Source organism: Cryobacterium sp. TMT2-10 (assembly GCF_004403075.1).
Lineage (GTDB): Bacteria > Actinomycetota > Actinomycetes > Actinomycetales > Microbacteriaceae > Cryobacterium > Cryobacterium shii.
On sequence record NZ_SOGW01000038.1, the window covers coordinates 1 to 57,671 of the forward strand.

General features: G+C 68.1%; 49 protein-coding genes and 2 pseudogenes (1 of these 51 running past the window's edge). 16 read left to right on the top strand and 35 right to left on the bottom strand.

What is annotated here, in order from left to right:
* The coding region (locus E3T37_RS04550; protein WP_370292293.1) for a CHY zinc finger protein at window positions 1-430 on the top strand (430 nt) is incomplete at its 5' end.
* A 137-nt stretch (window positions 431-567) separates the two neighbouring features.
* Here the strand turns inward: E3T37_RS04550 and E3T37_RS04555 are convergent.
* Window positions 568-1,389 carry a M23 family metallopeptidase gene (locus E3T37_RS04555; RefSeq protein ID WP_198415962.1) on the bottom strand — a complete coding sequence of 274 codons (822 nt, stop codon included), beginning with the start codon at window positions 1,387-1,389 and terminating at the stop codon, window positions 568-570.
* A gap of 255 nt (window positions 1,390-1,644) precedes the next feature.
* Window positions 1,645-2,016, bottom strand: a complete 372-nt coding sequence (locus tag E3T37_RS04560) for a helix-turn-helix transcriptional regulator (protein ID WP_134365643.1) — start codon at window positions 2,014-2,016, stop codon at window positions 1,645-1,647.
* A 98-nt stretch (window positions 2,017-2,114) separates the two neighbouring features.
* Here E3T37_RS04560 and arsB point away from each other — a divergent pair, with 98 nt between their 5' ends.
* Together arsB and E3T37_RS04570 are read left to right on the top strand one after the other, a co-directional pair.
* Window positions 2,115-3,293 carry an ACR3 family arsenite efflux transporter gene (gene arsB / locus E3T37_RS04565; RefSeq protein WP_134365644.1) on the top strand — a complete coding sequence of 393 codons (1,179 nt, stop codon included), beginning with the start codon at window positions 2,115-2,117 and terminating at the stop codon, window positions 3,291-3,293.
* A pseudogene (locus tag E3T37_RS04570) lies at window positions 3,290-3,574 on the top strand (arsenate reductase ArsC); the annotation flags it as partial. The gene arsB and the pseudogene E3T37_RS04570, both read left to right, overlap by 4 nt.
* A 44-nt stretch (window positions 3,575-3,618) precedes the next feature.
* On the opposite strand, the gene E3T37_RS04575 reads toward E3T37_RS04570, so the two are convergent.
* From E3T37_RS04575 to E3T37_RS04585, 3 genes are all read right to left on the bottom strand, one after another.
* Window positions 3,619-5,775 carry a hypothetical protein gene (locus E3T37_RS04575; RefSeq protein ID WP_134365645.1) on the bottom strand — a complete coding sequence of 719 codons (2,157 nt, stop codon included), beginning with the start codon at window positions 5,773-5,775 and terminating at the stop codon, window positions 3,619-3,621.
* Window positions 5,776-6,036: 261 nt separating this feature from the next.
* Window positions 6,037-6,447 (bottom strand): Hsp20/alpha crystallin family protein, encoded by a 411-nt coding sequence (locus E3T37_RS04580; protein WP_134365646.1) that lies wholly within the window; start codon window positions 6,445-6,447, stop codon window positions 6,037-6,039.
* 90 nt (window positions 6,448-6,537) lie between these two features.
* Complete coding sequence (locus tag E3T37_RS04585; RefSeq protein ID WP_134365647.1) at window positions 6,538-7,218, bottom strand: NADPH-dependent F420 reductase; 681 nt, start codon at window positions 7,216-7,218, stop codon at window positions 6,538-6,540.
* Between the two features lie 154 nt (window positions 7,219-7,372).
* Between E3T37_RS04585 and E3T37_RS04590 the strand changes: the two genes are divergently transcribed.
* Window positions 7,373-7,750, top strand: coding sequence for a PGPGW domain-containing protein (locus E3T37_RS04590; protein ID WP_134365648.1), 378 nt, complete (start codon window positions 7,373-7,375; stop codon window positions 7,748-7,750).
* Window positions 7,751-8,030: 280 nt separating this feature from the next.
* Here E3T37_RS04590 and E3T37_RS04595 read toward each other — a convergent pair whose 3' ends face one another.
* Window positions 8,031-8,501 carry a universal stress protein gene (locus E3T37_RS04595; protein WP_134365649.1) on the bottom strand — a complete coding sequence of 157 codons (471 nt, stop codon included), beginning with the start codon at window positions 8,499-8,501 and terminating at the stop codon, window positions 8,031-8,033.
* A gap of 67 nt (window positions 8,502-8,568) precedes the next feature.
* Between E3T37_RS04595 and E3T37_RS04600 the strand changes: the two genes are divergently transcribed.
* Window positions 8,569-9,459 (top strand): hypothetical protein, encoded by an 891-nt coding sequence (locus E3T37_RS04600; protein ID WP_134365650.1) that lies wholly within the window; start codon window positions 8,569-8,571, stop codon window positions 9,457-9,459.
* 313 nt (window positions 9,460-9,772) lie between these two features.
* A complete protein-coding gene (locus E3T37_RS04605) occupies window positions 9,773-10,666 on the top strand; it encodes a hypothetical protein (protein WP_134365651.1) in 894 nt (297 codons plus the stop codon).
* 74 nt (window positions 10,667-10,740) lie between these two features.
* On the opposite strand, the gene E3T37_RS04610 is transcribed toward E3T37_RS04605, so the two are convergent.
* From E3T37_RS04610 to E3T37_RS04680, 15 genes are all read right to left on the bottom strand, one after another.
* Window positions 10,741-11,007 carry a GYD domain-containing protein gene (locus E3T37_RS04610; RefSeq protein ID WP_241978642.1) on the bottom strand — a complete coding sequence of 89 codons (267 nt, stop codon included), beginning with the start codon at window positions 11,005-11,007 and terminating at the stop codon, window positions 10,741-10,743.
* A gap of 256 nt (window positions 11,008-11,263) precedes the next feature.
* Entirely contained in the window at window positions 11,264-12,238 is a 975-nt protein-coding gene (gene nrdF, locus E3T37_RS04615; protein WP_134365652.1) for a class 1b ribonucleoside-diphosphate reductase subunit beta, read from the bottom strand.
* Between the two features lie 64 nt (window positions 12,239-12,302).
* Complete coding sequence (gene nrdE, locus E3T37_RS04620) at window positions 12,303-14,435, bottom strand: class 1b ribonucleoside-diphosphate reductase subunit alpha (protein ID WP_134365707.1); 2,133 nt, start codon at window positions 14,433-14,435, stop codon at window positions 12,303-12,305.
* 5 nt (window positions 14,436-14,440) lie between these two features.
* Complete coding sequence (gene nrdI / locus E3T37_RS04625) at window positions 14,441-14,845, bottom strand: class Ib ribonucleoside-diphosphate reductase assembly flavoprotein NrdI (RefSeq protein WP_134365653.1); 405 nt, start codon at window positions 14,843-14,845, stop codon at window positions 14,441-14,443.
* Window positions 14,846-14,947: 102 nt separating this feature from the next.
* Window positions 14,948-15,181: a glutaredoxin-like protein NrdH gene (gene nrdH, locus E3T37_RS04630; RefSeq protein ID WP_134363478.1), complete on the bottom strand. Its 234-nt coding sequence runs from the start codon at window positions 15,179-15,181 to the stop codon at window positions 14,948-14,950.
* Window positions 15,182-15,654: 473 nt separating this feature from the next.
* Window positions 15,655-16,644, bottom strand: coding sequence for a hypothetical protein (locus tag E3T37_RS04635; RefSeq protein ID WP_134365654.1), 990 nt, complete (start codon window positions 16,642-16,644; stop codon window positions 15,655-15,657).
* Between the two features lie 300 nt (window positions 16,645-16,944).
* Window positions 16,945-18,126 (bottom strand): multiple monosaccharide ABC transporter permease, encoded by a 1,182-nt coding sequence (mmsB, locus tag E3T37_RS04640; RefSeq protein ID WP_134365655.1) that lies wholly within the window; start codon window positions 18,124-18,126, stop codon window positions 16,945-16,947.
* Window positions 18,123-19,664 (bottom strand): multiple monosaccharide ABC transporter ATP-binding protein, encoded by a 1,542-nt coding sequence (gene mmsA, locus E3T37_RS04645; protein WP_134365656.1) that lies wholly within the window; start codon window positions 19,662-19,664, stop codon window positions 18,123-18,125. Before mmsA ends, mmsB begins: the two co-directional genes overlap by 4 nt.
* Before the next feature lie 87 nt (window positions 19,665-19,751).
* Window positions 19,752-20,876 carry a multiple monosaccharide ABC transporter substrate-binding protein gene (gene chvE / locus E3T37_RS04650; protein WP_134365657.1) on the bottom strand — a complete coding sequence of 375 codons (1,125 nt, stop codon included), beginning with the start codon at window positions 20,874-20,876 and terminating at the stop codon, window positions 19,752-19,754.
* A 110-nt stretch (window positions 20,877-20,986) separates the two neighbouring features.
* Window positions 20,987-22,504, bottom strand: a complete 1,518-nt coding sequence (gene araA, locus E3T37_RS04655; protein ID WP_134365658.1) for an L-arabinose isomerase — start codon at window positions 22,502-22,504, stop codon at window positions 20,987-20,989.
* Entirely contained in the window at window positions 22,504-23,214 is a 711-nt protein-coding gene (locus E3T37_RS04660) for an L-ribulose-5-phosphate 4-epimerase (RefSeq protein ID WP_134365659.1), read from the bottom strand. Before E3T37_RS04660 ends, araA begins: the two co-directional genes overlap by 1 nt.
* On the bottom strand, window positions 23,211-24,926 hold the full coding sequence (gene araB / locus E3T37_RS04665; RefSeq protein WP_134365660.1) for a ribulokinase: 1,716 nt from the start codon (window positions 24,924-24,926) through the stop codon (window positions 23,211-23,213). Before araB ends, E3T37_RS04660 begins: the two co-directional genes overlap by 4 nt.
* A 208-nt stretch (window positions 24,927-25,134) precedes the next feature.
* Window positions 25,135-26,154, bottom strand: a complete 1,020-nt coding sequence (locus E3T37_RS04670; protein ID WP_134365661.1) for a LacI family DNA-binding transcriptional regulator — start codon at window positions 26,152-26,154, stop codon at window positions 25,135-25,137.
* Window positions 26,155-26,406: 252 nt separating this feature from the next.
* On the bottom strand, window positions 26,407-27,561 hold the full coding sequence (locus tag E3T37_RS04675; RefSeq protein WP_134365662.1) for a cystathionine gamma-synthase: 1,155 nt from the start codon (window positions 27,559-27,561) through the stop codon (window positions 26,407-26,409).
* 65 nt (window positions 27,562-27,626) lie between these two features.
* The gene (locus tag E3T37_RS04680) at window positions 27,627-28,991 is read right to left on the bottom strand and encodes a cystathionine beta-synthase (RefSeq protein ID WP_134365663.1); all 1,365 of its coding nucleotides are present in this window, start codon (window positions 28,989-28,991) and stop codon (window positions 27,627-27,629) included.
* 312 nt (window positions 28,992-29,303) lie between these two features.
* Between E3T37_RS04680 and E3T37_RS04685 the strand changes: the two genes are divergently transcribed.
* A complete protein-coding gene (locus E3T37_RS04685; RefSeq protein WP_134365664.1) occupies window positions 29,304-30,041 on the top strand; it encodes a DUF3105 domain-containing protein in 738 nt (245 codons plus the stop codon).
* 364 nt (window positions 30,042-30,405) lie between these two features.
* Here E3T37_RS04685 and E3T37_RS04690 read toward each other — a convergent pair whose 3' ends face one another.
* From E3T37_RS04690 to E3T37_RS04705, 4 genes are all read right to left on the bottom strand, one after another.
* Window positions 30,406-32,292: an ABC transporter ATP-binding protein gene (locus E3T37_RS04690; protein WP_134365665.1), complete on the bottom strand. Its 1,887-nt coding sequence runs from the start codon at window positions 32,290-32,292 to the stop codon at window positions 30,406-30,408.
* 156 nt (window positions 32,293-32,448) lie between these two features.
* Window positions 32,449-33,417, bottom strand: coding sequence for a carbohydrate ABC transporter permease (locus tag E3T37_RS04695; RefSeq protein WP_134365666.1), 969 nt, complete (start codon window positions 33,415-33,417; stop codon window positions 32,449-32,451).
* A complete protein-coding gene (locus E3T37_RS04700; protein WP_134365667.1) occupies window positions 33,414-34,547 on the bottom strand; it encodes a carbohydrate ABC transporter permease in 1,134 nt (377 codons plus the stop codon). The genes E3T37_RS04695 and E3T37_RS04700 overlap by 4 nt, the downstream gene beginning before the upstream one ends.
* A gap of 194 nt (window positions 34,548-34,741) precedes the next feature.
* Complete coding sequence (locus tag E3T37_RS04705; protein WP_134365668.1) at window positions 34,742-36,061, bottom strand: ABC transporter substrate-binding protein; 1,320 nt, start codon at window positions 36,059-36,061, stop codon at window positions 34,742-34,744.
* A gap of 307 nt (window positions 36,062-36,368) precedes the next feature.
* Here E3T37_RS04705 and E3T37_RS04710 point away from each other — a divergent pair, with 307 nt between their 5' ends.
* Window positions 36,369-37,397: a LacI family DNA-binding transcriptional regulator gene (locus E3T37_RS04710; protein ID WP_134365669.1), complete on the top strand. Its 1,029-nt coding sequence runs from the start codon at window positions 36,369-36,371 to the stop codon at window positions 37,395-37,397.
* A 28-nt stretch (window positions 37,398-37,425) separates the two neighbouring features.
* On the opposite strand, the gene E3T37_RS04715 is transcribed toward E3T37_RS04710, so the two are convergent.
* The 6 genes from E3T37_RS04715 to E3T37_RS04740 form a co-directional block, all read right to left on the bottom strand.
* Window positions 37,426-38,697 carry an MFS transporter gene (locus tag E3T37_RS04715; protein ID WP_134365670.1) on the bottom strand — a complete coding sequence of 424 codons (1,272 nt, stop codon included), beginning with the start codon at window positions 38,695-38,697 and terminating at the stop codon, window positions 37,426-37,428.
* Window positions 38,694-39,164, bottom strand: a complete 471-nt coding sequence (locus tag E3T37_RS04720) for a MarR family winged helix-turn-helix transcriptional regulator (protein WP_134365671.1) — start codon at window positions 39,162-39,164, stop codon at window positions 38,694-38,696. Before E3T37_RS04720 ends, E3T37_RS04715 begins: the two co-directional genes overlap by 4 nt.
* 162 nt (window positions 39,165-39,326) lie before the next feature.
* Complete coding sequence (gene rplL, locus E3T37_RS04725) at window positions 39,327-39,710, bottom strand: 50S ribosomal protein L7/L12 (protein ID WP_134365672.1); 384 nt, start codon at window positions 39,708-39,710, stop codon at window positions 39,327-39,329.
* A 52-nt stretch (window positions 39,711-39,762) separates the two neighbouring features.
* Window positions 39,763-40,278, bottom strand: coding sequence for a 50S ribosomal protein L10 (rplJ, locus tag E3T37_RS04730; RefSeq protein WP_134365673.1), 516 nt, complete (start codon window positions 40,276-40,278; stop codon window positions 39,763-39,765).
* Between the two features lie 677 nt (window positions 40,279-40,955).
* Window positions 40,956-42,434, bottom strand: coding sequence for a cell wall metabolism sensor histidine kinase WalK (locus E3T37_RS04735; protein ID WP_134365674.1), 1,479 nt, complete (start codon window positions 42,432-42,434; stop codon window positions 40,956-40,958).
* The gene (locus E3T37_RS04740; protein WP_134365675.1) at window positions 42,434-43,180 is read right to left on the bottom strand and encodes a response regulator transcription factor; all 747 of its coding nucleotides are present in this window, start codon (window positions 43,178-43,180) and stop codon (window positions 42,434-42,436) included. Before E3T37_RS04740 ends, E3T37_RS04735 begins: the two co-directional genes overlap by 1 nt.
* Window positions 43,181-43,352: 172 nt before the next feature.
* Here E3T37_RS04740 and E3T37_RS04745 point away from each other — a divergent pair, with 172 nt between their 5' ends.
* The 5 genes from E3T37_RS04745 (at window position 43,353) to E3T37_RS04765 (ending at window position 49,184) form a co-directional block, all read left to right on the top strand.
* Complete coding sequence (locus tag E3T37_RS04745; RefSeq protein WP_134365676.1) at window positions 43,353-44,837, top strand: ABC transporter permease; 1,485 nt, start codon at window positions 43,353-43,355, stop codon at window positions 44,835-44,837.
* 87 nt (window positions 44,838-44,924) lie between these two features.
* Complete coding sequence (locus tag E3T37_RS04750; protein WP_134365677.1) at window positions 44,925-45,596, top strand: ABC transporter ATP-binding protein; 672 nt, start codon at window positions 44,925-44,927, stop codon at window positions 45,594-45,596.
* A 69-nt stretch (window positions 45,597-45,665) separates the two neighbouring features.
* On the top strand, window positions 45,666-46,367 hold the full coding sequence (locus tag E3T37_RS04755) for a YqaJ viral recombinase family protein (protein ID WP_241978643.1): 702 nt from the start codon (window positions 45,666-45,668) through the stop codon (window positions 46,365-46,367).
* 313 nt (window positions 46,368-46,680) lie between these two features.
* Entirely contained in the window at window positions 46,681-47,754 is a 1,074-nt protein-coding gene (locus E3T37_RS04760) for an NADP-dependent oxidoreductase (RefSeq protein WP_241994537.1), read from the top strand.
* Window positions 47,751-49,184, top strand: coding sequence for a deoxyribodipyrimidine photo-lyase (locus E3T37_RS04765; protein WP_134365678.1), 1,434 nt, complete (start codon window positions 47,751-47,753; stop codon window positions 49,182-49,184). Before E3T37_RS04760 ends, E3T37_RS04765 begins: the two co-directional genes overlap by 4 nt.
* Here E3T37_RS04765 and E3T37_RS04770 read toward each other — a convergent pair.
* Both E3T37_RS04770 and aceB read right to left on the bottom strand, forming a co-directional pair.
* Window positions 49,181-49,714 (bottom strand): GNAT family N-acetyltransferase, encoded by a 534-nt coding sequence (locus E3T37_RS04770; RefSeq protein WP_134365679.1) that lies wholly within the window; start codon window positions 49,712-49,714, stop codon window positions 49,181-49,183. The two genes, E3T37_RS04765 and E3T37_RS04770, sit on opposite strands and share 4 nt — an antisense overlap.
* A 111-nt stretch (window positions 49,715-49,825) precedes the next feature.
* Entirely contained in the window at window positions 49,826-51,493 is a 1,668-nt protein-coding gene (aceB, locus tag E3T37_RS04775) for a malate synthase A (RefSeq protein WP_134365680.1), read from the bottom strand.
* Window positions 51,494-51,684: 191 nt separating this feature from the next.
* Between aceB and E3T37_RS04780 the strand changes: the two genes are divergently transcribed.
* On the top strand, window positions 51,685-53,175 hold the full coding sequence (locus E3T37_RS04780) for a helix-turn-helix transcriptional regulator (RefSeq protein ID WP_134365681.1): 1,491 nt from the start codon (window positions 51,685-51,687) through the stop codon (window positions 53,173-53,175).
* Window positions 53,176-53,337: 162 nt separating this feature from the next.
* Window positions 53,338-54,768: an FAD-binding oxidoreductase gene (locus tag E3T37_RS04785; protein ID WP_134365682.1), complete on the top strand. Its 1,431-nt coding sequence runs from the start codon at window positions 53,338-53,340 to the stop codon at window positions 54,766-54,768.
* A gap of 169 nt (window positions 54,769-54,937) precedes the next feature.
* On the opposite strand, the gene E3T37_RS04790 is transcribed toward E3T37_RS04785, so the two are convergent.
* Window positions 54,938-55,399 carry a MarR family winged helix-turn-helix transcriptional regulator gene (locus E3T37_RS04790; protein WP_134365683.1) on the bottom strand — a complete coding sequence of 154 codons (462 nt, stop codon included), beginning with the start codon at window positions 55,397-55,399 and terminating at the stop codon, window positions 54,938-54,940.
* A gap of 137 nt (window positions 55,400-55,536) precedes the next feature.
* On the opposite strand from E3T37_RS04790, the pseudogene E3T37_RS04795 reads away from it, so the two are divergent.
* A pseudogene (locus tag E3T37_RS04795) lies at window positions 55,537-56,762 on the top strand (MFS transporter).
* 72 nt (window positions 56,763-56,834) lie between these two features.
* On the opposite strand, the gene E3T37_RS04800 reads toward E3T37_RS04795, so the two are convergent.
* A protein-coding gene (locus tag E3T37_RS04800; protein ID WP_134365684.1) for a transglutaminase family protein crosses the window boundary here: on the bottom strand, window positions 56,835-57,671 show its 3' portion. It continues 9 nt past the right edge of the window; 837 of the gene's 846 nt are visible here — the last part of the coding sequence; its start codon lies off the right edge, out of view; it ends in the stop codon at window positions 56,835-56,837.

Consider the following 57,671-nt stretch of genomic DNA (forward strand, 5'->3'; position numbering starts at 1 on the left):
GCCGGCGCCCGCAGACCCGGCGCCCGCAGACCCGGCGCCCGCAGAGCCGGCGCCCGCAGAGCCGGCGCCCGCAGAGCCGGCGCCCGCAGACCCGGCGCAGGAGCATACGGTGCACGGCCAGACCGTCGATGACCAGACGCGCTGCGCGCACTACCGCACCGAGCGGGACGTCGTGGCCATCAAGTTCGTCTGCTGCGAGCGTTTCTACCCGTGCTATCAGTGCCACGCGGCCGCCGAGACGCATCCGGCCCGGCAGTGGCCGGCCGATCGCTGGGCGGAACACGCCATCCTCTGCGGCGCCTGCGGCGACACCCTGTCGATCGCCGACTACCGCGAGACCGACCGGTGCCCCCGGTGCGACGCGGCCTTCAACGACGGATGCCGCACCCACGCCCACCTGTACTTCGACGTCCCCGAGGCGCTCGCCTGACGTTCTCGCCAGGATCCGCGCGGGGCTCATCGCCTGGGCTCATCGCCTGGGCTCATCGCAGGCCCCGCGAGCACCGCACTCGCCACGGTCCTCGCGCCGGCCCCCGGCGGAAGCGCGTGACAGCGCGCGGCAGCAAGCTACATCGCGCCGGCGTACTGCATCAGCCAGGCGTACGGGTCGGTGGGGGTGACCCCGTCGAGCAGGATCTCGAAGTGCAGGTGGGGGCCGGTGCTCTGCCCGGTGCTGCCCACATTGCCGAGGTGCTGCCCGACGGTGATGGACTGGCCGGGAGACACCTGCAGCGAGCCGGCCTGGAAGTGCGCGTAGACGCTGCTCACGAGTCGCCCGTCCACCGTGTGGTCGATCACAACGTGAACGCCGAGGCCGCCGTCATCGGAGGCCGAGGCGGACCGAACCACGCCGTCCGCGACCGCGCCGACCGCAGCGCCCTCGCCGGGGAGCATGTCAAGTCCCTTGTGGAAGGTGGAGCATCCGTCGCAGGGCGCTTCCCTCGGGCCGAAGGTGTCGGACAGGCGCACGGCCGAGGGGAACGGCCAGCGGATGGCAGGCTGCACCGGGGCGGGGGCGGCGGGAGCCGGGGCTGCTGCTGCGCTCGCGGCCGGGGCTGCGACGGGGGCCGGAGCGGCGGCCTCCGTGACGGAGAACCCGTCGCGCTGGATTAGATCCGTGGTCGCCGTGCTGGCGGGCAGGCTCTGTGCCGGCCCGATGGCGACGGCGGGCGGCACGCCGTTGGGCAGGCCCGACGCGTGGTCGAGTTCCGAGGCCTGCGCCGGAATGGCGAGGGTCGCGGTGAGGAGTCCGGCCAGGAGCATGGCGACGGCGGCCGCCAGCGGCAGGGCCCGGAACGGCCGCCGGGCTCGGGTGTCCGTCGCTGCAGGGGCGGGGGCGGGCCCCTTCCGCCGGAGGGCGGTGGGCAGGCGGAATGTGCGAATGGGCATGGTAAAACAACTCTCGTCAGCGCGGCTACGCGGGTCAGGTGAGGATGGATCCTCACTCAGACGGAACAGGCGTTCGCGGCGCGGATCGAGGCCCACGGGAACGACGCTCCCCCAGGGGAAGTGTCCAGGGCGCGTCCGGACGTCGGGGGCCGGGCACGCAAGACTTGAGAATACCTCGCTATCCTGAGAATGCAAGGTCTGGCGTCAAATTAAAAAGTGTGCTCCGGGCTGTTTTATTTCGCCCGGACAACGGGTTCAGAGACCGGCGAGTAACCCCGCCAGCGAGTCGAGAGCCCCGGGAACAAGGCGGTAATACGCCCAGGTGCCGCGCTTGTCGCGGGTCAGGATTCCGGCATCCACCAGCACCTTGAGGTGGTGCGACACGGTGGGCTGGCTGAGTCCGAGCGGTTCGGTCAGGTCGCAGACGCAGGCTTCCTCGTCGGCGTGCGCCGCCACGAGCGACACCAGGCGCAGCCGGGCCGGGTCGGCGACGGCCTTTAGCGACCGGGCGAGCTTCTCGGCATCCGCTGCCCCGATCGCCTCACGGCTGGCCGGCGCGCAGCAGGCGGCGGTGTCCGTGTCGACGGGCGTCGAGTCCGGCGCGGGAGGGGCAACGGTGAACGACATGTGAACAGTATCCCCCATAAATTGACATCCATCGATGCGTTGGTCAGACTCCCTATCGACGCACGTCGATTTTATGCCACGGATGCTGATGGAGCCAGATGCCTTCCCCCGAACCACCCGCCGTTTCCGCACGGCCCTCCCTTCAGCACGACGCCCAGCCGGGCGCACAGCCCGACGCCCCGGCGCAGCTCGGCGCCACCGACCGGCTCCTGCCGGTCTGGATCCTCGCCGCCATGGCCGCGGGACTGCTCCTGGCGGTGTTCGCGCCGGGTGTCGGCGACCTGCTCAGCGCGTTCACGATCGGCTCGGTCAGCGTGCCGATCGCTGTCGGCTTGCTCGTGATGATGTATCCGGTGCTGGCGAAGGTGCGCTACTCGGATGCCCGCGCCGTCGCCGGCGACCGGCGGCTCCTGGTCTCGTCGCTGGTGCTGAACTGGCTCGTCGGCCCGGCGCTGATGTTCGCCCTCGCCTGGATCTTCCTGCCGGACCTGCCCGAATACCGCACCGGCCTGATCGTCGTGGGCCTCGCCCGCTGCATCGCCATGGTGCTGATCTGGAACGACCTGGCCTGCGGCGACCGAGAGGCGGCCGCGTTCCTGGTGGCGCTCAACTCCGTCTTCCAGGTGCTGGCCTTCGCCGCCCTGGGCTGGTTCTACCTCCAGGTGCTCCCGGCCTGGCTCGGCCTGTCGACCACGAGCGCGGACTTCTCGATCGGGGCGATCACGGTCAGCGTGCTCGTTTTCCTCGGCATCCCGCTGCTGGCCGGCTATCTGTCCCGCCGGGTCGGCGAGGCCACCCGCGGGCGCGCCTGGTACGAGTCCCGGTTCCTGCCGAAGGTGGGCCCGTTCGCCCTCTACGGCCTGCTGTTCACGATCGTGCTCCTGTTCGCACTGCAGGGCAGCCAGGTGATCGAGCGGCCCTTCGACGTGGCCCGCATCGCCTTGCCGCTGCTGGCCTACTTCGCCATCATGTTCGCCGCCGGATTCGTGACCGGAAAAATCGCCGGCCTCGCCTACGCGCGCACCACGACCCTCGCATTCACGGCGGCCGGCAACAACTTCGAACTGGCGATCGCCGTTGCCATCGGCACCTTCGGCGCCACCAGCGGCCAGGCCCTGGCCGGCATCGTCGGCCCGCTGATCGAGGTCCCGGCCCTGGTCGCCCTCGTCTACGTGGCCCTCTGGCTGCGGCCCCGCCTGTTCCCCAGTGACACCCGGCATCCGTCTGGCGACACCGGACACCCCTCCCCCACAACCGAATTGGAACCGCGATCATGACCGACAAGCCCACCGTTCTCTTCGTCTGCGTGCACAACGCGGGCCGCTCCCAGATGGCCGCCGGCTACATGACGGCTCTCTCCGCGGGCCGCGTCGAGGTGCTCTCCGCCGGCTCGGCGCCCAAGGACCAGATCAACCCGGTCGCGATCGAGGCCATGGCCGAGGAGGGCATCGACATCGCCCACAACGTGCCGAAGATCCTCACCACCGAGGCCGTCAAGGAATCGGATGTCGTGATCACCATGGGCTGCGGCGACACCTGCCCGATCTTCCCCGGCAAGCGNGACCCCCACGCCACAGTGTGGGCCCCGGCGAAGGGGCCGCTCTACTTGAGCACCAGCTTCGTCACGGTGAAGCCGCCAGCGAGAACGGTCACGGCACCCGTCTTCGACGCCTTCTTGTCGGCCTTCATGTCGGCGCGGGTGGGCGCGATCGGCTTGCCGGTGTTGTCGAAGGCCTGCTGCTCCAGCCGGTGTCCGCGCGGCACGAGCACCGTGCGCACGGTCGGCGCGTTCGCCGCGCTGACGTAGACGGTGGAGTCCCCAGCCGGCCCGGTCACCGAGATCGACGAGATGAGCGGCTGAATCAGCAGCGCGTCAACGGATGCCGCCCCGTCGGCAGCCCCGACGACCGCGGTGTCCGCGGCCGGGAGCGCCTGCTGCAGCGAGAGCGGGAACAGGCGTCCCGGGGCATCCGTGATGCCCTGTGCCCCCGCGCCGCCGTTATCCGTGCTGCCCAGTGTCGCCGTGGCGGAGGACCAGGCCGTTGCGCCGGAAGCCGCCTCGGTCTGGTTCACGATCGGGTACACATTGCGGGTCTGGTCGGCGGCAGGGACGGGGATGCGGAGCGAGTCCCCCGCGGCCAGGGCCACGTAGGCGCCGCCGGAGATGGTGGCCTCGCCGGTCCAGGAGGACGGCGGCCGCACCACGGTTCCGCTGCCGGAGATGGTGCCGGACTCGGCCTCGACGACGCTCAGCCCGACGGTCGCGACGGTCTTGTCGATGCCGAGGGCCTTCGCCTTCAGCACCGGGTTCGCGTCCAGGGTGAGCATGGTCATCAGGGCGTGGATGGTGGATTCAGCGCCCGAGTTGGGGTTGAGACGGCCGTCCTGCTCGATGCCGTCGATGGAGGTTCCCGTGGCCGGGTTGTAGGCCGGGGCGCCGTTGGGGTTGGCGCCGAAGAACCAGCCGGCGGTCACGGCCGCCAGGTCGATCAGACCGGGGGCGTTCGCGGCCTTCGCGGTCGCGACGAGTCCCTGCACGCGGGAGTCCACGCCGTAGGCGATCTGCGCTTCGCCGGGAGTGGGGCTCCAGGCGTTGTCCGGTCCGCCCGCGGCGAGCAGCTGCGGGGTGAACTGGGCGGTGTCCTTGACGGCGGCGGCGAGCAGGTCGGAGCGGCCGAGCACGGTAGAGGCGGTGGCGACGGATGCCGGGGTGAGCCCACCCCACGCGTGCCAGAGGGTCTGCGACTTGTTCCAGGGCATGATCGCGCCGAAGGGCCACTGGCTGGCGGAGCCGGAGGACATCGCGGCGACACCTTCCGTGAGCTGGGTGAGGGCGGTGCGCGCGGATTCGTCGGCCGGGGCGGCCACGACGTAGGCGGAGAGGCCGAGGGCGGCCTCGGCGGAGGCATCCGCCCCGCCCGCGATCAGCCAGGCCGGCACCTTCACGCCGTCGGCGATGTCAAAGGTGTCGTGCTTGCCGAGCGACTGGCGCTCGAGGGAGTCGAGTGAGAGGTGCAGCCGCTCCTGCAGGAACGCGGCGAACTCGGGGTCGGCGTCCTTGAACGCCGCGTAGCCCTCGCCGAGGGCCCAGACGGTGCGGGCCACCCAGTAGGACTCGGCCGAGTCGCTCGGGTCGGGCAGTTCCACCGGGGTGGCGCTGGGCGTCAGGGTGCCGTCGGCCTGCTGCCAGAGCACGACGTTGCCGGCGTTCGGCCCGCTCGCGGTCTGCAGGTAGGTCAGGGAGCGCAGCGTCTGCAGCGCGTGTTCCCGGCTGGCGGCGTCGCCGGTCAGCTGCCAGTGGCGCAGGTAGACGACCGCCGTGCGGGCGATGTCGTCGGCGTTGAACGCACCCTGGCTCCAGTGCCCGGTCGCGGGGTCGAGCGACCCGCCGCCGACCCGGTCGTAGGTTCCGTCCGCCAACTTGTTCGAGTAGGTCCACGGCGCCTGCGCGGTAGGCTGCTCGGCGAGACGGTAGGTCGTGTGCTCCGGCAGGGCGGTCAACGGCACGGTGTCGAGCAAGAAGTCGAGGTGGGACAGGTTGGTCAGCGGCGGGGTCGACGGTTGGGGCGACGGCTGGGTCGACGGCTGGGTCGACGGCGCGGAGGCCGCCGGGGCGGAACGGATGCTGCCGGGCGGCGATGCGGCCGCGGCGGCGGTCCCGGCTCCCATCAGGATCATCGAAACCGCGGCGGCGAGGGCCACGGTCTTCCTGGTCGATCGAGATCGTGTCGTGTGTGAGCGAACAGCGTTGTACGTCATGTCTTCTCTCCTGGTTCGAGCGTTGAACCGGTTCAGTAGTCCCAACTAAACCGGTTAAGGTGCGGCCTGTCAAGAGAATCGGTCGATTACGTCCCCCATTCGGGGTCCGACCGGACGCGACCGTGAAAGTGCCCGTTCCGGTCGAGAGTGACTCGCACAGCGGGCACTCTCGACCGGAACGGGCACTGTCGGGCGGGTTCCAGGGGAGAACCTGCGGAACAGATCCGCTCCGCTCAACCCGACCGGACGCATCCGTGTGGCTCAGCTTCGGATGACCGGAACCTTTTTGCTCGACTCCGCCTGCTCGGGCACCGGCACTCGCACCTCGAGCATGCCGTCCCGATAGGAGGCCGTCACTTCCTCTTCCTTGCACCCCCGCGGCAGCGCGATGTCCCGCAGGAACGACCCGTACCGGAATTCGGACCGGTAGCCGTCCTTGCCCTTGTACTCGGATTTTTCCTCCCGCTGCGCCTGGATGTGCAGCACTCCCTCGCTCACGGAGATGTCGACATCCTTCTCCGGGTCGATGCCGGGCATTTCCGCCTTGATCACGAGACTGTTGCCGTCGCGGAACTCCTCCACCCGCATGGTCGGGGTGTCCCAGTCCCCCTCGAAGAAGCGCCGGACGGGCTCCGGCATTTCGAAACGTTCGCGTTTTGCAATGGCAGCCATGATGATGTCTCCTCCATGTTCCTGTGTTGCTCCGGATGCCGCATACAGTACCCCGCGGCACGGCGGCGCGCTCGGCCGTGCCGGTGCGCCTCAGCGCACGATCTTGAAGTTCAGCAAGGGGGTGCCGAGGGCTCCCCACAGCCTCAGCCAGATCGGCAGCAACATTTCCGAGGTCCGCGCGGTCGTGATGTCGCCGAGGTCGATCACATCCGTGTGCCCCAGATCGGTCAGCAGAGCGGTCACCGTCTTCTTCGCCTCGGCGTCGTTGCCCGACACGAAGACGCTGTGCTCGCCCCCGGCCACCAGGCCCGGGTTCATCATCAGAGCGGCGCTCATCGTGTTGAGCGACTTGACCACCTTCGCCGCGGGATAGGCCCGATGGATCTGCTCGCCCAGTGAATCCCGGTTGCAGACCGTGAGCGACGGCGGCATCCCGTGCGAGAAGTCCAGCGGATTGGCGATGTCCAGCAGCACCTTGCCGGCCAGGTTGCCGGCCCCGGTGCGGGCCGGCACGGTGAGCGAGGCCGCGCCGTTGGTGGCGTTCACCACCAGTTCGGTGGCTTCGGCCGCGCGGGCGAAGCGGGCCAGGCCGATCCCGGGATGCGCCGTGAACCACTCCGAGATCGGCGGGCTCTCCATCGCGTCCGCGCCCACCCGGGCCAGTGGGCCGGCCGGGTCCCGGGTGCCGAGCGTGACCTCGTGGCCCTGCCCGGCCAGCGCCGCTCCCAGCATCCGCCCCACGGTTCCCGTACCCAGAAGGGCAATCTTCATGATCGGTACTCCTTCATGTCGTGCAGGTGAGGTTGGGCCGGCTCAGTCCGAGTGATTCTCTCGTGCATTATGACCGCGTTCGCGCCACTGGGGCGAGATGACGCCAACGGATGTGACGCAGCCGGTTCACAGGCACCCGACCTAGCCTGAACGCATGTCCGACACCCTCCAGCGCGAGATCGACCAAGGCAGCGGTTCGCACCATCCCATCCGGCGGTTGCTGCGCCGGTGCCGGGCCTGGGTGGAGCGGTATCCGCGCATCCGCTGGCTGTACCGGCTGGCCGTCGGCCTGCTCGGCGCGTTCGTGGTCACCCTCGGTCTCCTGCTTGTGCCCCTGCCCGGGCCCGGCTGGCTGGTCGTGTTCCTCGGGATCGCCATCCTGGGCACGGAGTTCCCCGCCGCGCACCGCGTCGGCGTGCTGCTCCGGCGCATCCTCACCAGCGTCTGGGGCTGGTGGAAGACCCGGCGAGCCGCGGCCAGGGCCCGGCGCGCCGACCGCTCACCGCGCGCCTACGGAATCGAATCCGCCTAGGCCCGGCACGCCGGGCTCTCTCCGTCGGCGACGAGCGCCACGGCCGAAGCGGGCGCCCCGCTATGCCCGGCCCGGCCCCGCTCCCCTAACGAATTCGACGGAGATTTTGACCAGAACCGGCCGAAACGGGCCCGACACTCCGGCGACAGAGCCCTTTTCCGAAAAATCTCCGTCGAATTGGTTCAGCGCCTCGACGCGTCAGTGCCTCGACGCGTCAGTGCCTCGACGCGTCAGCGCCCCAACGCCCCGACGACAGAGGTGCCGATGGGCGGAACTACGGTCAGCTGGTCGGACGCACGACCAGCACGGGGCACTTCGCGTGCCGCACGCACTGCTCACTGACCGAGCCGAGCAGCATGCCGGCCAGGCCGCCGCGACCTCGGGGGCCCACCACGAGCATCCGTGCACCCTTGGCGATCTCGGTCAGGCACTTCACCGGGCTCGCGTAGACGGCGCGGTAGTCGACCTCGACATCCGGATGCTTCGCCACCTCGGCGCGCACATCGCGGGCAAGTTCGTCGCGCACCGCCTCGGCATACTCCTCGAGGGAGGAGACGTAGCCGAATTCCCAGTTGGCCGGCCGCGAGGCCGTGTCAATGGACCAGGCGCGCACCACCACGACGGGCGCGTGCAACTGCCCGGCGATCTCGAGGGCGGCGCTCAGGGCATGGGTGGCGTAGTCCGACCCATCGTGGCCGACCACGATGCTGTTCGGAGGGAGCGGGGGCTGTTCTGGCTGTAGGTCCGACATGACCCCACGCTACTCCTGGCCGGGCCTTCCCAGCACTCTCCCGCCGCGTGGCGGTAAGGTCTCCCCCATGACGTACCTGCGGACGCCACGTCGCAAACTGCTCGCGCTGGTCACGCTCGTCACGCTGGTCGTGGTGGGCGTGGGGCTGTTCTGGGGCGGAACCGTGCGCAAGATCGAGACCCTCGCCGGCCCCGCGGTCTTCGACCCGGGCGCCATCATCAGCGACTACAACTTCTTCAACCCCGACGCGATGACCGCGAACGAGATCCAGGACTTCCTGGAGGAGCGGCACTGCACCGCATCCGACGGAGTCCCCTGCCTGTGGGAGTACCGCGAGAGCACCGTGACCCAGCCCGCTCAGGGCGCCGGGCACTGCGCCGCCTACCCGGGCGCCGCCGCGGAACCGGCCAGCCGCATCATCGCGAAGGTCGCGGAGGCCTGCACCATCAGCCCGCGCGTGCTGCTGGCGCTGCTGCAGAAGGAGCAGTCCCTGCTGACCCGGCCCACGGCATCCGGTTATCTGCGCGCCACCGGCTACGGCTGCCCCGACACCGCCGACTGCGACGCGCAGTACTTCGGGTTCTTCAACCAGGTCTACCGCGCGGCCTGGCAGTTCCGGCAGTACACCCAGGAGCCCGACCGCACCTACCAGGTGGGCAGCGTCGACGTGAGCTACAACCCGGATGCCGCCTGCGGGGCGTCACCGGTCGAGATCCGCAACCAGGCCACCGCGAACCTCTACAACTACACGCCATACCAGCCGAACCCCGCGGCGCTCGCCCAGCCGGGCTCCGACGGTGACGGATGCTCCACGCACGGCAACCTGAACTTCTGGGTGTTCTACAACAAGTGGTTCGGGTCGTCGGATGCGCTCGGGTACCCGGCGGCGTTCGCGTCCTGCCTCAACCTGGTCGGCGGCCAGCCCTGCCGCGAACAGGGACTGCTGCCCGGGTCCTGAGCGTCGCGCGTTCTCCGCGCAGAGCTTAATCGCCCTGAGCGCCTCGGCTCCACAGGACCCGGGCGCCCGGCCCGGCAAGATCCGGGCCGCGACGAGCTCGATCCCCGGTCAGGTTGCATTTTCTTCAGAGACGCCCTCACACCGGCCAGCACAACTTGCGGTGACACGCCCGCCGGGCGGCGGAGGCCATCCGCCCGGATTCCCAGCCGGCACGGACCGGCCGCCCACTCCGCCTGCCTAGACTCCTGGCGATGACTACGAGCGGTCGATCGGGTTTTTCGCCGACCGGCTGCCGCAATCGAAAGGAATCACCTTGAACAAGCACACGATCAACCCGGCATCCGCCACCTCCCGCACCAAGCGCATCGCCCTCGGGGCAGCCTCCGTGCTGACCGCCGGCGCTCTCCTCGGGGTCGGCGCCCAGGGCGCCACCGCCGCTCCCCGCAGCCCCGGCGCCGAGCACAGCGCGAGCACCAGCGGGGACGCCGCCGCCACATCGAATGGCGCATTCCTCGCGTCACTCGCGATGGAGCTCCGCGGCGACCTCTCCCACGGGCAGAGCGGGAACGTTAAGGCCCAGAAGGTGGCTGCCACCATTTCCACGCACGCCGAGCTCTTTGACAGCCTGCCGGCGAACCTGCAGACCGACCTGACCACCCTCAAGGACGCCTCCGGCGCAACCGACCGGGCGGCCGCCGTGGACACCGTGCGCACCACCGCCCTGGCGGGAGGATACGGCGAGGAGATCACGAAGATCGCCGAGGCCGTGCGGGACAACCCGAAGCACCCGCTGACCGCCGCCCTGCGCGCCGCCCTGAGCGGTGACCTCGGGACCAGGTCGGGCACCGCGACGGGCACAACGTCGGCCACCGCATCGGGCACCACGTCGGGCACCGCATCGGGCACCGATCAGGAGGCGGCCGAGGCTGCCGGCCCCTCGGCGACGGAGCTGGCCCTCAAGCTCGCCGACAACCCGGCGCTGCTCTCGAAGTTGCCGGCTGACCTGCAGGCCGACCTGGCCGCGTTGAAGAACGCGCCCGCCGACCAGCAGGAGGCCGCCGCGCAGGCGATCGAAACCGCCGCCCGGAACGGCGACTACGGCACCGTGATCCAGAAGATCGTCGAGCGGGTCCAGGCGCACGCCGCAGCCGGGCCTGACACCGACACCGGTGCCGACGCCGACGCCGACGTTCACGCCGGAAACTAACACCGCAGAACAACGGATGGCCGGAAGCGCACCGCGCTTCCGGCCATCCGTTTCTCCGTGTACTGACCGCCGCCCTACTGCCCGGGGGCCCGGTAGGACGGCCTCTTCTTCGCAGCCTGGTCGAGATCCTCCGGCGTCATGAGCGGCTTCAGCTTCACGGTCACGTTGCCGGTGCCGTTGATCATGAGAGAGAGTGCGGCGACGCTGGCATCGTCCGGCACGTCCAGGACGTCCAGCACATCGGTGTCACCGAAGGCGTAGTAGAAGCATTCCAACGAGCCGCCCACCGATTTGAGGGCGTCGACGAGGGCCTCCCGGCGCTTCGTTCCGCCTTCGCGCATGAGGCCCTTGATGCCCCTGGCCCACGTAGTTCGCTTCGAAAAGAAATTTGGCCATGATCTTTCCTGTCCCGTGACGTTGAGGAGGCGGGCGTGCGACTGTGCCCGACCCCGATGGAGGGAAGGTCCCTGAGGCGGCCCCGGAACGGGACCGCCTCACATCGTAGGTCTGGCCCCACGCTCTGACATCGGTGAGAAGGCCGGGAACCCCTCGGGGTTCCCGGCCTTCTTGTGGGCCGGCTGCTGGTGTGGCTTGTGCTTAGAAGTCCCAGTCCGCGTCTTCGGTGTTGACGGCCTTGCCGATGACGTACGAGGAGCCCGACCCGGAGAAGAAGTCGTGGTTCTCGTCCGCGTTCGGCGAGAGCGCCGACAGGATGGCCGGGTTCACGTCGGTGACGCTCTTGGGGAACATGGCCTCGTAGCCGAGGTTCATCAGCGCCTTGTTGGCGTTGTAGTGCAGGAACTTCTTGACGTCTTCGGTCAGACCGACCTCATCGTAGAGGTCCTGCGTGTACTGCACCTCGTTTTCGTAGAGCTCGTAGACGAGGTTGAAGGTGTAGTCCTTCATCTCGTCGCGACGCTCCTGCGAGGCGGTCTCGAGCCCCTTCTGGTACTTGTAGCCGATGTAATAGCCGTGCACGGCTTCATCCCGGATGATCAGACGGATGAGGTCGGCCGTGTTGGTGAGCTTGGCGCGGCTGGACCAGTACATCGGCAGGTAGAAGCCCGAGTAGAAGAGGAACGACTCAAGCAGGGTCGAGGCGACCTTGCGCTTGAGCGGGTCGTCGCCCTGGTAGTAGTCCATGACGATCGCGGCCTTCTTCTGAAGGTTCACGTTCTCGGTCGACCAGCGGAACGCCTCGTCGATCTCCTTCGTCGAGCACAGGGTCGAGAAGATCGACGAGTAGCTCTTGGCGTGCACGGACTCCATGAACGCGATGTTCGTGTAGACGGCCTCTTCGTGGGGCGTGATCGCATCCGGGATCAGCGAGACGGCGCCGACGGTGCCCTGAATCGTGTCGAGCAGGGTGAGGCCCGTGAACACGCGCATGGTGAGCTGCTGCTCGACCGGAGTGAGCGTGGCCCAGGACTGCACGTCGTTCGAGAGCGGGATCTTCTCGGGCAGCCAGAAGTTGTTGACGAGGCGGTTCCACACCTCGACGTCTTTTTCGTCTTCGATCTTGTTCCAGTTGATCGCGTCAACGTGGGAGACGAGCTTGAGCTTGTCAATCATTGGTTGTTCCTTAGGTGGCAGTTCAGAGTCGATTCAGCAGTCAGGACGCTCACAGCAAACTCACTCAAAGCATGCATGAAACGCAGCCATCAACCTCGGTACCTTCGAGGGCGAGCTGGCGCAGACGGATGTAGTAAATCGTCTTGATACCCTTGCGCCACGCGTAGATCTGCGCCTTGTTGATGTCGCGGGTGGTGGCGGTGTCCTTGAAGAACAGCGTCAGCGAGAGGCCCTGGTCGACGTGCTGGGTGGCCGCCGCGTAGGTGTCGATGATCTTCTCGGCGCCGATTTCGTAGGCGTCCTGGTAGAAGTCCAGGTTGTCGTTGGTCAGGAACGGCGCCGGGTAGTACACGCGGCCGAGCTTGCCTTCCTTGCGGATCTCGATCTTCGAGGCGATCGGGTGGATCGACGAGGTCGAGTTGTTGATGTACGAGATCGACCCGGTCGGCGGCACGGCCTGCAGGTTCTGGTTGTAGATGCCGTGCGCCATGACGGATGCCTTCAGCTCGGCCCAGTCCGCCTGGGTCGGGATGCTGACGCTCGAGGCCTCGAACAGCTCGACGACCCGGGTCGTCGCCGGCGCCCACACCTGGTCGGTGTACTTGTCGAAGAAGGCACCGGAGGCGTAGGTCGAGTCTTCGAATCCGTCGAAGGCGTGGCCGCGTTCGACGGCCAGCTTGTTCGAGGCGCGGAGGGCGTGGAACAGCACCGTGTAGAAGTAGATGTTGGTGAAGTCGATCCCCTCTTCGCTGCCGTAGTACACCCGCTCGCGGGCAAGGTAGCCGTGCAGGTTCATCTGGCCCAGGCCGATGGCGTGCGACTTGTCGTTGCCGTCTTCGATCGACCGCACCGAGGAGATGTGGCTCTGCTCGGAGACCGCGTTGAGGCCACGGATGGCGGTCTCGACGGTCTTACCGAAGTCGGGCGAGTCCATCGACAGGGCGATGTTCATCGACCCGAGGTTGCAGGAGATGTCCTTGCCGATCTTGTCGTACGACAGGTCCTCGTTGTACGTGGTTGGGGTGTTGACCTGGAGGATCTCCGAGCACAGGTTCGACATGTTGATGCGACCCTTGATCGGGTTCGCCGCGTTGACGGTGTCCTCGAACATGATGTACGGGTAGCCGGACTCGAACTGGATCTCGGCGAGCGTCTGGAAGAAGTCGCGGGCCTTCATCTTCGACTTCTTGATGCGCGGGTCGTCGACCATCTCGTGGTACTTCTCGCTGACGGAGATGTCGGCGAACGGCACCCCGTAGACGCGCTCGACGTCGTAGGGCGAGAACAGGTACATGTCCTCGTCCTTCTTCGCCAGCTCGAACGTGATGTCGGGCACGACGACGCCGAGGGACAGCGTCTTGATCCGCACCTTCTCGTCCGCGTTCTCGCGCTTGGTGTCGAGGAAGCGCATGATGTCGGGGTGGTGCGCGTGCAGGTACACGGCGCCGGCTCCCTGGCGTGCGCCGAGCTGATTGGCGTAGCTGAAGGAGTCTTCGAGCAGCTTCATCACGGGGATGATGCCGCTGGACTGGTTCTCGATCTGCTTGATCGGAGCCCCGGACTCACGGATGTTGCTGAGCAGCAACGCGACGCCGCCGCCACGCTTCGACAACTGCAGCGACGAGTTGATGCCGCGCGAGATCGACTCCATGTTGTCTTCGATCCGGAGCAGGAAGCAGGAGACGAGCTCGCCGCGCTGCGCCTTGCCGGAGTTCAGGAAGGTGGGGGTGGCCGGCTGGAAGCGGCCGGCGATGATCTCCTCGACGAGGGAGATCGCGAGCTGCTCGTCGCCCTGGGCCAGGCCCAGCGCGGTCATCACGACGCGGTCTTCGAAACGCTCGAGGTAACGCTTCCCATCGAAGGTCTTCAGCGTGTAGGAGGTGTAGTACTTGAACGCGCCGAGGAAGGTCTGGAAACGGAACTTCTTCGAGTACGCCAGCTGGTTGAGGCTGGTGATGAAGTCGAACGAGTACTGGTCGAGCACGGCCTGCTCGTAGTACTCCTTCTCGACCAGGTAGTCGAGACGCTCACGCAGGGTGTGGAAGAACACCGTGTTCTGGTTGACGTGCTGCAGGAAGAACTCGCGGGCGGCCTCACGGTCCTTCTCGAACTGGATCTCCCCGTTCGGGCCGTACAGGTTGAGCATGGCGTTGAGCGAGTGGTAATCCATCGCCAGGCCGGCTGCCGGGTGAGTCATCGTCTTCACGGCTGTTGCTTCCAAAATTCTTCCAATCCGTCGTGGACGATGCGCACATCATCCGGAGTTCCGAGTACTTCAAATCGATACATGTGCGGGACCTTGCACTTCGCGGCGATGATGTCGCCCGCGACGCAGAAGGCCTCGCCGAAATTCGTGTTTCCCGCGCCGATGACGCCGCGGATGAGCGAGCGGTTGTGCTCGTCGTTGAGGAACCGGATCACCTGCTTGGGCACGGCTCCCTTGGTCTCACCGCCGCCATACGTCGGCACGACCAGGACATAGGGCTCGTCGACCACCAGCGGTTCGTCTCGCGCGTACAGCGGGATGCGCGCGGCGGGGCGCCCGAGCTTCTCGACGAAGCGTTGCGTATTTCCCGATGTGCTCGAGAAGTAGACGATATCGGTCATAGAACACCCCCTGTGTGTGAATCTGAGAAGCTGGCGCGCACACCACCCGGTGCGGAAATCCCTGCGAAAACGACGAGTGGGCCGGCGGCCGGGGCGGTGCTGCTACGCGAGGCGCTGCGCGAGTTCGTTGATCTTGTCGGGGCGGAAGCCCGACCAGTGGTCCTCGTCGGTGATGACGACGGGGGCCTGCAGGTAGCCGAGGGCCTTGACGGCTTCCAGGGCGTTTTCGTCGACCGAGAGGTCGAGGATTTCGTATTCAATTCCCTTGTTGTCCAGAGCGCGATAGGTCGCGGTGCACTGCACGCAGGAGGGCTTGGTGTAGACCGTGATAGCCATGGGAGTGCCTTTCTCGTCGTTCAGGGATCAGTATTCAAACTCAGTATCAAACTCAGTGTCGAACTCAGTGCTTAAAATCGGTTTTCATTGTGAAATCTGAACTTCAAGGCGTGCTGTGTTGAAGTTCAATACTACATCTAGTGATGCGAAATGGGAACGGCCACTACATGCAGTAGTTACAAGTATGTAGTTATCCACCGACATTCCACCGGTTGTACACAGCCCGACGGATGCGAGTGGCCCCACATTACGCGGAGAACGCCGAAGTTATCCACAGGCGGCGGGCCCCCCGAACTGGAGCCTGTGGAAACTCCGGCGGCGTGTCGGAGCGCGTCGGCCGAAGGCCCCGGCCCGCGCGTCGGGGCCCGCGCGGCGGACCGAGCCTCGCGGCGCACCCTGTGGCCGCCGGAGCAGGTTCGAACCTGCGCCGGCGAACCGAACCTGCGCCGCGAGCGGGACGGCTGCCGCAAACGTCAGGCTCTCGGCATCCCCCGCTCCGTGAGGAACCGGTGGAAGCGTTGCGGCGACAGCACCGTCGCCCAGTCCCAGCGGTCGAAACTCCGCACGTGGAAGCGCAGCGCATCCTCACGGCGTTTCTCGGCCCATACGACGTAGCCGGGGTCCCGATCCCCCAGGACCGCGCCGCGCGTATATTTCAGCTTGCCGTCGAACTCGCCGATTTTGCGGATGCGCCGCCAGTAGAAGTCGACCCAGTAGTCGTGTCCCTGCACGTTGGCGAAGCAGGCCTGAAGTTCAGGGACCTCGAACCCCAGCTGGAACATCCGCACCCGGCTGAGCGATTCTCCGGCGTTGGCCGCGAGGCCGTTGCCGAATCTGATGGCCTGCCCCGCCTGGCGGGCCCCGCACCGCGGGTTCACCGCGGCCAGCTCGTCGAACAGGTCCGTCTTGTTCAGGGCGGGCTGCCCACGGATGCCGCGGAGCGCCTCATCCGCGACCCGCTCCTGCTCCACCCGCAGCGCGTGGTCGATCATCGTGACACCCGCCAGGAAGCTCGTGCCGGCCGCGACGTCGACCAGAGTGCGCGCCAGCGAGGTCACCGCGATGCCGTCCCTCACCACCGTGTCCGGGATCGGGGCACCGCGGTGGCTGGTGGTGAACCGGGCCGTGCTGCCTCCCGTGGCGCCCGGATCCATCGTGTGCACCGTGCGGGGCCACGCTCCGATGATCGGCAGCCCGTGCACGACCGCCGCGGACAGGTGGGAGAGCACGAGCGGCCGTTCCGCGGTCGCGGCCGCCGAGAGCACGAACAGGCGGTACCGCTGGTCGGGATCCGCCGTTCGCCACACCTCACCGCGCACATAGATGCCGCGGCGCGTGCGCACCAACTCCCCCGCGCGGGTGAGCGCACCCACCGCACGTGAGGTGAAGCCGGCTTCCCGGAGGGCGGAGTAGGGGATGAGCTCGGCGTGGCCGGCGGTGACGATGTCCAGAAGTCGGGTCATGCCTCACTCTGGGAGCCGCCGGCTGCCGCGCAGGGTCACGGCGCAGCATCCGTGGATAACCCACGGGAATGGCGCCTGTGGATGAATGACCCCCTGGCGGTGCCGGTGCCCGCGCCCGTGGACGGCGGCGCAACCTGTGCTCGCCGGCGCAGGTTCGAACGTGCGCCGGCGACCCGAACCTGCGCCGCGGGATCTTGCGCGCCGCTCGCACCCGGCCACGGACGGCGAAAGGGCCGGCCCCCTGCATGGGAGCCGGCCCTTCCGGGTCTGACTGTTCGTGCTCGCGGTATTGCGGGTGGGTCAGCGACCGCCGGAGCGGCGCTTGTTGTAGACGTCGAATGCGACTGCGGCCAGGAGCACCAGGCCCTTGATCAGCTGCTGGTACTCGGTTCCCACGCCGAGGATGGACATGCCGTTGTTCAGGAGCCCGATGATCAGACCACCGATGATGGCCCCCGTCACGGTGCCGATGCCTCCCGTGACCGCGGCGCCGCCGATGAAGACGGCCGCGATGGCGTCGAGCTCGAAACCGTCACCGGCCTTCGGGTTGGCGAGGTTGAGCTGAGCGGTGAAGATGAGTCCGGCGAGGGCCGCGATCATGCCCATGTTGACGAACAGCAGGAACGTGACCCGCTTGGTCTTGACGCCCGACAACGCGGCGGCGTTGAGGTTGCCGCCGATGGCGTAGACGTGGCGGCCGAAGACGCTGTTCGCCATGACTGCCGCATACACGACGGTCAGGATGCCCAGCACGACGAGCACGATCGGGGTGCCCCGGTAGCTGGCCAGCAGGTACGTGATGTAAAGGATGATCGCGGCGGTGAAGACCAGCTTGACCAGGAACCAGGCGAACGGCTCGTCCTCGACGTCGTACTTCTTGCGGGCGATGCGCGAGCGCACGCCCTGGAGCACGAGCAGCGCCGTCGCCAGCACGCCGATGGCGACCGTCAGCGGTTCGAGCACGCTCGTTCCGCCGCCCAGGTCGGGCAGAAACCCGCTGCCGAGCGCACGGAACTCATCCGGGAAGGGCGAGATCTGCTGGTTCTGCAGTGCGATCTGGGTCAGACCGCGGAACGTGAGCATGCCGGCCAGGGTGACGATGAAGGCCGGTATGCCGAAGTACGCGATCCAGAATCCCTGCCACATGCCGACCGCCGCTCCCAGCACGAGGCACAGGATGATGGCGGCCCACCACGGCACGTTCCACTGGGTGATCATCACTCCCGCCATGGCCCCGGTGAAGGCAACCACGGATCCGACCGACAGGTCGATGTGGCCGGCGATGATGATCATCACCATGCCGACGGCCAGGATCAGGATGTAGCTGTTCTGGACGATCAGGTTGGAGACGTTGATGGGCTTGAGAGTGATGCCGCTGGTCGCCACCTGGAAGAAGATGGTGATCGCGATCAGCGCAATGATCAAGCCAATTTGCCGTAGCTGGCCGCCGAGGTAGTTTAGTGCGGTTTTGAACGCGCTCATCGGTTGTCCTTCGCCCTTTCCTGAGTCATGTGTTGCATAAGGTATTCGGCCGTGGCCTGGCCACGAGGAACGTCGGCCGTGATGCGGCCCTCGAAGATCGTGTAGATGCGATCGCAGATCCCGATCAGTTCGGGCAACTCGGACGAGATGACGATCACGCCCTTGCCTTCATCGGCGAGTTTGTTGATGATGCCGTAGATCTCGTACTTGGCTCCCACGTCGATGCCGCGGGTGGGCTCGTCGAGGATGAGGACATCCGGGTCGGAGAACATCCACTTGGACAGCACGACCTTCTGCTGGTTGCCGCCGGAGAGTTTTCCGGTCAGGGCTTCCACGTTGGGGGCCTTGATGTTCATGCTCTTGCGGTAGCCCTCGGCGATGACCGCCTCCTTGTTGGAGTCCACCCAGCCGTTACGGGCGATCTTCTTCAGGGAGACGAGGGAGATATTGCGCTTGATGTCCTCGATCAGGTTGAGGCCGTAGCGTTTGCGGTCTTCGGTCGCGTAGGCGAGACCGTTGTCGATCGCGGCCGTCACCGTGCTGGTGTTGACCTCGACGCCGTTCTTGAAGACCCTGCCCGAGATGTTGTGACCGTAGCTGTGGCCGAAAACGCTCATCGCCAGTTCGGTGCGCCCGGCGCCCATCAGCCCGGCGATTCCGACGATTTCGCCGGCCCTGACCGTGATGTTGGCACTCTTGACGACCTGGCGCTGGTGGTCGAGGGGGTGGTAGACGTTCCAGTCCGCGACTCGCAGCAGTTCTTCGCCGATGCGGGGCACGTGGTCCGGGTAGCGGCTGCCGAGGTCGCGGCCGACCATGCCCTTGATGATCCGCTCTTCCGAAATGTCATCGGTGTGCATGTCGAGGGTTTCGATCAGCTTGCCGTCACGGATGATCGTGACCTCGTCTGCGACCGCCTTGATCTCGTTCAGCTTGTGGCTGATCATGATCGAGGTGATGCCCTGGCCCTTGAGGTGCTTCATCAGGTCGAGCAGGTTGGCCGAGTCCTCGTCGTTGAGGGCGGCGGTGGGCTCGTCCAGAATGAGGAGCTTGACCTCCTTCGACAGCGCCTTGGCGATTTCCACGAGTTGCTGCTTGCCGACGCCGATGTCGCGCACCTTGGTGATGGGATTGTCCTTGAGACCGACCCGGGCCAGCAGCTTCGCCGCCTCGAGGTTGGTCTTGTTCCAGTCGATCCAGCCGTTGGTCTGCTGCTCATTGCCGAGAAAGATGTTCTCGGCGATGGACAGGTACGGGCTGAGCGCGAGTTCCTGGTGGATGATGACGACTCCGGTGGCTTCGGATTCGTTGATGGATTTGAAGGCGACCGTCTCGTTTTCGAAGACGATCTCGCCGTCGTAGGTGCCGGCCGGGTAGACACCCGACAGCACCTTCATCAGGGTGGATTTTCCTGCGCCATTCTCACCGCAGATTGCGTGAATGTGTCCTCGCTGCACCTCGAGCGACACATCCTGGAGGGCTTTGACTCCGGGGAAGGTCTTCGTGATGCTGCGCATCTCAAGAATATTTGTGGTCACCGTTACTTCTTCTTCCGTGCGGTGAGGAGGAAAGAGGGGGGAGGCAGTGGCGGCGTCTCCGCCGCCACTGCCGGGAGAGAGACCTGCTTACTTGAGGTCTGCCTCGGTGTAGTAACCCGTGTCGACGAGGAGTTCCTTGTAGTTGTCCTTCGTGACGACCTGCGGCGCGAAGAGGAAGGTCGGGACGACCTTCACCTTGTTGTCGTAGCTCGTGGTGTCGTTGACCTCGGGGGTGCGACCGTTGAGCAGGTCGTCAGCCATCTTCACGGCCTCGTCGCCCAGCTGGCGCGTGTCCTTGTAGATGGTGGAGTACTGCTGGCCGGCGATCATGGACTTGACCGATGCAGCCTCGGCGTCCTGACCGGTGACGATCGGCAGGGCGTCGGTGGCGTATCCCGAGCTGGTCAGAGCCGAGATGATGCCGATGGAGAGCCCGTCGTACGGGGACAGGACAGCGTCAACCTTGCTGCCGTCGGAGTACGTGCTGGCGATGAGGTTCTGCATCCGCTTCTGGGCCGTCGCCGGGTCCCAACGCAGCGTGGCAACCTGGGTGAAGCCGACCTGGCCGCTCTTGACCACGAGCACGCCCTTGTCGATGTACGGCTGCAGGGTGTCCATCGCGCCATTGAAGAAGAAGGTCGCGTTGTTGTCGTCGGGGCTTCCGCCGAACAGCTCGACGTTGAACGGGCCGGTCGCGCCGGTTTCCTTGCCGTCCTTGTCCAGAACGCCCAGGCCGGTCAGAAGGCTCGTGGCCTGCTGCACACCGACCTCGTTGTTGTCGAAGGTCGTGTAGTAGTCGACGTTCTTGTTGCCGTTGATCAGGCGGTCGTACGCGATGACCTTGACGCCGGCCTTGCCGGCCTCGTCGAGCTGGTCACTGAGCGCCGTGCCGTCGATCGACGCGATGATGAGAACCTTGGCGCCCTTGGTCAGCATGTTGCTGATCTGCTGCACCTGCTGCGGGATCTTGTCGTCTGCATATTCCAGGTCGACCTTGTAGCCGAGCTTCTCGAGCGAGGCCTTGACGGCGTCGCCGTCCTTGATCCAGCGCTCGCTGGTCTTGGTCGGCATGGCAACGCCGACGAGGGCGCCTTTGCTGGAACCGGCCGAGTCATCCGCGGTGGTTCCGCCGCGGGTTCCGCCGGAGCAGGCGGCGAGGGAGAGTGCGAGTCCGATGGCTGCGATGCCAACGAGGACCTTCTTTGTCTTCACGTAAGTACCTTTCGTGTTTCTGTTATCAGCTTTGATTGCAGGTGAATCCGGAGGGGGACTTCTGGTGGTGCGATGGTGCGTAGTGGTGCTGTGGTGCGGTGGTGCTGTGACTACAGGCCCTGTGCCAGTCGGTAGTAGGCCTGGTTCCAACGCACCTCGCGCGTGAAATCACGCAGGGTGGTGGTCTTATCGATCACGAGAAGCTCGGTGCGAGCGATCTCGGCGAAATCCTGGAACACCTCGATGCCGACGGCTGTCGACATCACGGTGTGGTGGGCGGCGCCGGCCGTGAGCCAGGCCGCAGCGGAGGTGGCGAAGTCCGGTTCCGGGCGCCACACCGCGCGGCCGACCGGAAGCTTCGGCAGCGCCTGGGGCGGCTCGACCACCTCGACCACGTTCGCGGTCAGGCGGAACCGGTCGCGCATATCGCTCATGGCGACCACCACGGCCGGGCCGGGGGCCGCGTTGAAGACGAGGCGCACGGGGTCTTCGCGGCCGCCGATGCCGAGCGGGTGGATCTCCAGCGTCGGCTTCGCGGCGGAGAGTGCGGGGTTGACCTCGAGCATGTGGGCTCCGAGGATGAGCTCCGCGCCGGGAGCGAGATCGTAGGTGTAGTCCTCCATCAGGCTCGCGCCGCCGGGAAGGCCGGACCCCATCACGTTGGCGACGCGCACCAGGACGGCCGTTTTCCAGTCGCCCTCGGCACCGAAACCGTATCCCTGGGCCATCAGGCGCTGCACGGCCAGGCCGGGCAGCTGCTTGAGTGCGCCGAGGTCTTCGAAGTTCGTGGTGAAGGCGCTGAAGCCGCCGGCTTCCAGGAATCCCTTGAGGCCGAGCTCGATCGCCGCGCCGTACCGGAGGGACTCGTGGCGGTCGCCGCCGGCGCGCAGTTCGGGGACCACGTCGTAGAGGTCCTCGTATTCGGCGACGAGGGTGTCGATCGCGGCATCCGTCACCGCGTGCACGGCCTCGGCGAGTTCGTTCACCGGCCAGGTGTTCACCTGCACCCCGAAGCGCAGTTCGGCCTCGGTCTTGTCGCCCTCGGTCACTGCGACGTAGCGCATGTTGTCGCCGAAGCGGGCCAGTTTCATGGTGCGGCTCGCGGCCCAGCCGGCGGCGGCACGGGTCCAGGTGCCGATGCTCCCGGTGACGACCGGGTTGGACACGTGGCCCACGACGGTCTTGCGCGACACGCCGAGCCGGGTCTGGATGTAACCGAACTCCCGGTCGCCGTGCGCGGCCTGGTTCAGGTTCATGAAGTCGAAGTCGATCTCGCTCCAGGGCAGTTCCACGTTCGCCTGGGTGTGCAGGTGCAGCAGCGGCTTGGCCAGTGCGTCCAGGCCCGCGATCCACATCTTCGCCGGCGAGAACGTGTGCATCCACGCGATCAGGCCGATCACGCTGTCGTCCGAGTTCGCGTCCAGGGCGGCGCGGCGGATGGAGTCGGAGTCTTTCAGGACCGGCTTCCACACGACGCGAACCGGGATGTCGCTCGAGGCGTTCAGGGCGTCGGCGATGGCCCGGGACTGCTCGGCGACCTGCCGCAGGGTCTCCTCGCCGTAGAGGTTCTGACTGCCGGTGAGGAACCAGACCTCGTAGGTGTCGAGGGTGTCGGTGAGAGTAGCCATTACGTGAGTGCTCCTTGCGGTGCTTGACCGTAAACGTTCTGATAGCGGTTGAAGAGGGAATCGATCGCCTCTTGGGGGATGGGGATGAGTTCCCCGCCGAGGCGGGCGAGGTGCACGGTGCGGGCGACGTCTTCGACCATCACGGCGGCTTTGACCGCGTCGCGGGCGTCCTTGCCGATGGTGAACGGCCCGTGATTCTGCATCAACACGGCCCGGGACCGGTGACCGGTCAGCGCCTCGACGATGCCGCGGCCGATGGTGTCGTCGCCGATGATGGCGAAGCGTCCCACCGGGATCGGGCCGCCGAATTCGTCCGCCATGGCCGTGATCACGCAGGGGATCTCCTCGCCGCGCGCCGCCCAGGCCGTGGCGTAGGTGGAATGGGTGTGCACGACGCCGCCGACGTCCGGCATGTTGCGGTACACGTAGGCGTGCGCGGCCGTGTCGCTGGACGGCGCACGGTCAGACCCGGGGGTGTCGGGGATGACGTTGCCGTCGAGGTCGCAGACGATCATGTTCTCCGGTGCGAGATCGGCGTAGTCGACGCCGCTGGGCTTGATCACGAACAGGTCAGCGCCCGGGACACGGCCGGACACGTTTCCGCCCGTCCAGACCACGAGCCCGTTGCTGGTCAGCTCGGTGTGCAGGCGCGCGATCTCGTCGCGGACCCGTGCGATGGCAACCTCGATCCGGGGGCCGAAGGAGCTCATGCGGAGACCGCCGAGGTTTCCAGCGAGGCGCCGGCGTCACGCTTGAGGGCCTTGAGTCGGTGCATGACGTCGTTCGTGCCGCGACCGAAGTAGTCGTGCAGGAGCGAGTACTCGGCGAACAGCTTGTCGTACGCCGCGGCCGACTCTTCGTTGGGCGTGTACACGTTCTTGTTGAGCTTGCCCATGGCCTGGCCGGCCGCGCGCACATCGGGATAGGCGCCCGCGGCGACGGCCGCGTGGATCGCCGAGCCCAGCGCCGGGCCCTGCTCGCTGGCGATCGTGGAGATCGGCAGGCGCAGGATGTCGCTGTAGGTCTGCATCAGGAAAGCGTTCTTGAGCAGGCCTCCCGCGACGATGAACTCGGTGACGGGGACGCCGCTCGAGTTGAACGTCTCGACGATCGTGCGGGTGCCGAAGGCGGTGGACTCGAGCAGTGCCCGGTAGATCTCCTCGGTGCGGGTGGTCAGCGTCATGCCGAGAACCAGGCCGGAGAGTTCGTGGTCGACCAGCACCGAGCGGTTGCCGCTGTGCCAGTCGAGGGCGATCAGTCCGTGGCCGCCGACGGGCTGGTCCTTGATCAGTTCGGTCAGGTACTGGTGCACGCTCAGGCCCGCGGCGGCCGCCTCCGTGAAGTACCGGGCGGGAACCTGGTTGTTCACGTACCAGGCGAAGATGTCGCCGACCCCGGACTGGCCGGCCTCGTAACCGTAGAGCCCGGAGACGATGCCGCCGTCGACGACGCCGCACATACCGGGCACCTCGGCGAGGTGGTCGGAGTTCATCACGTGGCAGGTCGAGGTGCCCATGATGGCCACCATCTGGCCGGGCAGGACGGCTTGGGCGGCCGGACCGGTAACGTGCGCGTCGACGTTGCCGACGGCGACGGCGATGCCCTCCGGCAGGCCGGTCCAGGCTGCGGCCTCGGCGGAGAGGGTGCCGGCGGATGCGCCGAGCTGGCCGATCTCGTGCGCCACCTTGTCGGTGGCGAACCGCGTGAACCCGGGGTTCAGCGCGGCGAGGAAATCCTCGCCGGGGTACGCGTCATCCTGCAGAATGCCCTTGTAACCGGCGGTGCACGCGTTCCGCACGTACTGGCCGGTGAGCTGCCAGACGATCCAGTCGGCGGCTTCGACCCAGTGGTCCATCCGGTTGTACAGCTCGGGGTCTTCCTCCAGCAGTTGCAGGCCCTTGGCGAATTCCCACTCGCTCGAGATCAGCCCGCCGTAGCGCGGCAGCCAGCTCTCGCCGCGTTCGGCGGCGAGCTCGTTGATGCGGTCGGCCTGGCGCTGCGCGGCGTGGTGCTTCCACAGCTTCACGTAGGCGTGCGGGCGGTCGGCGTATTCCGGCAGCTCGTTGAGGGGGGTGCCGTCGGCGAGGACGGGAACCATGGTGCAGGCCGTGAAGTCGGTGCCGACACCGATGACGCGGGCCGGGTCGATGCCCGCGTTCGCGACGGCGGCGGGGACGGCGCTCTTGAGCACGTCCACGTAGTCCTGCGGAACCTGCAGGGCCCACTCCGGCGGCAGGGCGGCGCCCGTGGCGGCGAGGGTCGTGTCCATCACGGCGTGCGGGTAGTCCAGGACGGCGGAACCGAGCTCGACGCCGTCGGAGACGCGAACGACGACCGCGCGGCCGGAGAGGGTTCCGTAGTCGATCCCGATGACGTATGAATTGACGTCTGCATGCGCATCCGGCTGCTCGGTGATTCCCACGGAATCGACTCCTTCGTCTCGCTGGTGGTGCTCGTGCCGGAGTCGTTCTCCCGGTCATGTGCCGGTCAAATGTGAACGGTCACATTTGCCTGTCTCATGTTAGCTCTCCCCATGGCGCAGTTGTCAAGTCCCAACCTGGGGCCGATATTCAACCGTTTCCGACGGGCGCGGAGAGGGGCGGCCGGGGCGGGCCGGAGTTACGCGGGAGTTACCGGACGGGCGGGGCCGTCGACGCGCGCACGATGAACCGGGGCATGATCGACTGTTCGGCCACGGGTTCGTGGCCCGCCAGGTCTTCGAGCAGGGCGGCGACGCAGCGTCGGCCCAGTTCGGCGAAGTCCTGGCGCACGGTCGTCAGCGGGGGCCAGAAATGAGCCGCTTCGGGGATGTCGTCGAAGCCAACGATGCTGACATCCCGCGGAAGTTCGAGGCCGGCGTCGCGCGCCGCATGCATCAGACCGAGGGCCATCTGGTCGTTCGAGGAGAAGATCGCCGTGAAATCCAGGCGCCCGAACAACTCGCGTCCGGCGTAGTAGCCGAAGTCCGCGGTCCAGTCGCCGAGGATCGGCGCTGTGGTCGGCACATCCATGGCGCCCATCTCATCGAGGAACCCGCGCATCCGCGCTTCGGCCTCGATCCAGTCCTGCGGGCCGGCGAGGTGGTAGATGCGCCGGTGGCCCAGGTCGATCAGGTGCCGGGTCGCCAGCCGCGCGCCCGCAATCTGGTCGACGGACAGGGCGTGGCCGTCTTGACGGCCCCCCGATTGCAGCGACACGTAGGGAACCGTGATCGACAGCTGCTCGAGAACGTCGAAGACCCGCACCTGGGGCGCGATCACGACCAGACCCTCGATCCCCTGGAGCATCAACTGCACCAGGGCCGCTTCGATCGACTCGTGGTCGTCGGCGGCCAGGTTGGCCGTGTTCACGTAGTAGCCGGCCTCCTGCGCCGCCTCCTGGATCGCGGCGATACTGCTGGCCGGACCGTACTCGGAACTCTGGGCGGTCAGGATGCCGATCGTGCGGGAACGGCCGCGGGACAGGGCCCGCGCGGCCCGGTTCGGCTGGTACTGCAGGTCTTCCATGACCTGCAGCACCTTCGCCCGGGTCGAGTCACGGAGACTGGGGTGGTTGTTGAGCACGCGTGACACAGTCTGGTGGGACACCCCGGCGAGACGTGCGACGTCTCTGATGCTGGGGGCGCGCACTTTGGGTGGCTTGCCTGTCACGTAACGACCTTGTTCACATGTGCACGGTCACAATTGTGATCGCACATCCAGTATGCACGTCCGGCGGGGTTTCAAGTGACTCCGATGTGACAGTCACATGGACCGCCGAGACGGGCCTGGCCCGCGGCAGCACAGGCAAAGCGGGTCAATGCCATCAGCGGCATGCAAGGCGATCAGGGATTCAGCAGCGAGCATGCAGACTCAAGAACAGACGGCCGCCAACGTTGCCGGCGGCCGCCAACAGCTGCCGGATCAGAGTGCGGCGAGGGCCCCGTCGATGTCGTCGATGAGGTCGGCGACGTCTTCGATACCGACGGAGAGACGGATGATGTTGTCCGCCACCTCCAGCTCGGTGCCGCGGACGGATGCGTGCGTCATCTCCGAGGGGTAGTTGACCAGCGACTCGACCCCGCCGAGGGATTCGGCCAGCTGGAAGAGGTGGGTGGACTCGGCGAACGTTCGGGCCGCGGCCGCGCCGCCCGCGAACGCGATCGACAGCATCCCGCCGAAGCCGCTCATCTGCTTCTTCGCCAGCTCGTGGCCGGGGTGGCCGGGCAGGCCCGGGTAGTAGACCCGGTCGATCGCCGGGTGAGCCTGCAGGTGTTCGGCGATGGCCTGGGCGTTGCTGCAGTGGCGGTCCATCCGCACCGAGAGGGTCTTGATTCCGCGCACGGTGAGCCAGGCATCCATCGGGGCCGACACCGGGCCGGCGGCGAACTGCAGGAACTGCGCTTTCTCGGCGAGCTCGTCGTCGTTGATGATCAGGGCGCCGCCGAGCACGTCGGAGTGGCCGCCGAGGTACTTGGTGGTCGAGTGCACGACGACGTCGGCGCCGAAGGCCAACGGATGCTGCAGCGCGGGCGAGGCGAACGTGTTGTCCACGATCACGGTCACGCCGTAGCGGTGCCCGATCTCGGCCAGCGCGGTGATGTCGCTGATCTTCATCAGCGGGTTGCTGGGCGTCTCCACCCAGAGGATCTTCGTCTCGCCCGGAATGATGGCCTCTTCGACGGCGGCGAGGTCGCTCATCTCCACGGTCGAATGGAGGATGCCCCAGGCGCCGTGCACCCGGTTGATCAGGCGGTGGGTGCCGCCGTAGACGTCGTTGCCGAGCACGATGTGGTCGCCCGGAGCCAGGAGCGCGCGCAGGATGGTGTCCTCCGCGGCGAGCCCGCTGGCGAAGGACAGTCCGTGCTTGCCGCCCTCGAGCGCGGCCAGCAGGGTCTCCAGCACGGTACGGGTCGGGTTGCCGCCGCGGCTGTATTCGTAGCCGCCCCGAAGGTGCCCGATGCTCTCCTGCACATACGTGGAGGTCTGGTAGATGGGCGGGATCACGGCGCCGGTCGTCGGGTCGAATTCCTGCCCGGCATGGATGGCGATGGTGTCGAAGTTGGGGGTGCGAGCCATTGGGTCTTCCTTATTCATGCTGTTCGTTTGTCTGACTGTCATGTGTCTGACGGTTGTGTGCCTGTTTACACGCTCAGGTAGGTGAGCAGGTCGTGGCGGGTGATGACGCCCAGGGGCTTGCCGCCGTCGGTGACGAGCAGCGCATCGTGTCCGGTGAAGGCGGCCCGCGCGGTGGCGACCGGCTCGTTCACGCCGATCAGAGGCAGGGAGTCGGCCACGAACTCGCCCACGCGATCGGCCAGCTGCGCCTCGCCGGAGAAGACCAGCTCCATCAGGCGGCGTTCGTCGATCGCGCCGACGACCTCCCCCATCACGACGGGCGGTTTGGCGGTGAGGACCAGCACCCGGGACACACTGGACTCGGTCATCACGCCGATGGCGTCGCGCACGGTCGCGCTCGGGTGCACGTACACGAAGGGCGGCAGCGTGCCGGTCTTGGATTCGAGCAGGTCGGCGACCGTGTTCCCGGCCGGGGCGTTGGTGAAACCGTAGCTGCGCATCCAGCCGTCGTTGAAGATCTTGCCGAGGTAGCCGCGGCCGCCGTCGGGCAGAAGCACCACGATCGTGTCGTCCGCGCTGAGGGTCGTCGCCGCGCGGAGGGCGGCGACGACGGCCATGCCGCTCGATCCGCCGACCAGGATGCCCTCCTCGAGGGCAAGCCGGCGGGTCATCGCGAACGACTCGGCGTCGGAGACGGCGATCACCTCGTGCACCACGGACGGGTCGTAGGCGGCGGGCCAGAAGTCCTCGCCCACACCCTCGACCAGGTACGGCCGGCCGGTGCCGCCGGAGTAGACCGAGCCCTCGGGGTCCGCGCCGATGATGCGCACGGTGTCGCCCGACACCTCGCGCAGGTAGCGGCCGGTGCCGGTGATGGTGCCGCCGGTTCCGACGCCCGCGACGAAGTGGGTCACCCGGCCGTCGGTGTCGCGCCAGATCTCTGGCCCGGTCGTCTCGTAGTGGCTGAGCGGCCCGTTCGGGTTCGCGTACTGGTTGGGCTTGAATGCGCCCGGGATCTCACGGGCCAGACGGTCCGAGACGCTGTAATAGGAGTCGGGGTGATCAGGGGCGACGGATGTCGGGGTCACCACGATCTCGGCGCCGTACGCCGTGAGCACGTTGCGCTTGTCCTCGCCTACCTTGTCGGGCAGCACGAACACGCACCGGTAGCCGCGCTGCTGGGCGACGAGCGCCAGCCCCACGCCGGTGTTGCCCGAGGTCGGCTCGACGATGGTGCCGCCGGGCAACAGGTGCCCCTCGCGCTCGGCGGCGTCGATGATGCGCGTCGCGATGCGGTCCTTCGACGAGCCGCCCGGGTTGAGGTACTCGAGCTTGACGAGCACGGTGGCGCTGACGCCGTCGGTCACCTTGTGCAGTTTGACCAGGGGGGTGTCGCCGATGAGGTCGAGGATGGTGTCGGCAATTTTCATGGAGTGTCCTTCGTCATGGTGTCGCGCCGTTTCTCACTCGCCGCGCGGCCAAGGCTGCACGCGCCGGCTGTGCGCAAATCTACGGAAACGCGAGGTCGTGTGGGATTACCGGGGTCGGCCAGCGACGATCACACCGCGGACACGACATCAAAACGAGCACGATCCCAACTCTAGCGAAGCGTGCTCGGGGTCACCAGATGCGGCCGCCGCGTGCCCGGCGCAGGCCGGACGCAGGACGGGCGCAGGCCAGGCGCCTCCGGGCACCAGGCCCACGCGGGCTGCGTAGAATCGCGATCATGATGAAAGCCTCCCGTGCCCGTTGATGATAGTTCGCCGGGCGACGTCGGTGCGCCCATCGTCGATGCGACGGATGCCCCGCGCTCGCCCCACGAACGGAGGCGCCTGGCCTGGAACCGTCGGTTCGGACTCGCCCTGGGCGTGCTCGGCGCCGTGGGCGTGAGCGCCCTGCTCGTCTCGTCGGTGCTCGCCCCCGCGAGCGCGCCGGGAGAGCCGGCCGGCACCACCGGAGCCGGAGCCACCGGAGTCGGTGGCACCGAGACGCCGGGCGCACCCTCGGGCGGCCCTTCCGGTGCCACGACCGAGGCGACCCCGATCGTCGGGCTGGAGACGTACTTCAATGAACCGAGCCACGTCACGACCTCCGTCACCTACCCGCAATCCCCGCCGACCGGCGGCCCGCACAGTCCCGTCTGGCTGGACTGCGGGGCCTACGACCGGGCCGTGCCGAAAGAGAACGCGGTGCACTCCCTCGAGCACGGCGCGGTCTGGGCCACCTACGACCCGGCCCTCGCCCCGGTCGACGTCGCGGCGCTTCGCGCCGCCCTGCCCGGCGACCACGTCATTGTGTCGCCCTACCCCGGGCTGGGCTCACCGATCGTGCTGACCACCTGGAATGTGCAGCTGCGGCTGGAATCGGCCGCCGACCCGCGCATCCCGGCCTTCGCCGCCGCCTACCTGAACGGTCCGACCGCCCCGGAGCCGGGCGAGTCCTGCTCCGGCGCCCTCGCCGCCCCCGGAAAGGTCGGCTAGCCGGCCGCGCTCTCCGCGGGGCGTCCTCCGCAAGATGTACCTCTCCGCGGGGCGTCCTCCCTGCGGGGCGCACCTCTCCGCGGGGCGTATCTCTCCGCGGGGCGCACCTCTCCGCGGGGAGTATCTCTCCGCGGGAGGCCGACCCCTCCAAGCGCGGCGACACTCGCGGCGCACCTTCGGCACGCGGGCGCACGCTAGAACATGCGCCCGCGGCTCAAGGGTGCGCCGCGAGAACTGGAGAGGGGCGAGTGGCGAGGCGGGAGAGGCGAGAGGGGCGAGTGGCGAGGCGAGAGAGGCGAGGGGCGAGGCGGGCGACGGATGCCGCGGGCCACCCCGCGAGCGCGCCGGGAGAGCCGGCCGGCACCTACTCGGCGAGGAGCGGCGACGACGACGTGCTCTGCTCCGAGTACAGCCGGGCGTAGACGCCGTTCGCCGCAAGCAGCTCGGAGTGGGTGCCGCTCTCCACGATCCGGCCGGCGTCGACGACGAAGATCACGTCCGCGGCCACGATGGTCGAGAGCCGGTGCGCGATGGCGATGGTCGTGCGCCCGCGGGACGCGGTGTCGAGGGCCGCCTGCACGACCCGCTCCGAGATGGCGTCGAGGGCGCTGGTGGCCTCGTCGAGGATGAGCACTTCCGGGTTCTTGAGCAGCACGCGGGCGATCGCGATCCGCTGCTTCTCGCCGCCGGAGAGACGATAACCGCGCTCCCCCACGACGGTGGCGTACCCCTCGGGGAAGGACGCGATCGTGCCGTGGATGCTCGCGGACCGGGCCGCGGCCTCGAGTTCGGCATCCGTGGCATCCGGTTTCGCGTACCGCAGGTTCTCGGCGATGGTCGCGTGAAAGAGGTAGGTCTCCTGGCTGACGATGCCGATGTGGGAGACCAGGGACTCCTGGCGCAGGGCGCGTACGTCGACGCCGGAGAAGAGCACGCGGCCGGCCGACGCCTCGTAGAACCGGGGGATCAGGTAAGAGACGGTGGTCTTGCCGGCCCCGGACGGACCGACGAAGGCCGCGAACTGTCCCGGCTCGATCGCGAAGGATACGTGGTCGAGGGTGGGCCGCGAGTCCGGGGAAGAGTCCGGGTAGGCGAACGTGACGTTGTCGAATTCGACCCGGCCGACATCCGTGCCGCTCGTGGGCACCTCGGCGGCCTCCGCGGCGTCACTGATCGCCGGCTTCAGGTCGAGGTACTGGAAGATGCGGGCGAACAGGGCGCTCGAGGTCTGCAGGTCGAGGGTGACCCGCATCAGCCCCAGCAGCGGGAACAACAGCCGGGACTGCACGGTCGTGAACGCGACGATCGTGCCCGGGGTGATGTCGGTCGTGCCGCCGGCCATCAGCAGGCCCGCGAACAGGTAGACGATCGCGGGGATGCTGGAGAGGAAGATGCTGACCATCGCGAAGAACCACTGGCCGCTCATCTGCTGGCTGACCTGCAGCCTGACCTGGTTGTCGTTCTCGTCGGAGTACCGGCGGATCTCGGTCGGCTGACGGGTGAAGCTCTTGGAGAGCAGGATTCCGGACACGCTCAGCGTCTCCTGGGTGATGGCCGTCATGTCGGACAGCGATTCCTGCGTCTTCGCCGCGATCCGGGCGCGCACCTGGCCGACCCGGCGCTGCGCGATCACCAGGATGGGCATCAGGACGACGGCGACGATGGCCAGCTGCCAGCTCAGCAGGAGCATGGCCACCAGGGACGCGATCACGGTCACGACGTTGCCGAGCAGGCTCGAGATGGTGTTGGTGAGCACGCTCGCGACGCCGCCCACGTCATTCTGCAGCCGGGACTGGATGACGCCCGTCTTCGTCCGGGTGAAGAAGCTCAGCTCCATCGCCTGGAGGTGGGTGAACAGGCGCACCCGGAGCGAACCCATCACGGAGTTGCCGACGGTGGCGGTCAGCCAGGTCTGCCAGACACCGAGCAGCTGCGACCCCAGGTAGATGGCGATCATCAGGCCCACGAGCACGGCGAGCCGCCGCACATCGGGCGCGCCGCCGGGCGGGAAGAGCCCCTCGTCGAAGGCCCTCTGCACCAGCAGGGGCGGCACGACCGAGAGTCCGGCACTGATGAACACCAGCACCACGGTCACGATCAGCGCGGTGCGGTGCGGGGCGAACAGTCCGGCGATCCGGCCGAGCAGGTTCGGGATGCGCGGGGCCTCGGCATTCTCGGCCCGCTGTGCCACGGCGTCCCCACCGCTGACCCGGCCTCGTCGCCCGCCACCACCGCCGTGCATTCCACTCATGGCTTCACTCTAAACTCCCGGCGATCCCCGGCCGCCCCCGGTCGGCGGCTTCACAGTCCCGCCACACGACTGTGCCCGTTCCGGTCGACCGCGGCCGGCAGAACGGGCACAGTCGACCGGAACGGGCACGGTCGGTGATCAGGTGGGGCAGTCGGGCTACCCCTTGGTCGAGCCGGCCAGCAGGCCGCGCACGAAGTAACGCTGCAGGGAGAAGAAGACGAGCAGCGGAACCAGGATGGAGATGAACGCGCCGGCCGTGAGCAGGTGCCAGTCCTGACCCCGGGTGCCGGTGATCTCGGCCAGCAGCTTGGTCATCGGGGCGACCGCGCCGTCCGCGAAGATCAGCGCCACCAGCAGGTCGTTCCAGACCCAGAGGAACTGGAAGATGGCGAAGGATGCGATCGCCGGCATGGTCAGCGGCAGCACGATCCGGAAGAAGATCTGCCCGTGCCCCGCGCCGTCGACCCGCGCCGCTTCGATCACGTCGGCGGGGATCTCCGACACGAAGTTGTGCAGCAGGTAGATGGCCAGCGGCAGGGCGAACATGGTGTGCGCGATCCAGACCTGGGAATAGCCGCCGGCGTCGCTGATCGACGTGACCACGGGGATTCCGAAGATCGAGCCCTGCGAGAAGAACTTCAGCAGCGGCACGAGGGCCATCTGCAGCGGCACGATCTGCAGTGCGAACACGGCGATGAAGAGCACGTTCTTGCCGCGGAAGTCGATCCAGGCGAACGCGTAGGCCGCGAGGCTCGCGATGATCAGCGGCAGCAGCGTGGCCGGGAGGGTGATCGCGATCGAGTTGATGAACGCGCCCGCGAGGTTCAGCTGGCTGTTTCCGGCCTGGAGCACCTGAGAGTAGTTGTCGAGGGTGAGGCCCCAGTTCTGGAAGAGGGTCCACCAGCCGGTGGTGCGCACCTCCTGGGCCGGGCGGAACGACGAGACGAACAGCCCGAAGGTGGGGACGGTCCAGAGCACGGCGATCAGCAGGGCCGCGACCGTCGCACCGCGACTGGTCAGGCGCTTCTTGGTTCGCTTGGCCGGTGCCTCCAGGCGTTTCTCGCCCTGGCGGAGGTGGTTCCTGGTGGTCGGGTCCGGAACTTCAACAGGCAGTACGGCGCTCATCGGATTTCCCTCTGCTTCTGGATCTGGCGGGCGTTGTAGATGACGATCGGCAGCACCAGCAGGAACAGGATCACGGCGAAGGCGGCGGAGCGGCCCTGCTCGAAGTTCTTGAACTGCGTGTACATCTCGTTCGCGATGACGCTGGTGTCGTTGGCGCCTGCCGTCATGGTCCGCACGATGTCGAAGACCTTGAGGGAGGCGATGGAGATCGTGGTCAGCACCACGATCAGGGCGCTACGGATGCCGGGCACGGTGACGTTGGTGAACTTCTGCCACGGGTTGGTGCCGTCGAGTTCCGCGGCCTCCAGCTGCTCGGCCGGCACGCCCTTGATGGCGGCGGAGAGCACGACCATGGCGAATCCGGTCTGCACCCAGATCAGAACGATGATCAGGAAGACCGTGTTCCACGGTTCGTTGGCGAGGAAGTCGACCGGCTGGCCGCCGAACCAGACCACGACCTGGTTGAGCAGGCCGATCTGGTTCTGGCTGGCCGGGCGGGCCGTGTAGACGAAGCGCCAGATGATCGACGCCCCGACGAAGGAGATGGCCATGGGCATGAAGACCATGATCTTGAAGTACTTCTCACCGCGGCTCTTATCGATGAAGACCGCGTAGGCCAGTCCGGCGATCGTCGACACGAGCGGGGCTATGAGCACCCAGACGATCGTGTTGAGCACCGTGCGGATCGCCTCGGGCTGGGTGAACACCCAGATGAAGTTGTCGAATCCGATGAACGCTGTTCCGCGGGAGTTCATGAACGCCTGCACCGTGGTCTGGATGGTCGGGATGACCAGGCCGATGATGAGCAGCAGGATGGCGGGCGAGAGGAAGCCGAAGAGCTGGAAGAGATAGCCGGCGCCGGCCCGTGACCGGTAGTCGACGATGAAGAACACCCCGCCGAGGACGGCGGCGGCGGCGGTGGCCCACCAGTACGAACCGGCGGCCAGCAGGATGAGCATCGGTGCCAGCACACAGACGGCCAGCCGGATGACGGTGTACAGGGTGCCCTTGCGCGGGGCGATTTCGACGAAGAACAGGATCGCCCCCACCAGCGCGACGAACGCGAAGATGATGATCGGGACTTGCGCGAGGGCGGGCAAGCCAGCGAGCCAGGAAAGAAATGCTGACATAGGAAACCTCTCGAGTACGACTGTGGACTCACAGTGTTCGCTGGTGGCGCTGCGAAAACTTAACGCAACGGTACACCGGCACCCGAGCGCGGCCGCCCTTCTGTTGTGAAGGGCGGCCCGCCCTGTTCTGGTTGTTGGTGCAACTGCTGTAGTGCGACTGCTGTGGTGCGGGTGGTGCTAGCGAACGGCCGAGATTAGCTCGACGGCCAGCCGGCTTCGATGCTCGTGAGCACCTCGTCGGTCGGGGTTCCGTTGATCCAGTTGACCATGCCCTTCCAGAACGTTCCCGAGCCGACCGAGCCGGGCATCAGGTCCGAACCGTCGAAGCGGAAAGTGGTCTTCGGGTCCTGAAGGATCTTGATGGCTTCCTGCAGGATCGGGCTCTTCGCGTTGGCCGGGTCAAGACCCGAGTTGGCGCTGATGACCCCACCGAGGCTGACGCGGCTGTTCGCCCAGTCGGCGCTGGAGAGGTACTCCTGCACCTTCTGGGTGTCGGCGTCGTCCGCGAACGCGGCGACGATCTCGCCACCACCGGTCACGGCCTGGCTGCCGGCTTCTTCACCCGGGGTGATGAAGGCCCAGACGTCGCCGTCGGGTCCGACCTTGCCGCCGGCATCCGTGATGAAACCGTCGAAGAAGGATGCCTGGTGGTGCAGGGCGCAGGTTCCGTCGGCGAGCGGGGCTGCCACGTCACCGAACGGAGTGCTGTTGATGGAGCGGACGTCGCCGAATCCGGCGTTGACGTAGGCCGGGTTCTGCAGGATCTCGCCCACGGAGTCGAACGCCTTCTTGATGGCGGGATCCGTGAACGGGATCTCGTTCTTAATCCACTTGTCGTAGGTCTCCGGTCCGGCCTGGCGCAGGACCAGGTCCTCGACCCAGTCCGTTCCCGGCCAGCCGGTGGCGTCGCCGGAGCCGAAGCCCGCACACCACGGGGCGGCGCCGGTCTTCTCCTGGATCGTCTTCGTCACGGCGAGGAGGTCAGCCCAGGTCTTGGGAACCTCGACACCCCACTCCTTGAACTTGGCCGGCGAGTACCAGATGAAGCCCTTGACGCTGGCCATCAGCGGCGCGCCGTACAGGGTGTCCCCGACCGTGCCGTAAGCCTTCCAGTCCGCGGACCAGTACTTGTCGACGTTGGCCTCGACGGCCTTCGGGGCCGGCTTGAGGTAGTCACGGCTGGCGAGGTCCGCCATCAGGCCGGGCTGCGGGAAGATGGCGATGTCGGGAGCGTTGCCGCCCTGGGCCCGGATCGCGATCTGGGTTTCGAACTCTTTCGACGCTTCGTACTGAATGTCGATCTTGTTCTCTTTTTCCCAGCCGGCCCAGGACTCTTCGAGCAGTTTTGCCTCGGTGTCGCCGATGGTCCCGTAGACCGTGACGGTTCCGTCACCGGCTGCGCCCGCATCGGTCGTCGTGCTGCCGGGTCCGCCGGAACAGCCGGCCAGGGTCAGACCGGCGATCGCCGCAATGGCGATTGGTGCTGTGAAACGGCGGTGCAGGGATGACCGCATATTTCCTCCTCATTGAGTGTTGGCGGTGTTCGCGTGGTCTTGCCCAGGGACACCGGGGTGCTGCAGGTGCTGGAAACGGTCAGATAGGGAACCGGTTCCACACCATAAGTTACGGCACCGTTCGGAGAATCGCAAGAGCATTGGGGTTACGAAATGGCAAAGATCGGTCCGATGGGCCACGAAATAGCCCTGAACAGGCCAACAAGCGCCCAAACCCATTCAGCTCAGTTCGATCCCGAATGGAACCGGTTCCATACTGCCCGGGGAGGCGCTAGTCTGAAATCCGGGTCCAAGGACGGAGGCTGGAATGAGATCGATTGCGGATGTCGCGCGTCTCGCCGGCGTCGCCAAAGCCACCGCTTCCCGCGCCCTCAGCGGTCGCGGGTACGTGTCCGAGGAGACCCGGTCGAAGGTCGTCGCCGCGGCCAAGGAGATCGGCTACGTCGCCTCCCCCAACGCGGCCAGCCTGGTCACCGGGCGTACGAAGAGCATCGGCGTGATCATCCCCTTCATCAGTCGCTGGTTCTTCTCCGAGGTGCTCGAGAGCCTGGAACAGGCCCTCCTCGAAGAGGGCTACGACATGACCCTCTACAACCTGCCGGCCGCGTCGAAAGAACGCGACAGCGTCTTCGAGTACTTCCTCGCCCGCAAGCGATTCGACGGGGTGATCTCTGTCGGAGTCGCCCTCAGCGACGCCGAAGTCGACCTCCTGCACCGCCTCGGCCGCCCGCTGGTGGGCATCGGGGGCCCGATCCGTGGCGTGCACACCATCGCGATCGACGACGTGGCCTCGGCCCGGCTCGCCACCGAGCACCTGCTCAGCCTCGGCCACAAGGACATCCTCCACATCGGCGGCAGCGAGGCCGACGAGATGGACTTCAAGGTGCACAGCAACCGCCGCACCGGCTTCGCCTCGGCGATGAACGAGGCGGGTCTGTCCACCGAGGGCAGTTTCTACGCCTGCGAATTCACGCTGCCCGGCGGCTACGGCGTGGGGCTGGCCGTGCTCGGCGACCCCCGCACCCGGCCGACGGCGGTGTTCGCCGCCTCCGACGAGATCGCCATCGGCGTGATCGTCGCCGCCCGGGAACTGGGGATCCAGGTGCCCGCCGACCTGTCCGTGATCGGGATCGACGGGCATCCGTACGCCCAGATGTTCCGGCTGACCACCCTAGAACAGCATCCGCGGCGCCAGGCCCGGCTCGCCGTGGTGTCGCTCCTGGCCGAGCTGGAGAGCCCGACGGACACGGATGAGGCGAATCACCTGACCGTGCTGTCCGTGAACCTGGTCGTCCGTTCGAGCACCAGCGGGCCCCGGCAGCCGCTCGGCGCCTGAGCCGCCCCGCACCCGAGCCGCACCGCGCTCAGCTGTCGCCGGCGCCGATGGCCTCGGCTTCCTCCAGCCGGTCGACGACCCCGTTCGCCCGGTGCAGCTGCGCGCGCCCCAGCAGCAGGATGGCCACGGCCACCAGTACGGCGGCCGCGGCCGCGAAGAACGGCGCCGCCGGCCCGAACGCGGCGGCGAGCAGCGTCGCGGCGGGCGGCGCGAGGGCCCCGCCGAGGAACCGCACGCCGGAATAGGCGGACGACGCGACCGCTCGCATCAGGTCCGTGGCCTCCATCACGCACTCGGTCAGCACCGTGTTCAGCACGCCGAGCAGCAGCCCGCCGACGATGACGCAGACGACCAGGCCGGCCGCCGAGCCGCTCACCAGGGCCGCGGCGACCAGGTCGAGCGCCAGCAGCGGCAGCACGGCCGCCAGCACATGGGTGCGCTTCATCCGTCTGGTCAGCAGCGGCGCCACCCAGACGGAGGTGACCGCGAGGGAGACCCCCCAGCCGAAGAAGACCAGGCCGAGGGTGATCGCGCTGCCGAGGCCCAGCGGCACGAGCGCGAACGGGGTGTACGCCAGCAGCACGAAGAAGCCGATGTTGTAGAAGAACGCGGCCGCGGCGAGGACACCCAGTGCGGGCCGGGCCAGCGCCCGGAACGGAGCCGAGAGCCGGATCGGGACCGGTGCGGGGGCATCCGTCTTCAACATCACCACGATCGCCGCGAAGCCGACGGCCATCAGCGAGGCGCTGCCGAAGAACGGCCCGCGCCAGCTGAGGCTGCCGAGCAGGCCGCCGATCAGCGGGCCGATCGCGATGCCGAGCCCGAGCGCGGCCTCGTAGAGGATGATGGCCGAGGACGTCCCGCCCGAGGCTGCGCCGACGATCGTGGCCAGCGCGGTGGAGATGAAGAGGGCGTTGCCGAGACCCCAGCCCGCCCGGAAGCCGATCACCGCCTCGACGCTCTGGGACATCCCGGAGGCCAGCGCGAACGCGACGATCAGGGCCAGGCCGATCAGCAGGGTGCGTTTGGCGCCGATCCGGCTCGAGATCCAGCTGGTGAAGAACATGGCGACGCCGGTGACCACGAGGTAGCTGGTGAAGAGCATCTCGGTCTCGGTCGGGGTGGCCTCGAGGTCGCGGGTGATGGCCGGCAGGATCGGGTCGACCAGGCCGATGCCCATGAAGGCGATCACGCAGGCGAAGGCCACCGCCCAGACCGCGGTCGGCTGGTGCAGGATGCTGGCGGCCGGTGACCGCGTGGACTGCTGGGACTGCGGCGCGGTGCTCGCGGCCCGGCTCACAGCGCGACCGCCGCGTCGCCCGGTTCGGCCGGTGGGGCCGGTTCGCCGGCATCCACGCGTTCCCGCAGGATGGCGATCGCGCGTTCGAGGACCTCGACGTCGGCGGCGGGCAGGTCGCTGAACAGCGGCAGCAGGGCGGTGGCCAGCTCGGTACGCCAGGCCGCGAGGGCGGCCTCGCCGGAGGCGGTGACCCGGGTGCGGGCCGCCCGGGCGTCGAGCGGATCGGCCAGGCGCTCGGCCCAGCCGCGCTCGGCCAGGTGGCTGACGAGCTTCGTGGCGGTGGGCTGGGAGACGCGGCTGCGCACGGCCAGCTCGCCGAGGCGGATCGGTCCGGTCTGGCGCAGCACGCTCAGCGTCCGCCAGACGGCCGGGGATTCGGTGCCGTTCGCGGCCTGGGCGGCCAGGCGGGTGACCCGGTGGTTGACCGTGATCAGGTCGCCGAGCAGATCGAGGAGTGTCGTGGACATCCGTCAACTATACATAGCTTGGCTATATATAAATCGCGGCTGCGGGGTTAACGACGAACGGGCGCCGCATCCAGTGGATGCGACGCCCGTCAGAGCGCAATCGGCTCGCGCCGATCATTCCTCCGCGTGAGCGAAGAGCGAGAGCCCCGTGAGGGGTGCCTGCTACTTGAGGACTGCGGTGGCGCCGGCAGCTTCGAGAGCAGCCTTGCCCTTTTCAGCGGCCTCCTTGGAGACGCCTTCGAGGACGGCCTTCGGCGCGCCATCGACGACGGCCTTGGCCTCGCCGAGGCCCAGGCTGGTGAGCTCGCGCACAACCTTGATGACCTGGATCTTCTTGTCGCCGACAGCCTCGAGGATGACGTCGAAAGCGGACTGCTCTTCGACCTCTTCAGCGGGTGCAGCAGGACCAGCAGCGCCGGCAACGGCGACCGGAGCAGCAGCGGTGACCTCGAAGGTCTCCTCGAACGCCTTGACGAACTCGGAGAGCTCGATGAGGGTCAGGCCCTTGAACTGTTCGAGCAATTCTTCGGTGGAAAGCTTTGCCATGATTTTTCTCCCTATAGTTTCTTAGTTACTCACCGCGATGCCAGGCCGATGCCTAGTTCGCGGACTCCTGCTTCTCACGCAGCGCCTCGATGGTGCGAACAGCCTTCGACAGCGGTGCGTTGAACAGATATGCGGCTCCGAACAGCGAGGCCTTGAATGCGCCGGCCAGCTTGGCCAGCAGCACTTCGCGGGACTCGAGGTCGGCGAGCTTGCCTACCTCTGCGGCGGTGAGCGGGTTACCGTCGAAGTAACCACCCTTCACTACCAGGAGAGGGTTTGCCTTGGTAAAGGCACGCAGGGTCTTCGCAACGGCGACAGGGTCTCCGTGAACGAATGCGATTGCGGACGGACCGACAAGCTCGTCGTCAAACGACGTGATGCCGGCGTTGTTGGCCGCAATCTTGGTCAGCGTGTTCTTCACCACGGCGTACGTGGCGTCCGCACTGATGGAAACGCGCAGCGTCTTGAGCTGCGCAACAGTGAGACCGCGGTACTCGGTGAGCAGAACGGCGGTCGAGCTCTGGAATTTCTCCGTAAGCTCGGCGACCGTTGCTTCCTTGTTCGCCATGGCGCTCCTCTTGGTTTCATGTGCCGGTAGCCCGGGGAGCAGACATGAAAAAAGCTCCGACGCAGGCGCCGGAGCTGGGAACGCATTCTCGAGGAATGCAGTCTGACTTCGAATCCTGCGCGGGCCGTTCACGTGAATGAACCTTCGATTGCCTGTGCATTTCTGCACAGAGCAATAACCGGCGGTCTTTGGCTTTTCCCTACGTTACGGGATGCCGCGGGCCGGCGCAAATCCGGATCCGTCTGGTTGCTGCGTGGCTGGGGCGCCCGGTCACCCGCTCTGAACCAATTCGACGGAGATTTTGCCCGAAACTGCCGGTTTCGGGCTCAAACCCGCTTTCTAGAGCAAAATCTCCGTCGAATTAGTTCGGGCGGGGGTGGTCGGGGCGGTTTGCGGGCGGCGCGGGATGCGGAGGCTGCGGGCGGGCGCGGGCTGCGGGCGGGCGCGGACTGCGGGCGGGCGCGGACTGCGGGCGCGAGCAACGCAACGGATGCCGCAGCAGCAGCGGGTCGTTCGGTGGCGCCGGGTCCGGGCATCCGTTTGCCACGCTCCTGAACCAATTCGACGGAGATTTTGCCCGAAACTGCCGGTTTCGGGCTCAAACCCGCTTTCTAGAGCAAAATCTCCGTCGAATTCGCACGGAGCCGGGGGCGGTTGAGGGGCGAGTGAGGGGCAGGTCAGGTGAGGGGCAGAGCCACGCGGAAGCGGGTGAAGCCGGGGCGGCTCTCGACCGAGACGTCGCCGTGGTGCGCGGCCACGACGGCCTGGGCGATGGCCAGACCGAGGCCGGTGCTGCCGGTGCCGCGGAAGCGGGAGCTGTCGCCGCGGGCGAAACGCTCGAACAGGGTGGACCGGAGGTTCTCGGGGATGCCGGGGCCGTCATCCGTCACCGTCACGACCGCAAGGTCGTCTGCCACCGAGAGAGCCACTTCGACCGTGGTTTCGGGCGGCGTGTGGATGCGGGCGTTGGCCAGCAGGTTCGCGAAGACCTGGTGCAGCCGGGCGGCATCGCCGGCGATCTGCACCGGTTCGTCCGGCAGGTCCAGGTTCAGCACCCGGTCCCGTCCGGCGGCGTGCGCGTCGCTGACGACGTCCACGAGCAGGCTGGTCAGGTCGACCGGGCCGTGCTCGAGCTCCCGGCCCTCGTCGAGCCGGGCCAGGAGGAGCAGGTCCTCGACCAGGCCGGTCATCCGCACGGACTCGGACTCGATCCGGTCCAGGGCGTGCACGGTATCCGCCGGCAGCTCCTGGCCGGAGCGCCGGGTCAGTTCCGCGTAGCCCCGGATCGAGGCGAGCGGGGTGCGCAACTCGTGGCTGGCGTCGGCGACGAACTGGCGCACCTTTCGCTCACTGGCCTGCCGGGTCTCCAGCGCGACGTCGACGTGGTCGAGCATGCGGTTCAGGGCCGCCCCCACCTGACCGACCTCCGTGCGCGGGTCGGTGTCGGCGGCGGGCACCCGCTCGACCAGGGAGACCTCGCCGTGATCCAGCGGCAGCTCGGACACGCGCGTGGCCGTCTGGGTCACGCGGGCCAGCGGCCGCAGGGCCAGCCGCACGATCAGGGTGGCCAGAACGGCGACGATGAGGATGCCGACCAGGGACACCACCGCGACGATGATGCCCAGCTGGGCGACCGTGTTCTGCACTCCGGCCAGGGGCAGGCCGACCAGGTAGAGGGTGCCGTTGCGGTTCGTGTCCGCCCGGATCCGGTAGCTGCCGGCGTCACCGCCGAGGTCGACCGTGACGGCGGTTTTCTCCTGCATCTGATCGGCCAGGAGCTTGACCTGCCCGGCGGTAAGCGCGATGATCGCGCCGCTCTCCTCCTCGGTGTACCCGGCCGTGATGGTCGAGCCGTCGAAGACCAGCGCGAGGGTGCCGGACTGCTGGGCCGGGCCGCTCAAAATCATTTCCGCCGTCGGCGTGAACGCGGGGGCCTCGTCGTCCGAATCCCGGCGGCCGTCGATGACCACGCCGGAGCGCTCGGAGGCTGAACGCAGCTGCTGGTCGAGCCCGTCGATCAGGGACGCGCGCAGAATGGCGACACTGACCAGGCCGATGGCGATGCTGACCAGCGTGAGGAGGCCGACGACCGCGAGCACGAGCCGGCGGCGGAGCGTCCAGGGCGCGCGGGATCGCCGCGCCCTCGTGCTCGTCATCACGCTGTCTTCAGCATGTAGCCGGCACCGCGCACGGTGTGGATCATCGGCTCACGCCCGGCATCGACCTTCTTGCGCAGATAGGAGATATAGATCTCGACGACGGAGGATTTTCCGCCGAAGTCGTAGCTCCAGACCCGGTCCAGGATCTGCGCCTTACTCAGCACCCGCCGGGGATTGCGCATCAGGAAACGCAGCAATTCGAACTCCGTGGCCGTGAGTTCGATCGCGTCTCCCCCGCGGGACACCTCGTAGCTGTCCTCATCGAGGGTGAGGTCGCCGACCGAGATCCGGGGGTCGTTGGAGTCCGCCACGGCGAGGGTGGAACGGCGGATGAGTCCGCGGAGCCGGGCCACCACCTCCTCCAGGCTGAACGGCTTGGTGACGTAGTCGTCGCCGCCGGCCGTCAGGCCCTTGAGCCGGTCGTCGAGGGAGTCCTTGGCGGTGAGGAAGAGGACGGGGGTTTCGTTGCCGTCCGCGCGGACCCGCTGCAGCACCTGCAGCCCGTCGATGTCGGGCAGCATGATGTCGAGCACGATCGCATCCGGCCTGAATTCCCGGGCGATCGTGAGAGCCTGGCGCCCCTCGGCGGCGGTGCGCACCTCCCAGCCCTCGTAGCGGAGCGCCATCGAGAGCAGATCCGTGAGCGTGGGCTCGTCGTCGACCACCAGGACCCGGATCGGGCTGCCATCCGCTTTGTGGAGGCGCGGTCCACGAACCGCCCGATCATTCTCACGAGTGCTCATATTCTCAGTATTCGGAGTTTTCTATGAGAAACCTATGTGCGCCCTCTGGTGCCGCTGTGAAAAGAGTGATCGCGCCCCTCTCAGCGTTTTCACAGGATGGCGATACCCCCGGAATAGACCGCCTCCCTAGCTTCAGACCGGGAGGCCGGACGGCCCCCGGAACTGGAGACTCATGTTTGTCACTTACCTGCGGTGGGAGCTTGCGGGCCGCCGCAAGCAGACCGCGATCGTCGCGATCGGCATGGCGCTGGCCATCGCCCTGGTCATCATCGTGAACGCGGTGTCCAGCGGCGTGCAACTCGCCCAGGCGACCGTGCTCGGCTCGGTCTACGGCGTGGGCACGGACATCACGGTCAACCTAACCCCGACGGCCCCCGCCGAAGGGGATGCCGCCGGCGGGCCACAGAAGTTCGACTTCGGGGCCGCGGACGGCACGACCGCCGACGGAACGACATCCGTCAGCCAGGCCAGGCTCAGCGCCGGCTGGGGCACCTTCACCTTCGACCAGGCCGCGCTCGGCACGGTCAGCGCGGTCGACAACGTCTCCGCCGCTGCCGCGACCCTGTCCCTCAACAACACGACCTTCAACGGGGCCCTGCCCGGCTCCCAGACGCAGGGCACCCCGCCGGCTGGCGGCGCCACTCCGCCCGACGGCGGTCCGGACGGCGCCGGCGGCAGCTCCTTCAATGTCGACTCCTTTTCCGTGTTGGGTCTGGACCCGGCCGATGAGGCCGTCGGCCCGCTCTCCGCGGTCACCCTCACCGACGGTCGCTCCCTGACCAGCACGGATGCCGGCGCGAACGTCACCGTCCTCGACTCCAGCTACGCCACGACCGCGTCCCTGGCCACGGGTGACACCGTCAGCATCGCCGGCACCGACTTCACCGTCGTCGGCCTCGTCACCGCCGCCACCGCCGACGCCGACACCGCCGCGAACGTCTACATCCCGCTGGACGTGGCCCAGACCCTCTCCGGCCTGACCGGGCAGATCTCGACCGTCTACGTGCAGGCGGCCTCGTCGACGGACATCGCCCAGGTGCAGGCCGACATCGAGAAGGCGCTCCCCGCCGCCACGGTCGACACCCAGGCCGACCTCGCATCCAGCGTCTCCGGGTCGCTCGCCAGCGCCTCCGACCTGGTGAAGAACCTCGGTCTGTGGCTGTCGCTGATCGTGCTGGCGGCGGCGGCGTTCCTGATCGCCATCCTGTCCACCATCTCCGGCGTCACCCGGCGCACCCGTGAATTCGGCACGCTCAAGGCCATCGGCTGGTCCAACGGCAAGATCGTGCGCCAGGTCGCGGACGAATCGCTCGTGCAGGGCCCGCTCGGCGGTGCCGCGGGCATCGCCATCGGTCTGCTCGGCATCCTCGTGATCAACCTGGTCGCCCCGACCCTGACCGCGGGAGCCACCAGCGTGGCCGCGGCCGGTCCCGGCGCCGGCTTCGGTGCCGGTGGACCCGGCGGGGCCGGGCCCGGCTTCGGCGGCGCAGCCCAGGCGGCCGCCACCTCCGACATCGTGCTGAGCGCTCCGGTGACGGCCTCGGTCATCCTGCTGGCGGTCGGCCTGGCCGTTCTGGGCGGGCTGCTGGCCGGCGTGATCGGCGGCTGGCGCGCGTCCCGGCTCCGCCCAGCGGAGGCCCTCCGCAGCATCGCCTGACCACTGCCCGCTTCCGGCTGCGACCGCGGCATCACCTCCGACATCCGCATCAGAATCCCGTCACTTTTTCTTCAGAAGGAACACCACATGTATGAACTATCGAACGTCACCAAGACCTACGAGCAGGGCAAGCGCACGGTGACCGCGCTCAGCGACGTCACCCTGTCGATCCCGGACGGCCAGATGGTGGCCATCCAGGGGCCGACCGGCGGCGGCAAGTCCACCCTGCTGCAGATGCGGGGGGCCCTGGACCGGCCCACCGAGGGAACCATCGAACTCGGTGAGGCGAACCTGTCGAAACTCGGCGACGGCAAGCTCGGGCGGATCCGGGCGAGGGAGATCAGCTTCGTCTTTCAGAGCTTCAACCTGATCCCCACCCTCAGCGCGCAGGATAACGTGGAGACCGCCCTCGCGCTGCTCGGGGTGAGGAGCACGCTCCGGAAGGAGCGGGCGGCCGCTGCGCTCGCATCCGTGGGCCTCGGCGACCGGCTCGGCCACCTCCCCACGGAGCTCTCCGGCCGCCAGCGGCAGAGGGTGGCGATCGCCCGGGCCCTGGTCAAGGAGCCGACCGTGCTCCTGGCCGACGAACCCACCGGCAACCTCGACGAGGAAACCCGCGACGAGATCATGGACCTGCTCGAGGGCCTCTGGCAGGCGCAGGGCCTGACCCTGATCGTGGTCACCCACGACACGGCCGTGGCCCGGCGGGCGCGGCGCCGCCTACTGATCAAGAAGGGCGTGTTGACCGAGGGGGCGTAGCGCGCGGGCCGGGCCGGCCTGTGGCGGCCCGGGTTCGGGTTCGCGGGAGCGAGCAGGCAGAATGGAGACGTGACGGATCAGATGCTCTCCCTGTTCGACGAGGAGCAGCATCCGTCACCTCCCGGCGCCCTGCCGGCCCTCCCTCTGACGCTTCCGCCGGCGTTCCCCCCGGCCGTCGCGCCGCACCTGCGGCGGATCGTCGCCGATTCCACCGACCGGGTGGCGTGGCTGCGGGCCCGCGCGCAGGGCATCACGGCCACGGATGTCGCCAAGCTCGCCACCCCGAAATCCCTGCCGAACGCCGTCTACGACAAAGTCAACGGCAGCAGCTTCAGCGGCAACACGTTCACCGACCACGGCCGCGCCCGGGAACCGGAGATCGCGGCCTGGGTGCAGGAGCGCTACGGCATCGAGCCCAGCACTGCCCTCTTCCATGCGGCAGACCACAGGCGGCACCTGGCCACCCCCGACGGGGTCGGCACCGGATCGGGCACCGGTGCGGGCGGCCTCGAACTGGCCGAAATCAAGACGACGAGCAAGGCGTGGCGCAGCATCCCGCGCTCGTATTTGCGCCAGGTCTGGTGGCAGCAGTACGTGCTGGGCGCCGAGCGCACCCTGCTCGTCTGGGAGCAGCACAAGGATTTCGTGCCGATGAACCCGGAGCCCGAGTGCAAGTGGATCGAGCGGGACGAAGAACAGATCGCGATCCTGGTCGGCTACGCGAACGACCTGATCGCACTGCTCAACCAGCAGGCCACGCGGAACCAATAGCCACCGCCGGACGACAGGCCGGGAGAGCCGCCTGGTCGGGGGGGAAACAGGCGGCTCTCCAGCGCCGCTGTCGCGGCCGTGAAGGAACGGAATCGATCGTGCCGCTTCGGGTGCGGCGCGATTCACTCCTGACAAGTGAGTGGCGGCGAGCTGCCTGAGCAGTCCGGGCCGGTCCCCCTTTGTGAGGACAGACTACGTCCACGGGCACCCGGGAATCCAGTCCTCGCAGCCACTGCACAGGGTTCTGCCCACCCCCAGAGAGAGGCACACCCGCCAGGCCACCGAGGTGGGCACGCCGAGGGAGAATGGACAGATGGAATACGCCACGATTCTGCCACCGACCATGCACGCCCTCGTGATCGACCGGCCCGGCGAGGCCGGCGAGCTTCACCTGGCCGAGGTTCCCGCGCCGATCGCCGTGCTCGATGAGCTGATCGTGCGGGTGATCGCCGCCGGAATCAACCCGATCGACGCGAAGACCCGGGCCGGAAAGGGCGTCTCCGCGGCCATCACCGGCTACCCGGCGGTGCTCGGCAACGACTTCAGCGGCATCGTGGTCAGCGCTCCCTACGAACACTTCCCCCTGCAGCCGGGGGACGAGGTGTACGGCATGGCCCGGGTGCCCCGCACCACCGGCAGCTACGCCGAATACCTGCCCGTCTCGGCGCTGAGCGTCACCCGCAAGCCGGCACGGCTCAGTCATGCCGAGGCCGCCGCGGTGCCGGTCGCCGCGCTCACGGCGTGGGGAATGGTCGTGGAGCTGGCCGAGACCGTCCCCGGGCAACGGATGCTCATCCACGCCGGCAGCGGCGGGGTCGGCCACTTCGCCGTGCAGTTCGCCAAGGCCTTCGGCGCGCACGTGACCGCCACCGGGTCCACCCGTAACCTGGAGTTCCTGCGGGAGCTCGGCGCGGACGAGGTCATCGACTACACGACGACGCGTTTCGACGAGGTGGTCTCCGGCCTGGACTCCGTGATCGACCTCATCGGCAACGTGCACGACAACACGGGAACCCGGTCGCTATCCATGCTGCGGCCCGGCGGCATCCTGGTGAACGCGCCGACCGGGAGCTGGCCGACCATGGCCGCGGAGGCCGCGGCGGCCGGCATCCGGGCCACCGGTTACAAGGTCGCCGCCTCCGGCCGCACCCTGGACTTCATCACCGAACTCATCGACGACGGCATCGTGCGGGTGCACGTGGACCGGGTGTTCGACCTGGCCGACGGCGCCGCAGCGCACCGGCTGCTCGAGACCGGCCACACCCGCGGCAAGATCGTGCTGCGGGTCGCGGACGCCGCCGAGACGTCCGAGATGTCCGAGACGTCCGAGACGTCCGAGACGTCCGAGGCTTCCACCACTTCCGCACCCGCCGGGCCTCGCCCGTGAGCGGCGACGGCCCGTCCCTGGTCTGGTTCCGCGACGATCTGCGCCTCGCGGACAACCCCGCTCTGCAGGCCGCCCTCGAGCGCGGCGAGCCGATCGTGGCCGTGTACGTGCTGGACGAGGAGTCCGCCGGCGTGCGACCGCTCGGCGGCGCGGCCCGGTGGTGGCTTCACGGGAGCCTTCTCTCGCTGGCCGACTCGCTGGAACGCCTCGGCGGCCGGCTGACTCTGCGCCGGGGACCGGCCGAGCGCGTGATCGGCGAGCTGGCGGCATCCGTCGGCGCCGGCGCCGCGTTCTGGAACCGACGCTACGGCCGGACCGAGCGCGAGGTGGACACCCGGATCAAGGCCGGCCTGCTGGCAGCCGGAACCGAGACCCGCAGCTTCGCGGGCTCGCTCCTGTTCGAACCGTGGACGATCCAGACCGGCCAGGGCGGGTCATACTCGGTCTTCACCCCGTTCTGGCGGGCTTGCACGGCCGGCCCGCCGCCCCGCGCGCCGTACCCCGCGCCGGAGGCGATCCCCGGACTCGCGGCCGACGTCCCCTCCGACGCCCTCGAGGACTGGGCGCTGCTGCCGACCCGGCCAGACTGGGCCGGCGGACTGAGGGAAGCCTGGCAGCCGGGCGAAGAGTCCGCGCACCGCCTGCTCGATACTTTTCTCCGGGACTCGCTCCCCCGCTACGGCGCCGAGCGCGACCAGCCGGCCCAGGCCGTTACCTCGCGCCTGTCGCCCCACCTCCGCTGGGGCGAGATCAGCCCATTCCAAATCTGGCATGCGACCGAATGGGCCCGGACCGGCCTGACCGGGAACGCCCAGTCCAGCGCGACGCGTTTTCTCACCGAGGTCGGCTGGCGCGAGTTCAGCTACCACGTGCTCTTCAACGCCCCCGACCTCGCGACCGAGAACCTGCGGCCCGAGTTCGACGCCTTCCCCTGGCCCTCGCTGGACGAGCGCGCGCTGGCGCGCTGGCAGCAGGGCCGCACCGGCATCCCCCTCGTCGACGCCGGGATGCGCGAACTGTGGCGCACCGGCAGCATGCACAACCGTGTGCGCATGGTGGCGGCGTCGTTCCTGATCAAGAACCTCCTGATCGACTGGCGCCTCGGCGAACAGTGGTTCTGGGACACCCTCGTCGACGCCGACGCGGCCAGCAACCCGTTCGGCTGGCAGTGGGTGGCCGGGTCGGGCGCCGACGCCGCACCCTATTTCCGGGTCTTCAACCCCGAGCTGCAGGCGAAGAAGTTCGATCCCCACGGGGAATACATCCGTCAGAACGTGCCCGAATACGGCACGGATGCCTACCCCGCCCCGATCGTCGACCTCGGTGAGACGAGGCGGGCGGCCCTCGCCGCCTACGAGCAGATCAAGGGGATGAAGGAGCAGGCGATCGCGGCCCGCGCGGCCGCCGGCGCCGAGGCCGAAACCGTCTAGAGCGCCCGCTCGAGCACGAAGTCGTCCTCGTACCGTCCGCCCACCAGGAAGCGTTTCTCGCCGACCGTGGCGAACCCGTTCTTCTGGTAGAACCGGATGGCCCGCGCGTTCTCCTGGTTGACGCCGAGCCAGCTGCCGGCCGCCCCGCGTGCCCGGGCCGCCTCCAGCGTCGCCGCCATCAGGGGCGCGGCCACCCCGCGGCCGTGCGTCTCGGCGCGCAGGTAGCACTTGCTCAGTTCCACGGTGGGACGGATGCCGATGGCCGCGCGCACGTCGGCGTCGGCCGGTTCCGCGAATACGAGCATCGTGTACCCCAGCATCACCCCGCCCTCCTCGGCCACGAGGATCAGGCGCTCGGGATCGGCCAGGTAGGCGTCGAAGTTGCCCTCCGCGAGCACGTCGCGCAGGAACGCGGCGATGGCCTCGGTCGTGGTGTGCGGCGGGCAGGCGAGCCCGAACGTGGCGGCGGCCAGCTCGGCCAGCACCGCGGCATCCGTCGCCGTCGCCGTCGCCGTGCGAATCTCGATCATCGTCCCACCCTATCGACGCCCCCACCGCACGTACTTCACGCGAGAGCGGGTGAATCGTCGGTCTGGCCAGGCCAAAACGACGATTCACCCGATCTCGCGGGAGGGCGATGCCTACAGGTAGCGGACGTACGCGCCGACGGTGAGGAAGGTCGGGAACTCGGGCTCGAGAGCGGATGCCCGGAACACCTCGAGGGCGTCGTCGAACCGGTCGCCCGGCGTGCGCTGCAGTCCCCCGAACACCTCGTCGACCTGCTCGGCGATCCAATCCTCGTCGATCCGGATCCCCTCGGCGGTGACCGAGTTCTCGTGCACCCACTGCCAGATCTGCGAGCGGGAGATCTCCGCGGTCGCGGCGTCCTCCATCAGGTTGTCGATGGCCGCAGCGCCCACGCCGCGCAGCCAGGACTCGATGTAGCGCAGTCCGATCGAGATGTTGCCGCGCACGCCGGCCGCGGTGATCTCGCCGCCGATGGACTCCACGTCGAGCAGTTCGGCCGCCGTGACGCGCACGTCGTCCCTGGTGCGGTCGAGCTGGTTCGGCTTGTTGCCGAGCACCCGGTCGAACTCGGCCTGCGCGGTCGTGATCAGGTCCGGGTGGGCCACCCAGGTACCGTCGAAGCCGTCGCCGGCCTCCCGCTTCTTGTCCTCGGCGACCTGGGAGAGGGCCCGGGCGGTGACCTCGGGGTCGCGACGGTTCGGGATGAACGCGCTCATGCCGCCGATGGCATACGCGCGACGTCGGTGACAGGTCGACACCAGCAGCTCGGTGTAGGCGCGCATGATCGGCACGGTCATCGTGATCTGCTTGCGGTCGGGGAACACGAAGCGGCGCCCGCGCGCGCGGAAGGTCTTGATGATGCTGAAGATGTAGTCCCAGCGGCCGGCGTTGAGCCCGGCGCAGTGGTCGCGCAGCTCGTAGAGGATCTCCTCCATCTCGAATGCCGCCTGGATCGTCTCGATCAGGACGGTCGCCCGGATGGTGCCGTAGTCGATGCCGAGACGGTCTTCGGAGTGGCTGAAGATGTCGTCCCAGAGGCGGGCCTCGAGGTGACTCTCCAGCTTCGGCAGGTAGAAGTACGGGCCGCTGCCGCCCTCGATCAGGCGCTTCGCGTTGTGGAAGAGGTAGAGCCCGAAGTCGACCAGGCTGCCCGACGCGTTCATCCGGCGGTTCGCGCGGTCGACGAAGGTCAGGTTCTTCTCGACCAGGTGCCAGCCGCGGGGACGCATCACGATCGTGGGCGTGGCGCCGGTGGCGTCACCCGTGACGGCGTACTTCTTGCCTTCCGGGGTTTCGAAGCTCAGCTGTCCGCGCACCTGGTCGAACAGCGTGATCTGGCCCTCGATCACGTTCGCCCAGGTGGGGCTGGTGGCGTCCTCCTGGTCGGCCAGCCACACCTTCGCGCCGGAGTTCAGCGCGTTGATGGCCATCTTGCGGTCGGTCGGTCCGGTGATCTCGACGCGGCGGTCGACCAGTCCCGGGCCCGCGCCGGCGACGTGCCAGCTCGGGTCGCGCCGGATGTGCGCGGTCTCGGTCAGGAATTCGGGGTCGCGCCCATTGGAGGCATCCACGCGCTTCCGCAGTCGAGTGGCCAGCAGGTCGTGCCGCGTGCCGGCGAACCGGTCGTGCAGGTCGCCCAGGAACTCGAGCGCTTCGGGGGTGAGGATCTCCTCGTACCGCGGCCCGAGATCGCCGGTGATCTCGAGGTGCGGCTGGATGGTGGCGAAGCTGCCGGTGTTCGTTCTCGTGCGGTCGGACGTCGCCGGGGCCGGGGTGTTCATGGGCTGATCTCCTTCAAGAGTGTTGGGCCGGGCCGCGCGCTCCCGGCCAATCGGCCGGGTGTGCGGGAATGAGCTGTGCCTTGGATCCACTCTGGGCCCGCCGACGGTGCAGCAGCCCGCCCTCGGTAACAGAAGAATTCCATTTCTTCTACCCCTGAGAAGTTTTCCGTGAGGTGTGTGACTATGGGGAAATGGTCATCGTCGATCCAGCCCTCCGTCCGTCCCTGTCCGCGGCCCCTGCCGAGGAGGAAGGGCTCGACGCCCTCACCCTGGGCCGGCGCATCCGGGAAGTGCGCACGTCGCGGCGGATGACGCTCGACGCCCTCGCGGCGGCGATCGACCGGGCCCCGTCCCAGGTCTCGATGATCGAGAACGGCAAGCGCGAACCGCGACTGTCGATGCTGCGCACCATTGCCGGAGCCCTCGGAACCACCGTCGACGACCTGTTGAAGACGGATGCCCCGTCCGAACGAGCCGCCCTCGAAATCGCCGTCGAGCGGGCCCAGCGGGGTCCCGTGTTCACCGCCCTCGGACTGCCGCATATCCGCGTTGGCCGGGGAACCAGCGACGAAACCCTGCAGACGCTGCTCAGCCTGCACGGCGAGATTCTGCGCCTGCACCGGGAACGGGCGGCGACCCCGGAAGAGGCCAGGCGGGCCAATGTGGAGCTGCGCGCCACCATGCGGGCCAAGGACAATTACTTCCCCGAGCTCGAGGCGCAGGCGCAGCGGCTGCTCGCCGCGGTGGGCCACACCGGCGGGCCGGTCTCCCACCAGGTCGTGGCCGACATGGCCACGCACCTCGGCTATTCGCTGCACTACGTCGGCGACCTGCCGAACTCGACCCGGTCGGTCACGGACAAGCGCAACCACCGCATCTACCTGCCGACGGAGCACTCCGCGTCCCGCGACTCGCGCTCGCCCATCCTGCAGGCGTTCGCCACCCTGCTCTGCGAACACGAAGAACCCGAAAACTATGCTGAATTTCTGGCCCAGCGGGTGGAGACCAACTACCTGACCGCGGCCATCCTGCTGCCGGAAAAAGACACCGTGAAACTGCTCACCGAGGCGAAGAACCTGCGCCGCATCTCGATGGAAGACCTGCGCGACGCGTTCGCGGTCTCCTACGAGACGGCCGCGCACCGGTTCACCAACCTCGCCACGGCCAGGCTGGACATCCCGGTGCACTTCATGAAGGTGCACGAGTCCGGCACCATGATCAAGGCGTACGAGAACGATTCGGTGCGCTTCCCCAGCGACGCGCTCGGCGCGGTTGAGGGCTCGACGGTCTGCCGCAACTGGACGGCTCGGACGGTCTTCCATGTGGCCGACCGGTTCAGCCCCTGGTACCAGTACACCGACACCCCGAGCGGGACCTTCTGGTGCACGTCCCGGATCGAGAAGGCCAAGGAGGGCGACTACTCGGTCAGCGTGGGCGTGCCGTTCACGCACGTGAAGTGGTTCCGCGGCCGCGAGACGAACAACCGGGCGGTGTCCCGCTGCCCCGACGAGTCCTGCTGCCGCCGCGCCCCCGACGAGCTGTCGGAGCGGTGGTCCGGCCAGTCGTGGCCGGCCGCGCGCACACCGACGAGCCTGCTGGCCGCGCTCCCCACCGGCACCTTCCCCGGCGTCGACCAGACCGAGGTGTTCCAGTTCCTGGAGGGGCACGCCCCGGCGAGCTGAGCGGCCGGCGCCGTCGCTGTCGCGGCGCAGGGTGTGGACGCAGGCGCAGGCTAGAACCCGCGCCCGCGTCCCGAGGGTGCGCCGCGAGGCCAGAGGACCCGGCCGGGCCCCGACTGGCATGATGTACGGGTAGCAGCGCCGCGACGAGCAGAGGACGAAACCGTGGGCACGACCATTTTCGAACGAGCCAGGCCCGCCGCATCCGTCATCGACGAGGCCCTCGCCCGCACCCGCCAGGCCCCGTTCTGGCTCGACGACGTTGCGCCGCAGACGAGCCGCCCGCGGCTCACGGCCGACCTGGACTGCGACCTGGCTATCGTCGGCGGCGGCTACCTGGGCCTCTGGACCGCGGTGCTCGCCAAACGGCAGGACCCGGGCGCGCGGGTGGTCCTGCTCGAGGCGCGCACGATCGGCTGGGCCGCCTCCGGGCGCAACGGCGGCTTCTGCGAGGCGAGCCTGACCCACGGGGAGGAGAACGGCCGGCGCCGCTGGCCGCGGGAGATCGACCGGCTGACCGAGCTGGGGCTGGAGAACCTCGACGAGATCGAGCGCGCGGTCGCCGAGCTCGGCCTGGACTGCGATTTCGAACGCACCGGGGCCATCGACCTGGCCGTCGAGAAGCACCAGGTCGACTGGCTCCGCGCGGAGCCCACGAACGATGACACCGTGTTTCTGGATGCCGCGGCGCTGCACGCCGAGGTCGACTCGCCCACCTACCTGGCCGGAGTGTGGCACAAGCGCACGAACGCCCTCGTTCACCCCGGCAAGCTGGCCACCGAGCTGGCCCGCGTGGCCACCGGGCTCGGAGTCGAGATCTTCGAGCACACCCCGGTCACGGGCCTCGACACGCAGGGGCTGTCCCCGGCGCAGGGCACCCGGCTGCGCACCGAGGCTGGTGTAGTGCGCGCGCGGAAGACCGCGCTGGCGACGAACGTCTTCCCGTCGCTGTTGGCGCGGAACCGTCTCGCCACGGTGCCCGTGTACGACTACGTGCTGATGAGCGAGCCGCTCAGCGCGGAACAGCTCGCCGCGATCAACTGGCAGAACCGGCAGGGGCTGAGCGACCTGGCCAACCAGTTCCACTACTACCGGCTGAGCGCGGACAACCGCATCCTGTTCGGCGGCTATGACGCCATCTACCACTTCGGCGCCCGGGTGCGCGGCGGCTACGAGAACCGGCCGGAGAGCTTCCGGCGCCTGGCCAGCCACTTCTTCACCACGTTCCCGCAGCTGGCCGGGCTGCGGTTCAGCCACCGCTGGGCCGGCGCCATCGACACCTCCACCCGGTTCTGCGCCTTCTTCGGAACGGCCCGCGCCGGCCGGATCAGCTACGCGGCCGGGTTCACCGGCCTCGGCGTGGGTGCCACCCATTTCGCGGCGAAGGTCATTCTCGACCAGCTCGCCGGCCGGCAGACCGAGCGCACGCAACTGGAGATGGTGCGCGGACGCGCCCTGCCGTTCCCGCCGGAACCGCTGGCCTCGATGGGCATCCAGACCACGCGCTGGTCGCTCGACCGCGCCGACCACAACGAGGGTCGCCGCAATCTCATCCTGAAGACGCTCGACGCGCTGGGCCTCGGCTTCGACTCCTAGCCCGCGCCGCGCATCCGTGGGTCGCCAGCCCCAGCGTCAGCCCGCCCTAACGAATTCGACGGAGATTTTGCCGAAAACCGGCCCCAGCAGTCCGGAAACGGGCTTTTAGCGCAAAATCTCCGTCGAATTGGTTCAGGGACGGGCGGGAGGACGGACCGACCGACGGCGCCTAGACCGCGGCGGGCTGCGGGTCGGGCAGGCGGTGCAGCGCGTCCACGAGGGGGGCGAGCTCCGGCTTCTGCTCCGCGGCGGCGAGCGCCGCGGCGAGGGTCTCGTCATAGACCGGGCGGGCCGAGCCCAGCAGGGTCTGGCTGGCATCCGTCAACTCGGTGTAGATGCCGCGCCGGTCGTCGGCACAGAGGATGCGGGTCAGCAGCCCCCGGTCTTCGAGCCGGTTCACCAGGCGGGTGGTGGCACTACTGCTGAGGGCGGCCGCTCCGGCGAGCTGCTGCATCCGCATGTGCCAGCCGTGCTGGCGGCTGAGGGCGTCCAGCACGGTGAATTCGACCACGGACAGCTCGGCGGCATCCTGCAGGGCCCGCTCGAGCTCGATCTCGATCAGCGCGTGCAGGGAGGCGAGCGTGCGCCAGCCCTGAGCGCGCACCTCGACGGCGTCGTCTTCGATGCCCATGGTGGCTCCAAACCGGTCGGGAAAAACAAGTAGTTGCTTGCGCCGATACCTAGCGTGTGCAAATATAAGTAACGCGCCTGCAACTAACAGCGTACGCAGCATATCCGCGTAAGTACAGTTCTCAAGGAGTTCCTCCCATACCCATTGGCCTTTTCGCCCTCGCCCTCGGAGGGTTCGGCATCGGACTCACCGAGTTCGTCATCATGGGCATCCTGCCCGACCTCGCCGCCGATTTCGGGATCAGCGAGGCCGCGGCCGGCTGGCTGATCTCCGGCTACGCCCTGAGCGTGGTCGTCGGCACCCTCGGTCTGACCGCCGCCGTGACCCGGCTGCCGCGCAAGAAGGTGCTGATCGCCCTGATGGTCCTGTTCATCCTCGGCAACCTGATCAGCGCACTCGCCCCGACCTACGCCCTGATGATGCTCGGCCGGGTGGTCGCCGCACTCTGCCACGGCGCGTTCTTCGGCATCGGCTCCGTGCTCGCCGCCGACATGGTGGCACCGACGAAGAAGTCCGGGGCGATCGCGATCATGTTCACCGGCCTGACCGTCGCCAACGTGCTCGGCGTGCCCTTCGGCACCCTGCTCGGCCAGAACCTCGGCTGGCGCGCCACGTTCTGGGCGATCACCCTGATCGGCGTGATCGCGCTGGTCGGAATCGCGACCCTCGTGCCGCAGATCGAGCACGCCACCGACCAGAACGGCGGTCTCCGCGGCGAGCTGAGAGCCTTCCGCTCCGGCCAGGTCTGGCTGTCCATCGCCGTCACGGTGCTCGGCTACGGGGGCATGTTCGGGGCGTTCACCTACATCGCGTTCACCCTGACCGAGGTCAGCGGCCTCGCGGCATCCACTGTGCCGTTCCTGTTGATACTCTTCGGCGTGGGTCTCTTCATCGGCAATATCGTCGGCGGCAAGGCGGCGGACCGTTCCGTCGACACGACCCTGATCGTGCTGCTGGCGGCCCTGACGGTGGTTCTCGTCTTCTTCGCGCTGACCGTCCGCAGCCAGGTCGCAACGATCGCATCGCTTCTGCTCCTCGGCGGGTTCGGCTTCGCCACGGTTCCCGGCCTGCAGATGCGCGTGATGAGCTACGCCAGCGCGGCGCCCACCCTGGCCTCCGGCGCCAACATCGCCGCCTTCAACCTCGGCAACACGCTCGGCGCCTGGCTCGGCGGCCTGACCATCACGATCGGGCTGGCTACACCTCGCCGATCTGGGCCGGGGCCGGCGTGACGGTGCTCGGCCTGGTCGTCATGGTCGCTGCGGCGCGCGGCGCCCGGCTGACCCGCCGCCGGGTGGCATCCGTCGCCCTGCCGGTGACGGCTCCCGTCGCGGCTCAGGTTGTGGACGCGGGCGCGCGGTAGAACCTGAGCCCGCGGCCGCAGGGTGCGCCGCGACATCCGTGGGTTCGAAACGACGGATGCCGGCGGCGCGCCTCAGGCCTCCCGGGTGATCTCCACCGTGACGAACAGTTCCGACCCGCTCGTCCCCGAGAACACGCCGCGCAGCGGGGGCACGTCGTTGTAATCGCGGCCCCGTCCGACGGCCACGTGCCGGTCGCCGATGTCGATCGAGTTGGTCGGGTCGTAGCCGCGCCAGTCGCCGCAGAACCACTCGACCCACGCGTGGGACTCGCCCCGGATGGTCTCGCCGATGCCGGCATCCGGCCGCGAGTGCAGGTAGCCGGACACGTACCGGGCGGGAATGCCCGCCGACCGCAGCGCTCCCAGCGCGATGTGGGTGATGTCCTGGCACACGCCGCGCTTGTCGCTCCACGATTCCCGGGCGGTGGAGTGCACGCCCGTGACGCCCTGCACGTACTGCATCTGGTCCCCGATGGCGGCGCAGATCTCCAGCGCGGCGTCGCAGGGGCTCGCGCGGCGGGCCACGATCTCGGCGGCCAGCGCAGCGACATCCTCCGGCGGGTCGGTCAGCCGGGTCTGCCGCGCGTGCTCCACCGTGATGGTGCTGCGCCGGCTCGCGGCCGCCAGTTCCGGCCAGCCCTGCGGATGCGCCAGGTGGGTGCGCGGCCGCACCTCCACCAGGCTGGTGGCCGTGAGCGTGAGCTCGGTGTACGGGGTGAGCACCTCGAAGCTCGACACCTGCGTGCCCCAGTAGTCGAGGTAGCCGTGGTTGCTCGACACCGGCGAGATCTCGAGCCCGGCGTACAGCACGAACTGGTCCGGCGAGCTGACCGGCAGCATCCTCGCCTCGTTGTAGGAGGCGCCCACCTCGCCCTGGTACCGGTAGCCGGTCACGTGCCGGATCCGCAG

Coding starts and splice junctions, on each gene's coding strand:
- E3T37_RS04780 (WP_134365681.1), top strand. CDS start 51,685: ATGGTCATCGTCGATCCAGCCCTCCGTCCGTCCCTGTCCGCGGCCCCT.
- nrdE (WP_134365707.1), bottom strand. CDS start 14,435: ATGACTCACCCGGCAGCCGGCCTGGCGATGGATTACCACTCGCTCAAC.
- E3T37_RS04635 (WP_134365654.1), bottom strand. CDS start 16,644: ATGACCCGACTTCTGGACATCGTCACCGCCGGCCACGCCGAGCTCATC.
- E3T37_RS04740 (WP_134365675.1), bottom strand. CDS start 43,180: ATGAGCACTCGTGAGAATGATCGGGCGGTTCGTGGACCGCGCCTCCAC.
- E3T37_RS04555 (WP_198415962.1), bottom strand. CDS start 1,389: ATGCCCATTCGCACATTCCGCCTGCCCACCGCCCTCCGGCGGAAGGGG.
- E3T37_RS04695 (WP_134365666.1), bottom strand. CDS start 33,417: ATGAGCGCCGTACTGCCTGTTGAAGTTCCGGACCCGACCACCAGGAAC.
- E3T37_RS04660 (WP_134365659.1), bottom strand. CDS start 23,214: ATGAGCTCCTTCGGCCCCCGGATCGAGGTTGCCATCGCACGGGTCCGC.
- E3T37_RS04585 (WP_134365647.1), bottom strand. CDS start 7,218: ATGAAGATTGCCCTTCTGGGTACGGGAACCGTGGGGCGGATGCTGGGA.
- E3T37_RS04790 (WP_134365683.1), bottom strand. CDS start 55,399: ATGGGCATCGAAGACGACGCCGTCGAGGTGCGCGCTCAGGGCTGGCGC.
- E3T37_RS04560 (WP_134365643.1), bottom strand. CDS start 2,016: ATGTCGTTCACCGTTGCCCCTCCCGCGCCGGACTCGACGCCCGTCGAC.
- E3T37_RS04595 (WP_134365649.1), bottom strand. CDS start 8,501: ATGTCGGACCTACAGCCAGAACAGCCCCCGCTCCCTCCGAACAGCATC.
- nrdF (WP_134365652.1), bottom strand. CDS start 12,238: ATGATTGACAAGCTCAAGCTCGTCTCCCACGTTGACGCGATCAACTGG.
- rplJ (WP_134365673.1), bottom strand. CDS start 40,278: ATGGCGAACAAGGAAGCAACGGTCGCCGAGCTTACGGAGAAATTCCAG.
- E3T37_RS04735 (WP_134365674.1), bottom strand. CDS start 42,434: ATGACGAGCACGAGGGCGCGGCGATCCCGCGCGCCCTGGACGCTCCGC.
- E3T37_RS04680 (WP_134365663.1), bottom strand. CDS start 28,991: ATGAAAATTGCCGACACCATCCTCGACCTCATCGGCGACACCCCCCTG.
- rplL (WP_134365672.1), bottom strand. CDS start 39,710: ATGGCAAAGCTTTCCACCGAAGAATTGCTCGAACAGTTCAAGGGCCTG.
- E3T37_RS04745 (WP_134365676.1), top strand. CDS start 43,353: ATGTTTGTCACTTACCTGCGGTGGGAGCTTGCGGGCCGCCGCAAGCAG.
- E3T37_RS04690 (WP_134365665.1), bottom strand. CDS start 32,292: ATGAGTGGAATGCACGGCGGTGGTGGCGGGCGACGAGGCCGGGTCAGC.
- E3T37_RS04720 (WP_134365671.1), bottom strand. CDS start 39,164: ATGTCCACGACACTCCTCGATCTGCTCGGCGACCTGATCACGGTCAAC.
- nrdH (WP_134363478.1), bottom strand. CDS start 15,181: ATGGCTATCACGGTCTACACCAAGCCCTCCTGCGTGCAGTGCACCGCG.
- E3T37_RS04600 (WP_134365650.1), top strand. CDS start 8,569: ATGACGTACCTGCGGACGCCACGTCGCAAACTGCTCGCGCTGGTCACG.
- E3T37_RS04610 (WP_241978642.1), bottom strand. CDS start 11,007: ATGCGCGAAGGCGGAACGAAGCGCCGGGAGGCCCTCGTCGACGCCCTC.
- E3T37_RS04705 (WP_134365668.1), bottom strand. CDS start 36,061: ATGCGGTCATCCCTGCACCGCCGTTTCACAGCACCAATCGCCATTGCG.
- E3T37_RS04590 (WP_134365648.1), top strand. CDS start 7,373: ATGTCCGACACCCTCCAGCGCGAGATCGACCAAGGCAGCGGTTCGCAC.
- E3T37_RS04750 (WP_134365677.1), top strand. CDS start 44,925: ATGTATGAACTATCGAACGTCACCAAGACCTACGAGCAGGGCAAGCGC.
- nrdI (WP_134365653.1), bottom strand. CDS start 14,845: ATGACCGATATCGTCTACTTCTCGAGCACATCGGGAAATACGCAACGC.
- aceB (WP_134365680.1), bottom strand. CDS start 51,493: ATGAACACCCCGGCCCCGGCGACGTCCGACCGCACGAGAACGAACACC.
- E3T37_RS04710 (WP_134365669.1), top strand. CDS start 36,369: ATGAGATCGATTGCGGATGTCGCGCGTCTCGCCGGCGTCGCCAAAGCC.
- E3T37_RS04760 (WP_241994537.1), top strand. CDS start 46,681: ATGGAATACGCCACGATTCTGCCACCGACCATGCACGCCCTCGTGATC.
- E3T37_RS04675 (WP_134365662.1), bottom strand. CDS start 27,561: ATGGCTCGCACCCCCAACTTCGACACCATCGCCATCCATGCCGGGCAG.
- E3T37_RS04575 (WP_134365645.1), bottom strand. CDS start 5,775: ATGACGTACAACGCTGTTCGCTCACACACGACACGATCTCGATCGACC.
- E3T37_RS04700 (WP_134365667.1), bottom strand. CDS start 34,547: ATGTCAGCATTTCTTTCCTGGCTCGCTGGCTTGCCCGCCCTCGCGCAA.
- mmsB (WP_134365655.1), bottom strand. CDS start 18,126: ATGAGCGCGTTCAAAACCGCACTAAACTACCTCGGCGGCCAGCTACGG.
- araA (WP_134365658.1), bottom strand. CDS start 22,504: ATGGCTACTCTCACCGACACCCTCGACACCTACGAGGTCTGGTTCCTC.
- E3T37_RS04770 (WP_134365679.1), bottom strand. CDS start 49,714: ATGATCGAGATTCGCACGGCGACGGCGACGGCGACGGATGCCGCGGTG.
- E3T37_RS04580 (WP_134365646.1), bottom strand. CDS start 6,447: ATGGCTGCCATTGCAAAACGCGAACGTTTCGAAATGCCGGAGCCCGTC.
- arsB (WP_134365644.1), top strand. CDS start 2,115: ATGCCTTCCCCCGAACCACCCGCCGTTTCCGCACGGCCCTCCCTTCAG.